The organism is Bacillus pretiosus, assembly GCF_052947655.1.
This window is the reverse complement of the sequence record NZ_CM129593.1, coordinates 5,053,748-5,111,418: the sequence shown is the minus strand read 5'-3', so window position 1 is coordinate 5,111,418 and position 57,671 is coordinate 5,053,748. Positions and strand designations below refer to the sequence as shown.

The window sequence follows — 57,671 nt, the reverse complement described above, 5'->3', positions numbered from 1 at the left end:
TGTTGTTAAGTTTGTTAGCTGTAATGCTTGGAATTTTTATATTTGTAAATATGAATCAAATATCAACTACAAGTTTAGTGAATATTGTTCCGATGTTTATTTTAATGCTTATTACGCCATTTGGTATGCGCAACTTTAATCAAAAAAAGATGTTAAGAAATCAATTAAACGAAGCGAATGAGCAAATTAAAGACTTAGTAAAACGTGAAGAGCGGCAGCGGATCGCAAGAGATCTTCATGATACGTTAGGACATACGTTATCACTCATTACTTTAAAAAGTCAGCTCGTGGAGAAGTTAATTGTTAAAAATCCGGAGCGTGCAAGTGCGGAAGCGAAGGAAATTACACAAACATCTCGTACCGCTTTAAAGCAGCTAAGGGAATTAATCTCTGATATGCGTATGATTACAGTGGAAGAAGAGCTTGAGCAAATAAAAGCAATCTTACAAGCTGCTACTATTGAATTAGAAATAAAACAAGAAACGAGTGCAAGTTCGTTATCACCAATTGAACAAAATATTTTAGGAATGTGTTTACGTGAGGCTGTGACGAATGTTGTAAAGCATAGTAAAGCGACGCGTTGCACAGTTTCTGTACTAGAATCACAAGGTGAATTAATTTTGACAGTAGAAGATAATGGAGTTGGTTTAGCAGATCAAAACCATGATGGAAATGGCATTCGTGGTATGAAAGAGCGCATCGCTCTTATTGACGGGTTTGTTGAACTGGGCACAATCAATCCAGGGACACTATTAATAGTAAAAGTACCAGTTGTCATTAGAACAGGAAAAGATGAGGTGAGGGCATGATTCGAATTATTATTGCAGAAGATCAGCGGATGCTTCGTGGTGCATTAGGGGCCCTACTTGATCTAGAAGATGATATTGAAGTAATTGGGCAAGCTGCCAATGGGGAAGAGGCGTTAAAACTAATTGAATCGCTACAACCTGATGTAAGCATTATGGATATTGAAATGCCAATTCAAAGCGGATTAGATGTTGCGGAAACGTTACAGAAAGAAAAATCAGCATGCAAAGTAATGATTTTAACAACATTTGCGCGCCCTGGATATTTTGAACGAGCAATGAAAGCTGGCGTGCACGGATATTTATTAAAAGATAGCCCAAGTGAAGATTTAGCTGCAGCGATTCGTAATGTAATGAAAGGAAAGCGAGAGATTTCTCAAGATTTGATGTTCGGCTTATGGCAGGAGCAAAATCCGTTATCAGATCGTGAAAAAGAAGTATTGCTACTTGCGAAAGAAGGAAAGACGGCAAATGAAATTGCGAAGGCGCTCTATCTTTCGCCTGGTACAGTACGTAATTATATTTCTGAAGTATTAACGAAGCTTGATGCGAAAAATAGAATTGAGGCAATTACAATTGCGGAAGAAAAGGGATGGATATGAAAAGAAGTTTACCTATGAGTGGTAAGCTTCTTTTTTCTTATAAACAAGTATTTCAATAGAGAGTTTTGTCACAGTCGCATCGCTCAGAATTTGAAGTATATCGTGTAATTTAGATTTTACTTCATTTTTCGACAAAAAATTTGTTATAGTAAGATTAGGTTGTTGATTTAAGTTTTGGATAACTTTACCACTAACAGTTGTGATTACTCCATTTTTATCTACTTTTACAATAAGATCTTGGCCATATACTTTATAGTGTTTATATGTTTGTGCAAGGCGAGCTTCGGTTTGATTTTCTTTTGTTGCTTTATTTGTAGGTTGGGAATCTACATTCATTTCAGTTGTCATTCACTTTTGTTGAGCTTTCGCCTCATTTATCTCACCTTTTAAATACTTTTTCAGCATATTTTTTCGTATCATTTTGAGGTTGTGTAATTTTTTAAGCGTTAAATTAGGCTAAGTAATTTCAAATTTTACTTTATTTCTGTCTAATTCTTGGGTGTGAATAACTTCTGCTACTGCTAATAAAGGAAAAAAAACCGAATGTAACGAAGGCACGGGCGAATTTTCTATAATTTATCTATAAAACCACTAATCTATTATTGTATGTGAGACGAATTGTATGAAGAATTTGCCGAATTTTATATATATTATGCATTATTTCATGTCAAAAATTGTCGAATTCACATTATTGTAGTGGTATGACAACTTAACAAATTATATTGTTATAATGGATGGTGAGTAAGTATGCACGCAGAAAAATTAGGAAGTGAAATTAAGAAAATTAGGGTAATGAGGGGATTAACACAAAAACAGTTATCCGAGAACATATGTCATCAATCGGAAGTGAGCCGAATTGAATCAGGCGCGGTATACCCAAGTATGGATATATTGCAAGGTATTGCAGCAAAATTACAAGTTCCCATTATTCATTTTTATGAGGTACTCATTTATTCTGATATTGAGAGGAATAAGCAGTTAAAAGATCAAATTATTATGCTTTGTAAGCAAAAGAAATATAAAGAAATTTATAATAGGGTATGCAATGAGTTGAAAAAGGAAGAATATCATCCCGAGCTTCAGCAATTTCTTCAATGGCAATATTATGTAGCTGCTTACATATTAAAAAAAATCGATTATGAATATTGTATTTTAGAATTAAAGAAATTGCTCAATCAACAATTGGTAGGAATAGATGTATATCAGAATCTTTATATTGAAAACGCAATTGCAAATATTTATGCTGAAAATGGTTATTTGAAGAAGGGTATTGATTTATTTGAAAATATATTAAAACAATTAGAGACATTGCATGATAATAAAGAATTTGATGTGAAGGTGAGACATAATCATGCAAAAGCATTATTCTCAGATAATCAATACGAAGAAGCGCTTTGCCACGCAAATAAAGCTATTGAACTATCGTGCCAAATTAATAGTATGACATTAATTGGACAGTTATACTTTCGAAAAGGTGAATGCCTAGCAAAGCTAGGGTGTGATAGAGCGGAAATTGAAGATGCTTATGAAAAAGCGTGTTTCTTTTTTGATATATTAGGAAACCATACATTAAAAGAATCACTTATGAAAAAAATGAAGAAATAAAAAAGATCTAAAAAATAAATATGCATAATTGCATAATGTATGGATAAATTTTCATGATATATTTAAATAAAAAAATGCGGGTGATGGAATATGAAGAAACTACTTATTGGTAGTCTATTAACGTTAGCGATGGCATGGGGTATTTCATTAGGAGATACAGCATTAGAGAAAAGTCAAATAATTTCTCACAATAATCAAGAGGTACAATTAGCTGGAGAAGTACCTTATGAATATTAAAAAACAACCGTCTTACTTAGACGGTTGTTTTTTTGTGTAGTAACATCCAAACGTCTTTACTAGAAACAGGCTTGCTAATAAGGAATCCTTGAATGTGGTCACAGTTTTGTTCATATAAAAACTTCCATTGTTCTTCCGTCTCTACACCTTCTGCAATAACTTCTAAATTTAGTTCTTTAGATAGTGTAATGATGGAGGAGATAATCGCTTCCTCTAAAGGACTATTTGTAATTCCGCAAATAAACTCTCGAGCAATTTTTAATGTGTTGATTGGGTATTTTGTTAAATAAGCTAAAGAACTATAACCAGTTCCAAAGTCATCGATTGAAATTTGAATACCGAGATTTTGAAGCTGTTCTAGTTTGGAAATGACAGATTGATTTTGATTAATTGCGATACTTTCTGTGATTTCGATATCTAGTGCTTCTGATTTTAGTTCGGTTTCTTCTAACACTTTTGAAATAGTAGGGATTAAATCTGCATGGTTAAATTGAACAACAGATAAATTCACACCAACTTTTAAGTGAGAAAACCCTTGATTATGCCATCTTTTTGCCTCTAAGCAAGCCGTACGTAAAATCCAATTTCCAAGTTCAATAATAAATCCGGTTTCCTCCGCTAGAGGAATGAATTGGGCAGGAGACACGATGCCGAGTTTTGGGTGCTTCCAACGAATTAATGCTTCAAAACCGATAATTTGTTTTGTTTTCGTACTTACTTGTGGCTGATATTCAAGGAAAAATTCATTTTGTTGTAATGCTTTTGCAAGTTCGCCTTCTAAGAATTGAATTTCATTTTGGGCGATACTCATTTCTTTTGAGAAGAAAACAAATCTGTTTTTCCCATTTGCTTTCGCGCGATACATAGCCATATCGGCATTTTTCATTAATTCAGTAACATCGGTTCCGTAATCAGGATACATGGCAATACCGATACTCGGTGTAATAGATAGTTCTTCGTCTTTAATGAAGAATGGTTTGTTTAAAATGGTTAAAATTTGTTCAGCTATAAAAGCAGCACTTTTTTCTGAGTACATATCTGGTAATAGAATTGTAAACTCATCTCCGCCTTGGCGAGCAACGATATCCTTCGAACGCAAGCAACTGCGTAACCTTTTTGCTACTTCAATTAATAATAGATCTCCGACGTCGTGACCAAGTCTATCGTTAATTTTTTTGAATCGATCTAAATCAAGGAACATGACGGCAACATCATTTGCGCTAGTTTGAGCTATATTTAAAATGTTCTTTAAATCTTTTTCAAACTTTCGGCGATTTGGTAATCCAGTCAGTGCATCATGAAAGGCTAAATGTTCTACTTGTTTTTGTTTTTCATATAAAGTTGTAATATCACGTGCTATGCCGAACATCCCAACAACTTCTTTGTTTATGAAAGTAGGGATGAGTGTAACGTGAAGGTAATAGTAATAGCCTTCTTTTTCTTTTGTGCGAACTTCTAAAGTTTGTGGTCTACCTTCTTTTGTTATTTGTAAAGCTTTCTTTAGTAGATCATGGTCTTTTGAGTCAATAAAGTGTAGAAGAGAATAGCTTTCTACTTCACAATAGTAGGCAGTAAATAAGCTTTCACAAGCTGTATTAGATTGTTGGAAAATACCATCCATATTTAAAGAGAAAACGGCATCAGGATGATCTTCGAATAATGATTTATAGCGTTGTTCACTCTTTGATAACGCAGATGCACCCTCTTCTACTTTGCCTTCTAGTTGTGTAGTCAACTGTTCATATGTATCGATTAGTGCTTGATTATCTTTCCACATGTAAAGTTGTCGTAGGAATAATAAGATGAGTGATAATACTAGACCGATTAGCATGAACTTATCATCCCAAGGTTGAATAAGAATAAAGGAAAAAGTAATGATTATACTGAAATAGGGTAATATAAAGCGCACATAATCAAATCGATAATACTTTGTTTTCGTTTCATGCTGCATTGGTTTGTCCAAAATGTATAGTATGGAAGATAAACCAATTAATAAAATTGAAGCAGTATGTACTAAATAAGAGACTTCAGAAGAAGTTTTCATCCCCATGTTTAGTTGGAACAGATGTATATACCCGTACACAAGTATGATAGTAAAACCGATAATTAATGAAATTCTGCTAGCAGAATATTGTTCTCGTCTATATAGGCTAATAACGGCGTAAATTACTAATGCTTGTGCAATAAAGTATCCAATTAAAACCCAGTGATCTGTTGTTAACATACGAAAGCTTGAGAGGTCCAAAATAAAAGTTAAGGTAAAATAAATATTCATAATAACAATAAAGATGCTATCGAATGAAAATTGAGCAAGGCCTCTAATAGAGTAATGTTTTATGAATTTGATAGCAAACCCAGAAAAGAGCAAAATATATTGTATGATGAAAAAGGGCAATGCCTTATATGAGAATATGACTTGATCATATATAGAAAGTGAATGAAGGAATAAAGTTATTTCCATAGTTAGTCCGCATATGCAAGTGCAGAGTAATAAAACCCAAAATAATTTATCACTACGCTTCATTTTCTTAATAGCTTTATATAAGCAATAGCAAGAAAAGAGTGCAGCAAAACAAAATAAGAAGAGAATTCCAATTTCTTTTATATTCAAGTCCTTAGGGATAAGAAATATCCAAAGGGAAAATATAATTATATACATCGTGACAAAGTGTACATATTTTTTTTGATTAATCATATTATGGCTCCGTTTCAATAAAGTTGAATCGCAGGTGGAAAATGCTAATTCCAATCATAGCATATACAATAGGTTGTTTTTTACTATAAAAATTACTTTTTTTGAAAAAAATAGCTCAACATTACAATTTACCATTGTAATGTTGAGCTATTTACTCTTTTTATCCCTCTTATAGAGGATAATTCATGTATTAATTGCAGCATTGCTAAATCTTTCTGTTTACTTTCAATCATAATATCGAAATTATGGTTGATTTTTTTTGCAATGTGTAAGAAAGGCTTAATAAACTCTAAATCAATATATTCAGAGTGAGCCCTAAATTCTTTTTTTGATTTAGGGGAGGAAATGTGAACTTTAGGAGGGACATTTGTATGTGACCAAGTTTCAAAAATTGCAGGGAGTAACACTTCTAGCGGTTCCTCGCAAAGGTTTGCCATGTGATGATGATAATCAAATACGAATGGAATCTTTTCTTTTTGGCAAATCGATAAAGTTTCAGCAGTTGTATATGTTTTATCATCATTTTCAAGCGTCATTTGCTCTTTTATATGTGCAGGAAGTTTTTTTATGTTTTCATGGAAACGTCCAACTGCTTGTTCTTTATTTCCATAGGCACCACCTACATGGATGTTAATATAAGAAGAATCTGCAATTCCTATTGCATCTAATACTTTATAATGATAGGCCATATCTGTAATAGCGTTAGTTGTAATATGTGGCTTGTCGCTTGTAAATAGCGTAAATTGATTTGGATGAAAACTTACTCGTAAATTGTGTTCTTTAATTAATGCCCCAATTTTACGCCAAAACGGTGTAAATGCACCGATATAATCAAACTCGACTTCGGGATGCGTTGCAAGTGGGACGATGGAAGAAGATAAGCGATATAATGGAATTTCATGCGCTATATTGTAATGAAGAATACGTATTGTATGCTCGAGATTTTGCCGTGTAACATCGTATAATTTATCTTCTCGTTCTTGTTTATTAAGCTTTTGAAAGCTTGTAAATGTCATCGTTTTAGCCGGAGAACAGTCCCAGAGTGCCATTGCATGTGAGACATATCCGAAACGCATAATCATAATGAATACATCTCCTTTATCCATTATCTTTCCTATAGAAAGAAAGCAAGTATCGTTCCTACCCATTCTTTTCCCCTATCAATAAGAGAATGCAGGCTAACATCTTTAAAGGAAAGTAATGACGCATTTTCTAGATCTTCATGGAATTTGTTTTTTACTGTTTGTATAAAATGTTTATCATATAAAAGGCAGTTGATTTCATGGTTAATATATAAACTTCTCATATCAAAGTTTGCAGTTCCAATATCACAAATATAATCATCGACTATAATAACTTTAGCGTGAAAAAAACCTTGTTGAAATGCGTAAATATTACACCCAGCTTGTATTAACTTTCGGCAATATGGGAATTTTGCTTCGCGAACAAGGGCGTGATCTGCTTTTTCTGGAACGAGAACCGTGATTTGGACCCCACGTTTTCGCGCTTTTAATAATGCATTCATAATTTTCTTCCCAGGAATGAAATATGGTGTACCGATAAAGAGTTCTTTTTCCGCACTTTCGATTAAATGTAAAAATGTATTTTGCAAATAGGCACCATCAGTAGGGATAAAACGATGTAGAATGATTCCTGGTTGTTGCTTAGGAAAATAAAGAGGTGAATCTAATAAATTTTGGTTCGTATCGTCGAGCCAATCATGTAAAAATTGCTTTTGTAAATCTTGTATTCCTTCTCCTGTAAGGCGTAAATGATAATCGCGCCATAATCCTAATTTTTGATTATGCCCTAAATATTCTTCTCCAATATTAAACCCACCAATATAACCAATTTTCCCGTCAATAACTGTAATTTTTCTATGGTTTCTTTGATTTGCAGAAAAGAACGGAAAAGGAAATTTCACTTTATGACAAAATGAAAAAGAGACGCCGTGTTTTTGTAGGGAACGAATTGCCTCGTTTGATAAATAATGGCTTCCCAATCGATCGAGTAAAAGTCTTACTTCAATTCCTTCCTGTGCCTTATCGATAAGTAACTTTAAAAATTCACGACTGATTTTATCGTTTTTTACAATGAAGAATAAAACGTGCACATGGTGCCTTGCTTGTTGTATATCAGTAAATAAAGCATCATATAAATCTTGACCGTATGTATAAAGGTGAAAATTACTTTGACGTAAAGGGAAAGTACGAGAGCGCACACGCTTTAAATGAAGAATCCTCCCATATAAAAGGTCAATTGTGATCCAAAGAGTAACGCATATTAACAAGAGAGATAAGAAGAACATAAGTGAATTCCCTCCTTTGCATTCTTTTCGCCTTCATTTTACTGGCTGCCCGGAAAATCCCGATTGGCTTCACCTTATCCCATATTAAGGGGTGGTAAGCCTCCTACTTAAAAATTAGGCTTACTTAAAGGAATCAGGCGAGAGGAAACAACCCCCTACGGATTAAAGTTTCACTTTATAGTTTCACCGAAATAAACAGCTTTATTAAAAAATATGTTGTTGTATAACAAAAAACTGTTGACTGAATGCTCACTCATTATATAATGAAGACAGGGGATAAAATTCAGAAAATTATATGTTTTTGAAGATTCTAAAAAAGAAAGAGAGCTTACAAAGAGAGGGGTAGCATAAAAATGAATAGCTTACTGATCATTAATTGGCTGGCTGCCATTGCTGTTATTGCTTATGCGGGATATTTGTTTGTGTATCTTATACGGACGAGGATGGCCTACATACAGTTAGGAAAAAAGATTGAATTTGACCGTCGTTTTAAAGAGCGTTGGGATCTCCTTAAGGTCAATGTTTTCGGTCAGAAAAAGCTGCTGAAAGATAAGAAGAGCGGCATTATTCACGTTATGTTCTTTTACGGATTTATTCTTGTCCAATTTGGAGCAATTGACTTCGTTTGGAAAGGACTCGCACCAGGATCACATCTTCCACTTGGACCACTATACCCTGCATTTACATTCTTCCAGGAAATTGTCACACTTGTTATTTTAATTGCAGTCTTTTGGGCTTTTCATAGACGTTATGTTGAGAAGCTAGTTCGTTTAAAACGTAATTTCAAATCAGGCCTTGTTCTTATCTTTATTGGTGGCTTAATGATTTCTGTGCTACTTGGTAATGGGATGGGAATTATATGGCACGGCGAGGAGCTTTCATGGAGTGAACCGATCGCTTCTGCAATCGCTTACGTTTTCTCGGGAATAAATGAAACCGCAGCTATTTCTGTGTTCTATTTCTCTTGGTGGGTGCATCTACTAATTTTGTTAACGTTTTTAGTGTATGTTCCACAATCAAAACACGCGCATTTAATTGCGGGACCAGTTAACGTTTTCTTCGGACGTCTTTCAAATCCAGGGAAACTTGAAAAGATTGACTTTGAAGATGAAACGCAAGAAACATTTGGTGTTGGTAAAATCGAAGACTTTAGACAAAATCAGCTTATTGATTTATACGCTTGCGTAGAGTGTGGTCGCTGTACAAATATGTGCCCGGCAACAGGGACAGGGAAAATGTTATCGCCGATGGATTTAATTTTAAAACTTCGCGATCATTTAACTGATAAAGGAGCAGCAGTGACATCAAAAGCACCGTGGGTTCCAGTAGTTGCTTTTAATAATACACAAGGAAATCAGTTAGCGATGATGGCAGCTGGGAAAGGGCAACAAGAATCAGCAGCTACAACGCTTGCTTACGATCCGAGTTTAATCGGAGATGTTATTACAGAGGAAGAGATTTGGGCTTGTACAACGTGCCGTAACTGTGAAGATCAGTGTCCGGTTATGAATGAGCATGTTGACAAAATCATTGATTTACGCCGCTATCTCGTTCTAACAGAAGGAAAGATGGACGCGGAAGCGCAGCGTGCGATGACAAATATCGAGCGTCAAGGGAATCCGTGGGGACTGAACCGTAAAGAGCGTGAAACTTGGCGCCAAGGTGATGATGAAGTAACGGTTCCAACTGTAAAAGAAAAATCGAAAGCTGGCGAGGAGTTCGAATATTTATTCTGGGTTGGTTCAATGGGATCATATGATAATCGTAGTCAGAAGATTGCGATATCGTTTGCGAAGTTAATGAACGAAGCAGGTATTTCATTCGCGATACTTGGTAATAAAGAAAAGAATTCTGGAGATACACCGCGACGTCTTGGAAATGAATTTGTCTTCCAAGAGATGGCGACAAAGAATATCGAGGAATTTGAAAAAGCAGGAGTGAAGAAAATCGTTACGATTGATCCTCACGCTTATAACACATTTAAAAATGAGTATCCAGACTTTGGCTTGCAAGCAGAAGTCTATCATCATACAGAATTGTTAGCTCAGTGGGTGAAAGAAGGACGCTTAAAACCTGTTCACGCTATTGAGGAAACAGTTACGTACCATGATTCCTGTTACTTAGGAAGATACAACGAAGTATACGAAGCGCCACGCGATATTTTGAAAGCAATTCCTGGTGTGAATCTTGTAGAAATCGCACGTAACCGTGAAACCGGAATGTGCTGTGGCGCAGGTGGTGGCTTAATGTGGATGGAAGAGACAGCAGGTTCACGTATTAACGTTGCTCGTACAGAACAAGCACTAGCTGTGCAACCATCCATTATCGGTACAGGTTGTCCATATTGCTTAACGATGATTAGCGATGGGACGAAAGCGAAAGAAGTAGAAGAGAAGGTTCAAACTCTTGATGTAACAGAGATTTTAGAACGCTCTGTTATCGGACAGAAGAAAGAAGCGATGTAATCTGCAAGCATGAATACAACTTTAGAGAGAGGTGCAATTGTTGCACCTCTTCTCAACGTAAGAACACCGAGCGAGCGCTCGGTGCTAAAAAAAGAGATGGGGGAAATAGATATGAGTAAAACAGTTATTTTAAGTGCTGCAAGAACACCGGTTGGGAAATTTGGAGGATCTTTAAAAGACGTGAAGGCGACAGAACTTGGGGGAATTGCAATTAAAGCAGCGCTTGAGAGAGCAAATGTTTCTGCTAGTGATGTTGAGGAAGTTATATTTGGAACGGTTATTCAAGGGGGACAGGGGCAAATTCCATCGCGCCAAGCTGCGAGGGCTGCTGGAATCCCTTGGGAAGTACAGACGGAAACAGTGAATAAAGTTTGTGCATCAGGGCTTCGTGCGGTTACGTTAGCGGATCAAATTATTCGTACTGGCGATCAATCACTAATTGTAGCTGGCGGTATGGAGTCGATGAGTAACAGTCCTTACATTTTACGAGGTGCAAGATGGGGATACAGAATGGGGAACAACGAAATCATCGATTTAAACGTTGCTGACGGCTTGACATGCGCATTTTCAGGTATACACATGGGTGTTTATGGCGGAGAAGTTGCGAAGGAAGATGGAATCTCTCGCGAAGCGCAAGATGAATGGGCTTATCGTAGCCATCAGCGTGCGGTTTCAGCGCATAAAGAAGGACGTTTTGAAGAGGAAATCGTGCCAGTAACGATTCCGCAAAGAAAAGGCGATCCTATTGTCGTTGCAAAAGATGAGGCGCCACGCGCGGATACAACGATTGAAAAATTAGCGAAATTAAAACCTGTATTTGATAAGACGTCGGCAGTGACAGCGGGTAATGCTCCTGGACTAAATGATGGCGGTGCTGCGCTCGTATTAATGAGCGAAGACAGAGCAAAGCAAGAAGGAAGAAAGCCATTAGCGACAATTTTGGCACATACAGCAATTGCAGTGGAGTCTAAAGATTTCCCAAGAACGCCAGGTTATGCAATTAACGAATTGTTGAAAAAAACAGGCAAGACAATTGAAGATATCGATTTATTCGAGATTAATGAAGCATTTGCAGCGGTAGCAATTGCAAGTACAGAGATTGCAGGAATTGACCCAGATAAATTGAATGTAAATGGCGGCGCAGTGGCAATGGGACATCCAATTGGAGCAAGTGGAGCGCGTATTATCGTTACACTTATCCACGCACTGAAGCAGCGCGGCGGCGGAATTGGAATTGCTTCTATTTGTAGCGGTGGCGGTCAAGGTGACGCAATTATGATTGAAGTTTGTTAATTTACGTGTAGGTGATTTTTGATTTATTAACAATTTATATTAAGGGGGAAGAAAGAATGGGTGTACAAAAAATAGTTGTAATTGGTGCAGGACAAATGGGTTCGGGAATCGCACAAGTATGTGCAATGGCAGGATATGATGTGAAGGTACAAGATTTAAAACAAGAGCAATTAGACAGAGGATTGGCTATTATTACGAAAAACTTAGCGCGTCAAGTAGAAAAAGGGCGCATGAAGGAAGAAGAAAAGGAAGCGACGTTAAATCGCCTTACAGTAACGCTTGATTTAGATTGTGTGAAGGAAGCGGATCTTGTTATTGAAGCGGCTGTTGAGAAAATGGACATTAAAAAGAAAATTTTCGCGAATCTAGATGAAATCGCTCCAGAACACGCAATTTTAGCGACGAATACGTCCTCTCTACCAATTACTGAAATTGCAGCAGTAACGAAACGCCCAGAAAAAGTAATTGGCATGCATTTTATGAATCCAGTTCCAGTTATGAAACTTGTTGAAATTATTCGTGGTTTAGCTACAGATGATGAGGTGTATGAAACAATTGAAGATATTACGAAAAAAATCGGGAAAGTGCCAGTCGAAGTAAATGATTTCCCAGGATTTGTATCGAACCGTATTTTATTACCGATGATTAACGAAGCGATCTATACGTTATATGAAGGTGTAGCGACGAAAGAAGCGATTGATGAAGTAATGAAACTAGGTATGAATCATCCGATGGGACCACTTACATTAGCTGATTTTATCGGTTTAGATACATGTTTATACATTATGGAAGTGTTGCATGAAGGATTAGGAGATAGTAAATATCGCCCATGTCCATTATTACGCAAGTATGTGAACGCAGGATGGTTAGGACGTAAAACAGGCCGTGGTTTCTACGTTTACGAATAAAGTCCTCCTTTTATTAAAATAGTGGTCTTACCAAATTATTAAAAAGATATATAGCAAACGGAGGCGGAGTACATGAACTTTCATTTTACTGAAGAGCAACAAATGATGAGGAAAATGGTTCGAGATTTTGCGCAGAAGGAAATAGCTCCCTTTGTTCCTAGTATGGAACAAGGGGTGTTCCCGAAAGAGATTTTGCAGAAGATGGGTGAGCTTGGACTAATGGGTATTCCAGCGCCTGCAAAATATGGCGGGGCAGAAATGGATTTTATTTCTTACATTTTAGCAATTGAGGAAATTTCAAAGGTAAGTGCAACGGTTGGTGTAATTTTAGCTGTACATACGTCAGTTGGAATGAACCCGATTTTATATTTTGGAACAGAAGAACAGAAGCAGAAATATGTTTCTAAACTTGCGACTGGTGAATATTTAGGTGCATTTGCATTAACAGAACCAAATGCAGGATCAGATGCAGGGAGTTTGAAATCAAGAGCTGTAAAGAAAGGCGATCACTACATTATTAATGGATCGAAAGTATTTATTACAAATGGCGGTGAAGCAAGTACATACATTGTATTCGCTTCTACAAATCCAGAGGCAGGAAAAAGTGGGATTTCTGCATTTATAGTAGAGAAAGATACACCAGGCTTAGTTATCGGCAAAGATGAGCATAAAATGGGACTTCTTGGTTCTCGCACGGTACAACTTACGTTTGAAGATATGAAAGTGCCGGCCGAGAATTTACTTGGTGAAGAAGGACAAGGATTTAAGGTGGCAATGGCGAATTTAGATGTTGGACGAATTGGAATCGGAGCGCAGGCATTAGGAATCGCGGAAGCGGCGCTTGCATGTGCGATTGATTATGCGAAAGAGCGTGAGCAATTCGGCAAGCCAATTGCGGCGCAGCAAGGAATCGGATTCAAACTTGCAGATATGGCGACTAGTGTAGAAGCAGCGCGATTACTTGTATACAGAGCGGCATCGCTAAGAGCGCAAGGATTACCATGCGGTAAAGAAGCTTCTATTGCGAAATTATTCGCTTCTAAGACGGCTGTTGAAGTTGCGATTGAAGCGGTGCAAGTATTTGGTGGTTACGGTTATACGAAAGACTATCCAGTAGAACGATTTTTCCGTGATGCGAAAATCACGCAAATATATGAAGGAACGAGTGAGATACAGAAACTTGTTATTAGTCGAGCTTTATAAAAGGACAAGGGGGAGACGGGAATGCATTTTAAACTATCAGAAGAACATGAAATGATAAGAAAAATGGTTCGGGATTTTGCTAAGAACGAAGTAGCACCGACGGCAGCTGAGCGTGATGAAGAAGAGAGATTTGATCGTGCACTATTTGATCAAATGGCAGAGCTTGGTTTAACCGGCATTCCGTGGCCTGAAGAATACGGCGGAATTGGAAGCGATTACTTAGCGTATGTAATTGCTATCGAAGAATTATCTCGTGTTTGTGCTTCAACAGGTGTAACGCTGTCTGCACACACTTCACTTGCTGGTTGGCCAATTTTTAAATTTGGAACGGAAGAACAAAAGCAAAAATTTTTACGACCGATGGCAGAAGGAGCGAAAATTGGCGCATACGGTTTAACGGAACCAAGTTCTGGTTCAGATGCTGGCGGAATGAGGACAACTGCGAAACGAGATGGAGACCATTACATTTTAAATGGATCGAAAATCTTTATTACAAATGGCGGTATTGCTGATATTTATGTTGTTTTTGCGTTAACTGATCCCGAATCGAAGCAGCGTGGTACGAGCGCGTTTATTGTGGAAAGTGATACACCAGGATTTTCAGTTGGGAAGAAGGAAAGCAAGTTAGGGATTCGCTCTTCACCAACAACTGAAATTATGTTCGAAGATTGCCGTATTCCTGTAGAGAACCTACTAGGGGAAGAGGGGCAAGGATTTAAAGTTGCGATGCAAACATTAGATGGCGGCCGTAATGGTATTGCCGCGCAAGCAGTCGGTATTGCGCAAGGGGCTTTAGATGCTTCTGTAGAGTATGCAAGAGAGCGTCATCAGTTTGGGAAACCAATTGCGGCGCAGCAAGGAATTGGCTTTAAACTTGCAGATATGGCAACGGATGTGGAGGCGGCGCGTCTTCTAACATATCAAGCGGCTTGGCTTGAATCGGAAGGGCTTCCGTATGGGAAAGAGTCAGCGATGTCAAAAGTATTTGCAGGCGATACAGCGATGAAGGTGACGACTGAAGCGGTACAAGTATTTGGTGGTTACGGTTATACGAAAGATTATCCAGTAGAGCGTTATATGCGCGATGCAAAGATTACACAAATATATGAGGGAACACAAGAGATTCAAAGGCTTGTAATTTCTCGTATGTTAACGAAGTAGGAGCAAAGGCGTAGGTATTTTCCTACGCTTTTTCCTTCCAAAAAATAATAGAGAGAGGTGAAGGGGATGGTTAAACATAATGTACATGCGTCCGTGAAAGATGAAAAATTAGTTGCGTTAAGACGTGAACAAATGATTAAAGGTGCGGTGCAATTGTTTAAGCAAAAAGGGTTCCCACGTACAACAACGAGAGAGATTGCGAAGGCGGCTGGGTTTAGTATTGGAACACTTTATGAGTACATTCGTACAAAAGATGATGTTTTATATTTAGTTTGTGATAGTATTTATGAACATGTAAAAGAAAGATTAGAGGAAGTAGTGTGTACAGAGAAGGGAAGTATAGAAAGCTTAAAGATAGCGATAAAGAATTATTTTAAAGTGATGGATGAATTGCAAGAAGAAGTATTAATTATGTATCAAGAGGTACGTTTTTTACCGAAAGAATCACTCCCATATGTATTAGAAAAAGAGTTTCAAATGGTCGGAATGTTTGAGAATATTTTAGAGCAGTGTACAGAAAATGGGACATTTACATTAAATAAAAAAGAGATACAGCTTCTTGCACATAACATTTTCATACAAGGACAAATGTGGGGATTTAGACGTTGGGCCCTGCAAAAACTGTATACGCTTGAAGAATATACAGAAATGCAAATTAGGTATGTACTGCAAGGAGCGCATATGTTTCCGAAATAAGGAATAGACAAATTATAATTTTATTATCATATTAAAGTTTCCCGTTTTTTTTGTAGCATATTTGTGCGACTTTTGTTTATAATGAATAGTATGGATTTTTTTAAGCAGACCGTTATATATAAGGTTATATTTGAAGAAAGGAAGTGCCGCATAAGTGAATTTTAAGCAATATTCACCAGAAGAGCTAAAAGAATGTTCAATGATTGAAGTTGTACATAGCGTTTTAGGGGATAAAAGACAAGCAACGACATTCAACGAGTTGGTTCGAGAAATCGCTCAAGTGCTGGGACTATCTCAAGAGCAAGTTAATGCGAAACTCGCACAATTTTATACAGATTTAAACATCGATGGACGTTTCATTAATTTAGGAGAAAATCGTTGGGGACTACGTAGCTGGTACCCATATGAGCAAATTGATGAAGAAATCTTACCTCAGCCAAAACCGAAGAAGAAACGTAAAGTTGAAGAGGACGGTTTTGACGACTACATCGAAGAAGATGAAGACTTCGACGATGCAGACGCAAATGAAGAAGAGGTAGAAGATTTGGACAAGGTTCTTGAAGAAGAAGACGGAGACGACGATGATCTTGATGATTTAGATGAAGATGATGACGATGACTTCGCCGAAGAAGAACTTGAGTACGATGAAGCTGAAGCTGAAGAAGAAGAAGAGGAAGAACTGTAGTTCTTGACTTTTCATTATCGTCCATGTAGAATCATTTTTGGGCTCTTTAAAAAAGGACGATAATACTTTTAAAGTGTAAATATAAAAGAAAATTGCTCCCTACTTATTACTTTATGTGATGAGGGGAGCAATTTTCTTTTTTGTTTTTTGTTTAGAAAATAAAAAGAGTCTAACAATAAGATGGATACAGTGTTATCTACATACGTTGCGCTTTGCAACGGTGATTATATAACAGCAAAATAGGAGGGAGCTTTTTCATGACTAAGTATATTTTTGTAACAGGCGGTGTAGTATCGTCTTTAGGAAAAGGTATTACAGCAGCATCTCTTGGAAGACTTTTAAAAAATCGTGGTTTAAACGTAACGATTCAAAAGTTTGATCCATACATTAACGTAGACCCAGGGACTATGAGCCCATACCAACACGGTGAGGTATTCGTAACAGATGATGGTGCAGAAACTGATTTAGACCTTGGTCACTATGAGCGTTTCATTGACATCAACTTAAACAAATACAGCAACGTAACAACAGGTAAAATTTACTCTTCAGTTCTTCAAAAAGAGCGTCGTGGTGAATACCTAGGAGGAACAGTTCAGGTTATTCCTCACATTACTAACGAAATTAAAGAGCGTGTATACCGTTCTGGTCGCGAAACAAACGCGGATGTTGTTATTACAGAAATTGGTGGAACTGTTGGTGACATCGAGTCTCTACCATTCTTAGAAGCAATCCGTCAAATTAAGAGCGACATCGGTCGTGACAATGTAATGTACATTCACTGTACGTTAATCCCGTACTTAAAAGCAGCGGGTGAAATGAAAACAAAACCAACGCAACATAGCGTTAAAGAGCTTCGCAGCTTAGGTATTCAACCAAATATTATCGTTGTTCGTACAGAATTGCCTGTTTCTCAAGATATGAAAGACAAGCTTGCATTATTCTGTGACATTGATACAAAAGCAGTTATCGAAGCACGCGATGCAGATACTTTATATGCGGTTCCATTATCTCTTCAAGAACAAAATATGGACCAAATCGTTTGCGATCACTTAAAATTAGACAATCCAGCTGCAGATATGACAGAGTGGACTGCGCTAGTTAATAAAGTACGTAACCTTTCTAAGAAAACAAAAATTGCTCTTGTTGGTAAATACGTAGAGCTTCAAGATGCATATATTTCTGTTGTAGAAGCACTTCGTCATGCGGGTTATTCATTCGACACAGATGTAGAAGTGAAATGGGTAAACGCTGAGCACGTAACACCAGAGAACGTACAAGAATTAGTTGGTGACACAGATGGTATCCTTGTACCTGGTGGATTCGGCGATCGTGGTGTAGAAGGTAAAATCGTTGCAATTCAATATGCTCGTGAAAACAAAGTTCCATTCTTAGGAATTTGCCTAGGTATGCAACTTGCATCAATCGAATTCGCACGTAACGTATTAGGATTAGAAGGAGCTAACTCTTCTGAAATTAATCCTGACACACCTTATGCAATCATTGACTTATTACCAGAACAAAAAGATGTAGAAGACTTAGGTGGCACACTTCGTCTTGGTCTATACCCATGTAAGCTTGCTGAAGAAACAAATGCTTACAATGCTTACAACGAGCCGGTTGTATATGAGCGTCATCGTCATCGTTATGAGTTCAACAATCAATTCCGTCCGGATATGGAAAAAGCAGGATTTGTATTCTCTGGTACAAGCCCAGACGGTCGTCTAGTTGAAATCATTGAATTAAAAGACCACCCTTGGTTCGTGGCGGCACAGTTCCATCCAGAACTTGTATCTCGTCCAAACCGTCCACAACCATTGTTCCATGACTTCGTAAGTGCTTCTATTACGAATAAAGAGAGCAAGTAATAAAAAAAGCGCCTGAAATAGGGCGCTTTTTTTAATATTCATTTAACATTTCATCGATTGTAAATTTGATCCCATGATATGCAAATAAAGCTATCATTAAACTTGGGAATCCGTAGCGATTGCCTTCATCGTCTGGAATAAGGCCTTTTAACAGCTTAGTATCAATATGTACATCTGTATATTGTTCTAGTGATTCAGTACCTTCTTGAATAGCAGAGATGCCGACAATAGAGTGTCCATCAGCTTGAAGTTTTTTTGCCATTGCTACAACTTCTTCATCTGTTGAAAAACGGCTAATAAGAAGTACACGGTCTGCAGAAGTTACTTCTACTTCTTTACCATTTTCAAATAATCGTTTTGCTTGCTTCATTGGCTCAGTACCGAATAATGCTTCAGCGACAACGCCCTCCATTTCATTTGTACCATGTAAATAAATGAAACCGTCGCCAACTAATGCTTGAGCAAGTAGACGGGCGCTATCTTCTATATTCATTTCTTCTTTTTGAGAAACTCTGGAGAAATAACCACTTAATTGAGTTGAAAAAATTTTTAACATAATGTTACTCCCTTTCGTACGTGTTTACCGGCTTTCATTATAGTTTATTTTTTTAGAAAGGTGAAATCGAAGGGTAGCATAACAAAATAGGAAACGGTAAAATAAGAAAGAATAGGAAGGAATTTGCCAAAGAATAGCGAAAATTAATCGTTAAGATATAAGAAGCTTTAAATCTTGTATTTACACAGAAAGGTTGGGAGTTATGGAAGGTAAAATTTTAATCGTTGATGATCAATATGGCATTCGTGTGCTATTACATGAAGTGTTCCAAAAAGAAGGTTATCAGACATTCCAAGCAGCGAATGGATTTCAAGCTTTAGATATCGTGAAAAAAGATAATCCAGATTTAGTAGTGTTAGATATGAAAATTCCAGGTATGGATGGTATAGAGATTTTAAAACATGTAAAGGAAATTGATGAGAGTATTAAAGTAATTTTAATGACTGCTTACGGAGAGCTTGATATGATCCAAGAAGCGAAAGATTTAGGAGCTTTAATGCACTTTGCTAAACCGTTTGATATTGATGAGATTCGTCAAGCGGTGAGAGAACAGCTTGCTGTAGAGGCGTAAAAAATGAATTTTTTATAAAAAATATGGAAAAAAGCGTTTACATGGACTATTGAGCAGGTGAATACGGTTGAGTTTTTGAGTACAAGTTGTTATCCTATTGAGTGTAGAAAAAAGTCCGGTATGTAAATATACATATTTTACCTTATTCTGGTCATACTACCAGCGATAAGAACTTATCGGATACAAAAAACGTTTTTTAGGAGGATTCACCATGCCTTTAGTTTCTATGAAAGAAATGCTAAACACAGCACTAGAAGGAAAATACGCAGTTGGTCAATTCAACATGAACAACTTAGAGTGGACTCAAGCTATCTTAGCTGCTGCGGAAGAAGAAAAGTCTCCTGTAATCCTAGGTGTATCTGAGGGTGCAGCTCGTCATATGACTGGTTTCAAAACAGTTGTAGCTATGGTTAAAGCTTTAATCGAAGAAATGAACATCACTGTTCCTGTAGCGATTCACCTTGACCATGGTTCAAGCTTCGAAAAATGTAAAGAAGCAATCGATGCAGGTTTCACATCTGTAATGATCGACGCTTCTCACCACCCATTCGAAGAAAACGTTGAAACTACTAAAAAAGTAGTAGAATACGCACACGCTCGTAACGTATCTGTTGAAGCTGAGCTTGGAACAGTTGGCGGACAAGAAGACGACATCATCGCTGAAGGCGTAATTTACGCTGATCCAGCAGAGTGTAAGCACCTTGTTGAAGCAACAGGTATCGATTGCCTAGCTCCAGCTTTAGGTTCTGTACACGGTCCTTACAAAGGTGAGCCTAACTTAGGATTCGCTGAAATGGAACAAGTTCGTGACTTCACTGGCGTACCTTTAGTATTACACGGTGGTACTGGTATCCCAACTGCTGATATCGTAAAAGCTATTTCTTTAGGTACTTCAAAAATTAACGTAAACACTGAGAACCAAATTGAGTTTACAAAAGCTGTTCGTGAAGCATTAAGCAAAGACCAAGAAGTTTACGATCCTCGTAAATATATTGGACCTGGCCGCGACGCTATTAAAGCAACTGTTGCTGGTAAAATGCGTGAATTCGGTTCTAACGGTAAAGCGTAAGAATAAAATTCCGTTTTGGAAACCGTCTAGTCTTTTAGACGGTTTCCTTTCGTTGTATAATGAAAGCGTGAACAAGTCTAAAGATTTTTATCATTTTGTTTTTGGAATAGAAAATAATGTGCATAGTCCTATTAATAAATGTGATAATGTATCTAAATTGATAAAGTAAATTCAATGAATAGTTAATCTTTATCTATTCGTACTACGGGAGAAATGAAGATAATGGTTTCCTATTTATTGAGTGTTAGGGTGGAAAGAGTGATTGAGATTCTTAAGGGGAGCTTTCTATAAGGATATAGAAAGTAAATACATTCACAAGAAGGGAGCTCAATATGGAAAAATTGCTAATTGAAGGCGGAAGAGCTTTAAATGGAACAATTCGAGTGAGTGGTGCAAAGAACAGCGCCGTTGCACTAATTCCAGCGACAATTTTAGCAGATACTCCAGTAACTATTGGTGGTGTCCCTAATATTTCGGACGTGAAAATGTTAGGAGACTTGCTAGAGGAGATTGGAGGAAGAGTAGCTTATGGACAGGAGGAAGAGATGATAGTTGATCCTTCTAACATGGTTGCAATGCCTTTACCGAATGGAAAAGTGAAAAAATTGCGTGCTTCTTATTATTTAATGGGTGCGATGCTTGGCCGTTTTAAAAAAGCTGTTATTGGGCTTCCAGGTGGATGTCATTTAGGACCGAGGCCTATTGATCAGCATATTAAAGGATTTGAAGCGTTAGGTGCACATGTTACGAATGAACAGGGTGCGATTTATTTAAGAGCAGATGAATTGCGCGGGGCACGCATTTATTTAGATGTTGTTAGTGTAGGAGCTACAATTAATATTATGCTAGCAGCTGTGCGAGCGAAAGGTAGAACTGTTATTGAAAACGCAGCGAAAGAACCAGAGATTATTGATGTAGCTACATTGTTAACAAGCATGGGTGCACGCATTAAAGGTGCGGGCACAGATGTAATCCGAATTGATGGTGTGGATTCACTGCACGGTTGTCACCATACGATCATTCCGGATCGTATTGAAGCGGGTACGTATATGATTTTAGGAGCTGCATCAGGAGGAGAAATAACGGTTGATAATGTGATTCCTCAGCATTTAGAGTCAGTTACAGCGAAGTTAAGAGAAGCTGGTGTCCAAGTTGAAACGAACGATGACCAAATTACAGTGAACGGTAATAGAAGGTTAAAAGTAGTTGATATAAAAACGCTTGTATATCCAGGATTCCCAACAGATTTACAACAACCATTTACAACGCTTTTAACAAAGGCGCACGGAACGGGTGTTGTAACGGATACGATTTACGGCGCACGCTTTAAACACATTGATGAATTACGTCGTATGAATGCACAAATTAAAGTGGAAGGTCGTTCGGCAATTGTAACTGGTCCTGTTTTATTGCAAGGTGCAAAAGTGAAAGCAAGTGATTTGCGAGCTGGAGCGGCTCTTGTTATTGCGGGGTTAATGGCGGATGGAATTACAGAAGTAACCGGACTTGAGCATATTGATCGAGGTTATGAAAATATAGTAGACAAGCTTAAAGGTCTTGGCGCAAATATTTGGCGAGAACAAATGACAAACCAAGAAATTGAAGAGATGAAGAACGCATAAGTGATACTTCCGCAAGGGGGAAGCGAAGCATCACTACTTGCGGAAGTATACTTTGTAGAGAAACACGGTTCACAAAATACGGCAGAAATATAAAGACTTAAAGGAGAGGGATTATCGTGGAAAGAAGTTTATCTATGGAGTTAGTACGTGTAACAGAGGCTGCAGCATTATCATCAGCGCGTTGGATGGGGCGCGGGAAAAAGGATGAGGCAGACGGTGCAGCAACATCAGCTATGCGTGATGTATTTGATACAATCCCGATGAAAGGTACAGTTGTAATTGGTGAAGGCGAGATGGACGAAGCACCAATGCTGTATATCGGAGAGAAATTAGGTACAGGATATGGACCACGTGTAGACGTTGCGGTTGATCCTTTAGAAGGGACAAACATCGTAGCAGCTGGTGGATGGAATGCTCTTGCTGTTATTGCAATTGCAGATCATGGTAATTTGTTACATGCTCCTGACATGTACATGGATAAAATCGCGGTTGGCCCAGAAGCGGTTGGGGCGGTCGATATTGATGCGCCTATTATCGATAACTTACGTGCGGTTGCGAAAGCGAAAAATAAAGATATTGAAGATGTTGTAGCGACAGTTTTAAACCGTCCACGTCATCAAGCGATTATCGAAGAAATTCGTAAAGCTGGTGCTCGTATTAAATTAATTAACGATGGCGATGTGGCTGGAGCAATTAACACTGCATTTGATCGCACAGGTGTAGATATTTTATTCGGCTCTGGTGGAGCACCTGAGGGTGTATTAGCAGCAGTTGCATTAAAATGTTTAGGTGGAGAAATCCACGGAAAGCTTCTGCCTCAAAATGAAGCTGAATTAGCTCGTTGTAAAAAAATGGGTATTGAAGATATAAATCGTATCCTTCGCATGGAAGACTTAGTAAAAGGTGACGATGCAATCTTTGCGGCAACAGGCGTAACAGACGGAGAACTATTACGCGGCGTTCAATTTAAAGGTAGCGTAGGAACAACACAATCCCTTGTTATGCGTGCAAAATCAGGCACAGTACGCTTCGTAGACGGACGTCATAGCTTGAATAAAAAACCGAACTTGGTTATTAAATAAAAAGTGCAAGCGGCTCGTTCAGAATCGCAGGGCATTGGAACTCTCGACCTTGAAGCGCTTTTTGCTTCGAGCGAGAGAGTGAAATGACTGGAGATTCTAGCCGCTGGAACTGGATTAAGTAAAAGGCGTAAGCGGCTCGTTCAGAATCGCAGGGCATTGTAGCTCCTGACCATACTAGCTACTGGAACTAGGTTAAATAAAAGCGAAGACAAATTTTCTTGTCTTCGCTTCTTGTATTTGTGTTTCAACGTATTGATTAAAACTAGATAAAAGGGTTACAATAGTGAATATTACCCTACTTGAACTTATTGCCTTTCATTATTAATTATTTGCCTTCCGTATTTTTTCCCTTTACCCATGTGAAAAGAGAATAACGTTAAAGTGTGGTGTCTGAATGAATTTGTCAATTGCAGCATTAGAAAACATGAAATTAAAAGAGTTATACGAGCTTGCGAAAGAATTTAAGATTTCGTATTATAGCAAATTAACGAAAAAAGAGTTAATCTTCGCTATCCTAAAAGCTCGAGCAGAAAAAGAAGGTTTCTTCTTCATGGAAGGCGTATTAGAAATTATTCAATCAGAAGGATTTGGATTCCTACGTCCTATCAACTATTCTCCAAGCTCAGAAGATATTTATATCTCAGCTTCGCAAATTCGTCGTTTCGATTTACGTAATGGAGACAAGGTTTCTGGTAAAGTACGACCTCCGAAAGAAAATGAACGCTATTTTGGATTATTACAAGTTGAAGCTGTAAACGGAGATGATCCAGAGTCAGCAAAAGAGCGTGTGCATTTCCCTGCATTAACACCATTATACCCAGATCGCCAAATGAAATTGGAAACGGAACCGAAAAAGTTACCGACACGCATCATGGATTTAATCGCACCAGTTGGATTTGGACAACGTGGTTTAATTGTCGCGCCTCCAAAGGCTGGTAAAACGAGTCTATTAAAAGAAATTGCACACAGTGTTACAACAAATCATCCGGAAGCTGAATTAATTGTACTTTTAATTGATGAGCGTCCAGAGGAAGTAACAGACATTGAACGTTCTGTTAAAGGAGATGTTGTAAGCTCTACTTTTGATGAAGTACCAGAAAATCATATTAAAGTAGCGGAACTTGTGTTAGAACGTGCAATGCGTCTTGTAGAGCACAAGAAAGATGTTATCATTTTAATGGATAGTATTACCCGTTTAGCGCGAGCTTACAACCTTGTTATTCCACCAAGTGGTAGAACATTATCGGGTGGTATCGACCCAGCTGCCTTCCATAGACCGAAGCGTTTCTTTGGAGCTGCACGTAATATTGAAGAAGGCGGTAGCTTAACGATTTTAGCAACAGCGCTTGTTGATACAGGATCTCGTATGGACGATGTAATTTACGAAGAATTTAAAGGAACTGGAAATATGGAACTTCACTTAGATCGTTCATTAGCTGAGCGTCGTATCTTCCCGGCAATTGATATTCGCCGTTCTGGTACACGTAAAGAAGATCTATTAATTCCGAAAGAACATTTAGACAAGCTATGGGGTATTCGTAAAACAATGCGTGATACACCAGACTTTGTCGAAGGTTTCTTACGTAAACTTCGTCAAACAAAGACAAATGAAGAATTTTTACAAAACATTGTTGCAGACTCAAAAAGATATGTAACAACTAAGTAAAGGGAAAAGATTGGGACTCGCTTATTTCGTAGTAAGCGAGTTTTTTATGTTTTTTAAGGGAATATTAGAGAGAGTAATATATGGGAAAAATTTTATTTTTTGAGATAAAAATTATATTTGGGTCGAGAGTTTGAAGTGTCCCGGATTCTGAACGAGCCGGTTGCGCTTTTAAATTTTAAAAAGACAAAAACAGGTAGTTGCAAAATGGAGTTAGCCTTGTTATAATTTCATCATATGTGTTTCATCAATATAGTTGTGCAAGCAGCTGAAGATGAAAAACTCTGTTTCGAAAATGATTCAGGGCGGAAGGAGATGAAAAGAATGAAAGCAGGAATCCATCCAAATTACAATAAAGTTGTATTTATGGACACGAACACAGGCTTCAAATTCTTAAGCGGGTCTACTAAAGGCTCTAGCGAAACTGTTGAGTGGGAAGATGGTAACACTTATCCATTACTAAAAATTGAGATCAGTTCTGATTCTCACCCATTCTACACTGGACGTCAGAAGTTTGCTACTGCAGACGGACGTGTTGACCGCTTCAATAAGAAATACGGTATCAAGTAATAAAGAACATAAAACAGGCAAGTGTATGTATTCGCTTGTCTGTTTTTTTTGCAAAAATATTAAACCTTTACCCTACTTTGGATTAGGAAAGTAGATGAAAGGAGAGCTCAATGTACTTAATGAATCAAAATGGTTGGATTGAAGTGATTTGCGGGAGTATGTTTTCTGGAAAATCAGAAGAGCTCATCCGCCGTATACGACGTACGCAGTTTGCGAAACAACATGCGATTGTATTTAAACCATGTATTGATAATCGTTATAGTGAAGAAGATGTTGTATCACATAATGGATTAAAGGTTAAAGCAGTTCCTGTTTCAGCTTCAAAAGATATATTTAACCATGTAGCAGAAGAAATGGATGTTATTGCAATCGATGAGGTACAATTTTTTGATGGGGACATTGTGGAAGTGGTGCAAGTATTGGCAAATCGTGGCTATCGTGTCATTGTAGCTGGATTAGACCAAGATTTCCGTGGTCTACCATTTGGACAAGTTCCTCAGCTGATGGCGATTGCTGAACATGTAACTAAGTTGCAGGCAGTGTGTTCTGCATGCGGATCTCCTGCAAGTCGTACGCAACGTTTAATCGATGGAGAACCAGCGACATTTGATGATCCAATTATTTTAGTTGGGGCTTCAGAATCGTATGAACCACGTTGTCGTCATTGTCATGCAGTACCTACAAAACAAAGATAAATGAAACTCGCTATGTAGAGCGGGTTTTTTTCGAAAATAGATGAAGATTGGTGGCCGGCTCTTCGTACAGCTAAGAACTTTAGGCAGTCAGAGCTGAGCGAGCCGCTTGCGCTTTTAAATATTATCTAGCTCCAGCGGCTAGAATCTCCGGCCATTTCACTCTCTCGCTCGAAGCAAAGAGCGCTTCAAGGTCGAGAGTTCCAATGTCCTGCGATTCTGAGCAAGCCGCTTACGCTTTTAAATATAATTTGCGTTTTTTTGATTAAGTACCATATACTATTTGTATTAGATACTAGGATGTAGAGGTGAATGGTGTGTTAGATCGTTTGCAGGCTGTAGAAGATCGTTATGAGAAGTTAAATGAATTGTTAAGTGATCCAGAGGTTATTAGCGATACGAATAAGCTTCGTGAGTATTCAAAGGAACAATCTGATATGCAGGAAACGGTAGAGGTGTACCGTGAGTATAAAGATGTTCGTGAGCAATTAAGAGATGCAAAAGCAATGTTAGAAGATAAGTTAGACGCTGATATGCGTGACATGGTAAAAGAAGAGGTTTCTGAATTAGAAGGGCAAGATAAAGAATTGTCAGAGCGTCTGAAAATTTTACTTGTTCCAAAAGACCCTAATGATGATAAAAACGTTATCGTTGAGGTTCGTGGTGCTGCTGGTGGTGACGAGGCCGCTTTATTTGCTGGTGATTTATATCGTATGTATAGCCGTTATGCTGAGGTACAAGGTTGGAAAACTGAAATTATCGAAGCGAGCTATACAGAGTTAGGTGGATATAAAGAGATTATCTTTATGATTAACGGTAAAGGTGCGTTCGCGAAGCTGAAATTCGAGAATGGTGCTCACCGTGTACAACGTGTTCCTGAAACGGAATCTGGTGGACGTATTCATACATCTACAGCAACTGTAGCTGTATTACCAGAGGCAGAAGAAGTAGAAATTAGTATTCATGAAAAAGATGTTCGTGTTGATACGTTTGCTTCTAGTGGTCCTGGTGGACAAAGTGTTAATACAACGATGTCAGCGGTACGTTTAACGCATTTACCGACTGGTGTAGTTGTATCGTGTCAGGATGAGAAATCACAAATCAAGAATAAAGAAAAAGCGATGAAAGTATTACGCGCACGTGTTTATGATAAGTTTAGACAAGAAGCGCAAGCTGAGTATGATCAAAACCGTAAACAAGCTGTTGGTACGGGTGATCGTTCAGAGCGTATTCGTACGTATAATTTCCCGCAAAACCGCGTTACAGACCATCGAATCGGTTTAACGATTCAAAAGCTAGATCAAATCTTACAAGGTAAGTTAGATGATTTCATCAATGCCTTAGTGATGGAAGATCAGGCTCAAAAGATGGAGGCAGCTGAGTAATGCGTGTCTATGAAGCCCTGAAATGGGCTTCTTCTTTTTTACAGGAAAATGGACGAGATGAAAATGCGGGAGAACTTGTCCTTTGTCATGTATTAAAGACGAACAGAACCGGAATGCTCATGAATATGCGTGAAGAAATAACTGTGGAACAAGAAACGAGTTTTACGGAGTTTATTCACAAGCATGTAGAAGGTATTCCTATTCAATATATGATTGGTTATGAAATGTTTTATGGACGGTCGTTCTTTGTGAATGAAGAAGTATTAATACCCAGACCGGAAACAGAAGAGCTTATAGTGGGAGTGTTAGAAAGAATCGAGCGTCATTTTGGCGATGAGAAACTACATGTGGCGGACATTGGTACAGGTAGTGGAGCGATTTCTATTACGCTTGCTTTAGAAAATAAAAATCTTCATGTGTATACGGTAGATATTGCACAAGAGTCGATTGAAGTTGCAAAAGAAAATGCAAAAACTTTGGGCGCAGAAGTAACGTTCTATCATGGTGATTTATTGTCACCATTTTATAAAACAGGTCAAAAGTTAGATGTTGTTGTTTCAAACCCTCCATATATACCGGAAGAGGATTGGCGTGGCCTTTCTCCTGTGGTGAAAGAGCATGAGCCAAAGAGAGCACTTGTTGGCGGTGAAGACGGATTAGATTTCTATCGCCGTTTTATGGAAGAGTTGCCGAATGTGTTGAAGAAGAAAGCAATTGTGGCATTTGAAATTGGAGTAGGGCAAGGTGAGGATGTAAAAGGGTTGTTACAACAAGCTTTTCCACATGCTCATGTTGAGGTTGTTTTTGATATTAATGGAAAAGATCGTATGGTATTTGCAGAGATGGAGTAAGGTTCACACCTTACTCTATTTTTTTGTGGAAAAATTTATATAGATTTTGAATTTAATAGTTTAGAAAGATGAAAGTCTGTCCACACTGTTTGTAGAAGGGACGGTGGAGGAAATGAAAAAACAAGTTATTGCTTATCTTCTTCTATTATTAATTGGTGCACAGTTGCTTGTGCAGTTTGGATATATGAAAGCTGATGCGAAAGGGCCTTCAGTTATTCCGAAAGAGGCCGTTCGATTACGGATTTTAGCAAATAGTGATTCAGATAAAGATCAGGCTTTAAAGCGCAAAGTGCGTGATGAAGTAAAAGCACAAATTGATGGATGGGTAGCAGATTTAACTTCATTTGAAGAGGCACGTAAAGTCATTCAAAGTCATATTCCAGAAATCGAAAAAACAGTGGCAAATACGTTGAAAAAAGAAGGAAGTAAAGATTCATTTCAAGTGAAATTTAGTAAGAATGTAAAGTTCCCTACAAAGGTATATGGTAATTTTATTTATCCAGCAGGGGAATATGAGGCGGTATTGATTACAATTGGGGAAGGGGAAGGGGCAAACTGGTGGTGTGTATTATTTCCACCGATGTGTTTCTTAGATTTTTCAAGTGGTACAGCTGTAAGGAAAGAAGAACATGTTGTGAAGGCTGAATCTCCTGAAGAGGAGCAAGTAAAAAAAATAGATGATGAAGAAGTAGTAAATACAGAAGAGAAAAAAGAGGATGAGGTGAAAGAAAAGAAAGCTGTAAAGCAGGGAGTCGCAAAAAAAGTAACAGCTTCTGAAAAGAAAGTAGTAAAAAATGAAACAAAAGTAGAAGAACAACCTGTAAGTAAAGAAGAAACAAAAGCTGTGGAAAAAGTGGAGAAACCTGTGGAACAAAAGCAAGAAAAACAAAATGAGTATGTAAAAGTAGAGGAGGAAGAAGAAAAGCCAGAAGTTAAGTTATTTATTGTAGAAGCTTTTACATCTTTATTCTCTAAATAGTACTATTAGTAGGTCCCTTCTCATATATAACAAAGAGGAGGGATTTACTATGAAGAAAGTATATTTTGCTACGAAAACAGATGTGGAAAGATTGCATTCTTTTTTCGGACAAGCTAATAAAAAAGATGATAAAATAAATGAGTTGTACGCGCAATTTATGATTTTGGAAGAGGCGGAAGAAATACGGGCTGTCATCGGATATGAACAAAGTGAAGAACACGCACTGATTCGTTCTTGTTTATTCACACCTAATGTGGATAAACAGACTTTCTTATATTTTTTTGAAATGTTTTTGCAGTATATGAACGAAAAAAATATTCGACAATTGTACTTACTAACAAATCATCCACAATCTATAACAATCTTTCAGTTTTTTGACTTTGTTACTATAGAGAAAGAAAACGTACCAGAGGGAATTCGACAGTTAGAACACTTTTGTAAAAATATAAAAGAGCCAAATGCAATAATACTAAATTGTCAGCTATTCACAAAGTTATCCACGGATTAATTAGGTTTATCCACATTTTGTGGATAAACCTTGTTTGTCTTTTGGATAAATCTCATAGTAAACTAAAAATAGACAAGTATTTCAGGGTAGAAAAGGACGTGGGAAAAAATGCATACAAATATGTGGGTTGTGGATAATGTTGTGGAAAGAAAAAAATATTATCCACAGTTACAAGAAGCAGCAAAATTATTAAGGGAAAATGAGGCGATTGCCTTCCCTACAGAAACGGTATATGGACTAGGTGCAAACGCGATGAATGATGAAGCAATCGCGAAAATTTTTGAAGCGAAAGGAAGACCGAGTGATAATCCACTTATTGTCCACATCGGTACAAAATCACAGTTAGATGGGATTGTGAAAGAAATCCCGCCAGTTGCAGAGAAGTTAATGGAGCATTTTTGGCCAGGCCCGTTAACAATTATTTTACCTAGAAAAGAAGGGATTTCAGAGAAGGTGACGGCAGGACTTAATACGGTTGGAGTAAGAATGCCTGATCATCCAGTAGCGCTTGCTCTTATTGAAGAGGCAAATGTGCCTGTTGCAGCACCGAGTGCGAATCGCTCTGGGCGCCCAAGTCCGACACTAGCTTCTCACGTATATGAAGATTTAAATGAGAAAATTGCAGGTATTGTAGATGGTGGTGCGACGGGAGTAGGTGTTGAATCGACTGTAATTGATTGTACGAGCGAGGTTCCAACGATATTACGCCCAGGTGGGATTACGAAAGAACAATTAGAAGCGGTAATCGGTACTGTTTCTTTAGATCCGGCTTTAAAGGATGAGAAGGAAAAACCGAAATCACCTGGAATGAAATATACACATTATGCACCGAAAGCGCCGCTTAGTATTGTTGAGGGCTCACGTGAATTTATTCAGCTTATTGTGGATAAGAAAAAGGAAGAAGGATTTAAAGTAGGTGTATTAACGACGGAAGAATATCAGCATGTATATAGCGCGGATGTTGTATTATCTTGTGGTGTTCGAAGCGATTTAGCTAGCGTTGCGACTAAATTATATGATGTACTTAGAACGTTTGATGCAAGTGAAGTGGATGTTATTTTTAGTGAATCATTCCCGAATGAAGGAATAGGGAATGCCATTATGAATCGCTTAACGAAAGCGGCAGGCCATCAGGTTATTACTGAATCGTAAGGTACGATTAGCAAACCGAATATTTCTCCTCGGATAAGCATATTTTGAAGTAGCACGTCCGAGGAGGGACATGAATGACGTTTGAACAGCTAATACCTTTAATAATTATGGCATTCGCTTTAGGGATGGATGCGTTCTCGGTGAGTCTTGGTATGGGGATGATGACCTTAAAGTTAAGACAAATCCTGTATATCGGTATGACTATAGGGATATTTCATATTATCATGCCATTTATAGGGATGGTATTAGGTCGTTTTTTATCAGAACAGTATGGAGACATTGCACATTTTGCAGGTGCTATTTTATTAATTGGACTAGGATTCTATATTGTGTATTCATCTATTTTGGAGAATGAAGAGACTAGAACGGCCCCTATTGGAATTAGTTTATTCGTATTTGCATTTGGCGTTAGTATAGATAGTTTTTCAGTAGGCCTTAGTCTTGGTATTTACGGGGCGCAGACAATTATTACGATATTACTTTTTGGATTTGTTAGTATGTTATTAGCGTGGATTGGTTTATTAATTGGTAGACATGCAAAAGATATGCTCGGCACATATGGCGAGATAGTAGGTGGTATCATTCTCGTTGGATTTGGATTATATCTCCTTTTTCCTATATAATTTTAAATAGGAGGGAGTTATGAATAAATTATTGGAATGGTATATTCGATTTTTAACTTTTTTCCCTAGGTGGTTAATACGGCTTGTTATTTGGGGTATTATTTTGCAAATTTCAATTTTAGGTTGGATGAAGTTAATTCGCGAATGGTAAGATAGCTCCTTTCTGTGCATAGTTTTATTTATACTATACTGATTGCGCTAAAAAATTATAGATATAGAAAGGATGAGATGAATGACGAGATTGAAGCAAGTTTTTGGTATTATTATTAGTTTTTTTGTTTTTTGGTTTAGTATGCTCGGTGTACAAATGTTTGCTGAGTTTTTAGATATTGAGTCATTGAAGTTTGTTGCGGGAAAAACGGAGGCAGCGCGTGCCTTTTATTCTCCGTATCCGTTTATAATCGTTTTTCTTATTACATTGCTTTCCCTATATTTCTTAGTAATTAAGCTTGGGAAACCGAAAAAAGAGAAAGTATCTACTTTAGAGGAAAAAAAGGAAGAATTACAATGATAAAATCCCTTGCTAAATAGCAGGGGATTTTATGTTTGAGTGATGGAAGTAATTGAGTTACATTCGCTCTCTCGCTCGAAGCAAAAAGCACTTCAAGGTCGAGAGCTCCAATGCCCTGCGATTCTGAACGAGCCGCCTCCGCTTTTAGATATATCCGGTTCCAGCGACTAGCTCTTCGCATCTAACAACCTCCCGCACGAAAGGTAAAAAGCACCTTTTGTGCGAGAGAACCTTAGCCGGTCAGAGCTAAGCGGGCCACTTCCACTTTTAGATAGGCCTTACCAATTCAAATTGTTCTCCTAGTTTTGCGTAGTTGTGTCCTGCTAGACGGCTTACTGGTTTTAGTCCTTCTGCATGAATGCGGCCGTTTTCGTATAGGTGTTCTGCGACGTGGAAACGAACGACGCGTCCGATTAGTAGATCGCAAGCTGGTGAGTCTTCTGTTCCGCCAAGAGGGATTGCGCGTTCTAGTACGCACTCCATTCGAATATTTGCTTCTTTTACACCTGGAACGGAGATAACATCACTTTCAATTGGTGTTAGTTTTGCTAGTTCAATTTCGCTTTCATTTGGCGGGAGGTTAGCCGCTGTTTCGTTAATTGCTTCTACGTAAGATTCATCAGAAATATGTACGACAAACTCACCCTTTTCGATTGCGTTTCGAGAAGTATCTTTCGGTGTTCCTGCTTTTCGTTGTACAGAAACTGAGATAAGTGGTGGATTAGCAGCGACAATATTGAAATAGCTATACGGTGCTCCGTTTAATACGCCGTCTTTTGTTACAGAAGTAACGAATGCGACAGGGCGTGGAATGATACTTCCCGTTAATAATTTGTAATTCTCTTTTTCCGTTTGTTCATTTGGATTAATGGATAACATGCGTAAAATCCCCTTTCTAAATATGACGACTTATTGTTTGTTTACAAGATGTTAGTGGAAAACTCCTGCTGAAAATAATATTTTTATTACATAAAAAGAACTTACTTCATTGTGATCGAAGTAAGTTCCGTCTAAATAATCTCGAATTCAAGATAAAAATTATAATAAAACGTATGCCCCAGGTCCGATTAAAGCTACTCCGACAGCAACAGCGATTAACATTAAATTGTATTCATATCCGTTTTGTGTTACCCAGTAACCATTTTTTCCGTGAACAGTGAAGATTGCCATTAACATTGTTCCAACGATAAATAATGAACCAATTGCAGTGAAAATACCTGATGCGAATAAGAAGCCACCTAATAATTCAGTTGCGCCAGCCATAAATGCCATGAATACACCAGGACGTAAACCGATTGACTCCATCCAGCCGCCTGTTCCTTTTAAACCGTAACCGCCGAACCAACCAAATAGTTTTTGAGCACCATGACCCATGAATGTAATACCTATAATAAGACGAATAATAAGAAGACCGATATCCATCATTTCAAAAACCCTCCTAAAAGTTATTAACTTATCTTATGTAAGTAATAATAAAATAGTTACTTACTTTAGTCAAGTAGGTTTCGAAAAAAGTTTGAAAATAATTTTACAAATTAGCGACAAAAAGCAAAATGTAGTAAAGACCTCTAGACAAGTCGGGTAAAAAAAGAGAAAATATAAGTAGAAGTTAACTTCTTATTGTTATTCAGACAATCAGAATTGACTGGAATTTTGCAAAGAGCTACAATAAGAGTCTATTAGTAATGACGTAATTTATTTCGAAAGCGTTTTTACAGTATAATATTCGAAGTATGAAGTCTTACATGTATCCCGAGTTTTACTAGGGATTGCCCTATAAACTTTTAGGTAAATTATGAGGAGGACTATCCTATGTTTAAAAAATTATTCGGTTTTGGTTCAAAAACAAATGAAGAAACAATCGTAGCTCCATTAACTGGAGCAGTGAAAAATATTGAAGAAGTACCAGATCCAGTATTCGCTGGTCGTATGATGGGTGAAGGTGTTGCAATCGATCCTACTGAAGGTCTAGTTGTATCTCCAGTTGATGGTGAAATCGTACAATTATTCCACACAAAACATGCTGTAGGAATTAAAGCGAAAAACGGTACAGAAATTTTAATCCACGTTGGATTAGAAACTGTAAAAATGGAAGGCGAAGGTTTCGAAGCTCACGTTTCTGAAGGCCAAGCTGTAAAAGCTGGAGATAAATTAATCTCATTCGACTTAGAATTAATCCGTGAAAAAGCGAAAAGTACAATTACTCCAATCGTTATTACAAACACAGATGCAGCTGAGTCTATTAAAACAACTGTAGGCGTAACAGCTACAAAAGGTTCAACAGAAGTAATGAAAGTTACAATGAAATAATTATTGTATAAGAGGAATCCGTTTCATATGAAATGGATTCCTTCTTTTGTTTTGTAGTACGCTTGCTATGTATGTTAAAATACTCTAGGCACTTGGAAATAGGGTTTCACATATATGTGGATAAGGCGCATTTTTCTTAGAAAAAATATAAGAGAAATGCGCCTTTCGTATATTCACATTTCTTTTGTTCTATTCTTATGTACGTTATGATGAAAGATAGGAAAAAGAAGAAAAGGGGTGGGTTTGGATGGAACGAGTGTTATTTGTTTGCACTGGAAATACATGCCGTAGCCCGATGGCTGAGGCGTTACTTCGTCATCATGGAGAAGGGAAGTTTGAAGTGCAATCTGCTGGTGTTTTCGCCTATCCTGGAAGTGATGCGTCGATATATGCAAAGGAAGCTTTAGCTGAAAAGGGAATTACAATCGATCATGCTTCGCAACAGATAAATGAAGCTTTGATTGATTGGGCAGATATTGTAGTAACAATGACGGAAAACCATAAGCAAATTGTACTTGGGCATTATCCGAGTGTTGAAAAGAAAGTGGATACATTATATGGAGTAACTGAGGGGATAAGTAAGGATATTTCAGATCCATTTGGCGGTTCACTTTCTATTTATAAAGAAACGTTAGAAGAGATGGAAAAACTTGTACAAACTTTACTGAAAAAACATTCAGAAGGTTGATGTTTCGTGTATAATACGATATTGGAGATTACTTCGTTCCGTTAAGGTAACGAGTGAGAAATGAAGATAATTGATTGAAACTTTGGAGGGGTAAAAATGAAAGTAGTAGTAGCATCTGATCACGGCGGTATGAACATCCGTAAAGAACTTGTAAGTTTATTAGAAGAGTTAAATATTGAATATATTGATTTAGGTTGTGAATGTGAAGCTGGTTCTGTTGATTACCCTGATTTTGCGTTTCCAGCAGCGGAAATGGTAGCGAATGGCGAGGTAGATCGTGGTATTTTAGTTTGTGGGACAGGCATCGGTATGTCAATTGCAGCAAACAAAGTAAATGGTATTCGTTGTGCATTAGTTCATGATACTTTCAGTGCGAAAGCAACGAGAGAGCATAATGATACGAACATGTTAGCAATGGGCGAGCGTGTAATTGGTGCAGGTCTAGCACGTGACATCGCAAAAATTTGGTTAACAACTGACTATGAAGGTGGTCGTCACGAAAACCGCGTAGGGAAAATTAAAACATACGAAACAAAGTAATAGATTCTAACTAGAAGTAGTATGAAATATAATTTGGTGAACCAACCTGTGAAAGGAAGAGGCGTAATGACAGAAATCGTAAAGGTAAGAGAACAGTTACAAATTTCGCTTGCTGATTTCCAAGAACAAGCTTCATTACAAAGTGGACAAATTTTTGTAGTGGGGTGTAGCACGAGCGAAGTGCTAGGAGAAAGAATTGGGACATCAGGAACGATGGAAGTAGCAGAGGCGATTTTTTCTGAGTTAAAACAATTTCAAGAACAAACAGGTATTGAGTTGGCGTTTCAATGTTGCGAGCATTTAAACCGTGCTTTAGTAGTTGAGAGAGAGTTGGCGATGAAATATCAATTTGAAATTGTAACAGTTACGCCTGTTAGATCAGCAGGTGGTGCATTAGCAACATATGCGTATCACAATTTGAAAGATCCGGTAGTAATTGAGTTTATTAAAGCAGATGCAGGAATGGATATTGGTGATACATTTATTGGTATGCATTTAAAGCATGTAGCTGTTCCGGTTCGTACAGGTGTGAAGGAAATTGGAAGTGCGCATGTAACGATGGCAACGACACGTGGAAAACTAATTGGTGGAGCACGTGCTGTTTATGCGGCGAAGGAAGAGACTATAACTTGCCGTTAGACATGAAAAATTATAAAGTCGCATAATAGCTTTATATCGAAAGATAAAAGGTATGTAGTCTGACTTTATAATAGAAGAAAGAAAAGACCGATTTTCGGTCTTTTTTTTCTTTTATGATATAGAAAGTCATGTTAGAATGTAGTTGAAAACATGAAGGTTCGAAAGAATTACAACCTGAATTTTCGTTTTTTCTGAATAAATGAGAAAAAACTATTGGGAATCGATGTAATTCGTTCAGAAAAGGGGGATTTTGGTGGATCATTTAAAACGTCAAGATGAAAAGGTATTTGCTGCAATTGAGGCAGAACTAGGAAGACAGCGTTCAAAGATTGAGTTAATTGCTTCGGAAAACTTCGTAAGTGAAGCAGTAATGGAGGCGCAAGGTTCTGTTTTAACGAATAAGTATGCTGAGGGATATCCTGGAAAACGTTACTATGGTGGCTGTGAGCACGTAGACGTAGTGGAAGATATCGCACGTGATCGCGCGAAAGAAATTTTTGGTGCAGAGCATGTAAATGTTCAACCACATTCTGGTGCACAAGCGAACATGGCAGTATACTTTACGATTTTAGAGCAAGGCGATACAGTACTTGGTATGAATTTATCTCATGGTGGTCACTTAACACACGGAAGCCCTGTTAACTTCAGTGGAGTACAATATAATTTCGTAGAATATGGCGTGGATGCTGAATCTCACCGTATTAATTACGATGATGTATTAGCAAAAGCGAAAGAACATAAACCAAAATTAATCGTTGCAGGTGCAAGTGCATATCCTCGTGTTATCGATTTCAAACGATTCCGTGAGATTGCAGATGAAGTGGGTGCATACTTTATGGTTGATATGGCACATATCGCTGGTTTAGTAGCTGCTGGTTTACATCCAAACCCAGTACCACACGCGCATTTCGTTACAACGACAACACATAAAACATTACGTGGTCCACGTGGTGGTATGATTTTATGTGAAGAGCAATTTGCAAAACAAATTGATAAATCAATCTTCCCTGGTATTCAAGGTGGTCCACTTATGCACGTAATCGCTGCAAAAGCTGTTGCATTTGGTGAGACACTACAAGATGATTTTAAAACATATGCACAAAATATCATTAATAATGCGAATCGCTTAGCTGAAGGTCTTCAAAAAGAAGGACTTACACTTGTTTCTGGTGGAACAGACAATCATTTAATCCTGATTGATGTTCGTAACTTAGAAATCACAGGTAAAGTAGCAGAGCACGTGTTAGATGAAGTTGGTATTACAGTGAACAAAAATACAATTCCATTTGAAACAGCAAGCCCATTTGTAACAAGCGGTGTACGTATCGGTACGGCAGCTGTAACATCTCGTGGTTTCGGTTTAGAAGAAATGGATGAAATTGCGTCACTTATTGCTTACACATTAAAAAATCATGAAAATGAAGCTGCATTAGAAGAAGCAAGTAAGCGTGTAGAAGCGTTAACGAGCAAATTCCCAATGTACACAGACCTATAATAGATTAAAGAAGACTGCTGAGACGTAATTGTTTTGGCAGTTTTTTTTTTGGACATATATTGTTCTTTAAGTATGTATACAAATGATGAATAAATTTTGGCGATATAATGAAGGATACAGCTCCCATAATTGGTAAAGATACTAGATAGATTCATCGTAAAATCATGATTTTGCCAAATTTGCCCTTGAATATTAGTAGCGTTTTCTTTACAATCGTAAATAGTGTAAAAAAGCGTGCAAACGCATGAATATCATCTAAAGGAGAGATTCACATGGGAAAACTGTATGTATTTGATCACCCGTTAATTCAACATAAGATTACATATATTCGCGATAAGAATACAGGTACGAAAGATTTTCGTGAATTAGTGGACGAAGTAGCAAGTTTAATGGCTTTCGAAATTACTCGCGATCTTCCACTTAAAGACATTGAAATTGAAACACCTGTAAGCAAAGCGACAACAAAAGTGATCGCTGGTAAAAAGCTTGGTTTAATTCCGATTTTACGTGCAGGTTTAGGAATGGTTGATGGAATTCTGAAATTAATTCCAGCAGCAAAAGTAGGACACGTTGGTTTATACCGTGACCCTAAAACATTACAACCGGTAGAATACTATGTGAAACTTCCAACGGATGTAGAAGAACGTGACTTTATCGTACTAGATCCGATGCTAGCAACAGGTGGTTCTGCAGCTGAAGCAATTAACTCTCTGAAAAAGCGCGGTGCAAAACAAATTAAATTAATGTGTATCGTTGCAGCTCCAGAAGGAGTAAAAGTAGTACAAGAAGAACATCCTGATGTTGATATTTATGTAGCAGCATTAGATGAGAAATTAAATGATCACGGATATGTAGTACCAGGTCTTGGTGATGCTGGTGACCGTTTATTCGGAACGAAGTAAGACAACTGACGAGAGGGGATTCCCCTCTCGTTTTTTTGTACTCTGATGAGGTAGGGGAGGGGGGATAAATATACATAGTATATACAACATAAGTTGAATACACACCACATATAATATAGAAGTCTTACGTCTAAAGAGCACTATATTATGGAAGGAAAGCGTTATATCGTAAAAATATAATAGTGACAAACTTGTGAACATTTCCTTCTATTATAATGAGAAAACTGCTAGAAATTGCATATCTCTAACCAGTATTTAGAAGGGGAACGTTTTCATTTTTGGGAGGAAATGACTAATACTCAAATTTTTTGATTTTTTACGATTTCTCGTTGACACTGTTAATACCCTATTGTATGCTAACAACGGGGATAGATGGTAGGGCTTTCAGTGACAAAAATACATCTATTCCGTGACGAAAATGTAAACTTTTTAATTTGTATAGGATTTATGCAAAAAAATGAGTTATTATTAACACATCGTGAATGAGGGTTACATATTGGAGGGATGAATCCTTGCAAAAAAACGATCGCAGCCATATAAAAGCTTATGCTTTAATGTCAGGTATTCTTGCTCAGTTAGTCGGTTCTATTCTTATTGGAATCTTTGGTGGGCAGTGGATTGATAGTAAGGTTGGAACGTTTCCGTTGTTTCTTATTATAGGGTTATTACTCGGATTAGGAACAGGGATATACGCAATGATTCGACTCATTCGACATTACTATTCGGGAGAGCAATGATGATAGACGTACATGGACTTGTCCAAAGACAAAAGAAATATATGTACTACTTGCTTGCGCTTCTAGTGCTAGGATGGGGATTCACCTCTTACAAGGATGTATTTCTTGGGCTGATTATCGGAACGATTTTCAGTTTTCTTAGTTTGCGCATCATTGCACGTAGAACAGACAAGCTGTTGGATCGCGTAACAAATGGAGAAAACGTGAAGTTTAAGGCGACAGCGGTAAGTACATATTCGAGATTCGCCACGATTGGATTATTAATTTTATTTGCAGCCAAATATCAAGAGTTAATCGCGATGTGGGGCCTAGGTGTAGGATTGCTGACAGGATACCTTGTCATGATCATAGATTTTCTTTATTTAGAGTATAAGAGCAGGGAAGAGAGGTGAATTACTAGTGGAACACGGTAAATTAGTTAAATTTCTAGGTTTAACGTTCGATTTGTCATCAGTTATGATGGTTACTGTAGCAGCAGTTATAGTTTTCTTAATCGCTGTTATCGGAACTCGCAGTTTAGCCCTTCGCCCAACCGGGATGCAAAACTTCATGGAATGGGTGTTTGACTTCGTGAAAGGGATTATCAATAGTACGATGGACTGGAAAACAGGTGGACGTTTCTTAACGCTTGGCGTTACGCTTATCATGTTTATCATCGTATCGAACTTCCTTGGTTTACCATTCATGTATTCAACAGTTGAGGCTGGCGAACATATTGCATGGTGGAGATCACCAACGTCTGATCCAGCAGTTACATTAACATTAGCCGTGATGGTAGTTACCCTCACCCATTATTATGGAATTAAGATGAAGGGTACGAAAGAATACGTAAAAGGTTATTTCCAACCTATGAAATTCTTATTCCCATTAAAGGTTATTGAGGAGTTTGCTAACACATTAACGTTAGGTCTTCGTTTATTCGGTAACATTTATGCAGGTGAGATCTTATTAGGATTACTTGCTAAGTTAGGCGGGGCATCATTCCTTGGAGCATTAGGTGCGCTTGTACCAATGTTAGCATGGATGGGATTCAGTGTATTCGTTGGATCAATCCAGTCATTTATTTTCGTTATGTTAACGATGGTTTATATGGCTCATAAAGTAAGCCATGACCATTAATATAATTTAAGTAAGAAAAAATTTATTTTTTTATAATACAAAGGAGGACAAATTAAATGAGTTTAGGTGTAATCGCAGCTGCAATTGCAATTGGTTTATCAGCATTAGGTGCAGGTATTGGTAACGGTCTTATCGTATCACGTACAATCGAAGGTGTTGCTCGTCAACCAGAATTAAAAGGCGCGCTTCAAACAATTATGTTCATCGGGGTTGCTTTAGTTGAGGCACTTCCAATCATCGGTGTAGTTATTGCATTCATCGTAATGAACAAATAAGGGAGACTCCCCTTACATAGATGGCGAAGAGTGTTTTTCCGAACTTTCTTCGCCATTGCTTTATGAACGAAACGTATGTCTTTTTTTTTCATATGATCAATTTAGATATTTTGAAGGGAGTGAATCCTTGTGCCAACTTTATTATTAGGGGCTTCCATTCCATTTGGAACGATTGCTTATACATTGTTCATTTTCTTACTTCTATTAGTAATGCTACGCAAATTCGCGTGGGGCCCTTTAATGGGAATTATGAAAGAACGTGAAGAGCATGTTACTAATGAAATCGACGCTGCAGAAAGAAGTAACGCTGAAGCGAAGAAATTAGTAGAAGAACAACGTGAAATGTTAAAACAATCGCGTGTTGAAGCACAAGAGTTAATCGAAAGAGCGAAAAAACAAGCTGTAGATCAAAAAGATGTTATTGTTGCTGCTGCGAAAGAAGAAGCAGAATCAATTAAAGCATCTGCTGTACAAGAAATTCAACGCGAAAAAGAGCAAGCGATTGCTGCTTTACAAGAACAAGTCGCTTCTTTATCTGTTCAAATTGCTTCTAAAGTAATTGAAAAAGAGTTAAAAGAAGAAGATCAAGTTAAGTTAATTCGCGATTATATTAAAGAAGTAGGAGAAGCGCGATGAGCAATGGGATTGTAGCAAAACGTTATGCTGTCGCTCTTTTTAAAATTGCAAAAGAAAAACACGTATTAGAAATGTTTGAAGAGGAATTACGCCTTGTACAAAACGTTTATGTAAAGAACGGAGAACTACATAGCTTTTTAACGCAACCGAACATTTCAAAAGAGCAGAAGAAAACGTTTCTTGCGAACGTATTCGGATCTGTTTCTGAATCTATTTTAAATACGTTATATATTTTAATTGATAACAAACGCATTGATATCTTACCTGAAATTGCAGATGAATATGTTGTTCTTGCTAATGAAGAACGTAACGTAGCCGACGCAACTGTATATTCTACTCGTCTTCTATCAGAAGAAGAGAAGCTTAACATTGCAGAAGCATTTGCAAAGAGAACGGGAAAAGATGCAATTCGCGTAAAAAATGTTGTAGATGAAGATTTACTAGGCGGCATTAAAGTACGTATTGGAAATCGCATTTACGACGGAAGCTTACAAGGAAAATTAGCACGTATTCAGCGTGAATTAATGAAGAATAGATAGGGGTGAAGCACATGAGCATCAGAGCTGAAGAAATTAGCGCACTGATAAAGCAACAAATCGAGAACTATCAGTCTGAAATCGAAGTTAGTGATGTTGGTACAGTTATCCAAGTTGGTGACGGTATTGCGCGTGCTCATGGTCTTGATAACGTTATGGCTGGTGAACTTGTAGAGTTCTCTAACGGCGTTATGGGACTAGCACAAAACTTAGAGGAAAACAACGTAGGTATCATTATTTTAGGACCTTACACAGAAATTCGTGAAGGTGACGAAGTTCGTCGTACTGGTCGCATCATGCAAGTACCAGTAGGAAAAGAACTAATCGGTCGTGTTGTAAACCCATTAGGTCAACCAGTTGATGGTTTAGGCCCAATCAATACAACAAACACTCGTCCAATCGAAAGTCCAGCACCAGGTGTAATGGATCGTAAATCTGTTCATGAGCCACTTCAAACAGGTATTAAAGCGATCGATGCTCTTGTACCAATTGGCCGTGGTCAACGTGAGTTAATCATTGGTGACCGTCAAACAGGTAAAACAGCAGTTGCACTTGATACAATCATTAACCAAAAAGATGAAGATATGATTTGTATCTATGTAGCTATCGGACAAAAAGAATCAACTGTACGTAACGTAGTAGAAACACTACGTAAGCACGGTGCATTAGATTACACAATCGTTGTAACTGCATCAGCTTCTCAACCAGCTCCATTATTATACTTAGCTGCTTATGCTGGTGTAACAATGGGTGAAGAGTTCATGTACAATGGTAAACACGTATTAGTAGTATATGATGACTTATCAAAACAAGCAGCGGCTTACCGTGAGCTTTCATTACTATTACGTCGTCCTCCAGGTCGTGAAGCATATCCAGGGGATGTATTCTACTTACATTCTCGCTTATTAGAGCGTGCAGCAAAATTAAGTGATGCAAGAGGCGGCGGTTCTTTAACTGCACTACCTTTCATCGAAACACAAGCAGGGGACGTATCAGCTTACATCCCAACAAACGTAATTTCTATTACGGATGGACAAATCTTCTTACAATCTGACCTATTCTTCTCTGGCGTACGTCCAGCAATCGATGCGGGTACTTCTGTATCTCGTGTAGGTGGATCTGCTCAGATTAAAGCAATGAGTAAAGTATCAGGTACACTTCGTCTTGACCTTGCATCTTACCGTGAGTTAGAAGCGTTCGCTCAGTTCGGTTCTGACCTTGATAAAGCAACTCAAGCGAAACTAAACCGTGGTGCTCGTACTGTTGAGGTATTAAAACAAGGATTACACAAACCATTACGTGTAGAGAAACAAGTTATCATTCTTTACGCTTTAACACGTGGATTCCTAGATGATATCCCAGTAGTAGATATCACTCGTTTCGAAGAAGAATTCCATGCTTGGTTAGATTCTAATGCGACTGACTTATTAGAAGAAATCCGCACAACTAAGAAACTTGCGGATGACGACAAATTTGCAGCAGCTATTAATGGATTTAAAAAAGTATTCGTAGCTTCTGAGTAATGAATAAAAGCTCCAGAGGCTCGTTCAAGCCACTGGAGCTAGATAATATATAAAAGGCATCTCAAGTTTTGAGATTGCTGACGGTTATGTAAAGGAAAAGAGTAGGTGCACCTATTCTTTTCCTTCAATCATGAGCAAGAATATCTTGCAACGTAGATTAGGAAGAGAATTCTTACTAATCGTGCCAACTTCCGGAAAAAAGGTGGTGAAAACCTGTGGCATCTTTACGCGATATAAAAGCGAAGATTAACTCGACAAAGAAAACGAGTCAAATTACGAAAGCAATGGAGATGGTATCTGCATCTAAGTTAAACCGTGCAGAGCAAAATGCTAAATCTTTCGTTCCGTATATGGAAAAGATTCAAGAAGTAGTAGCGAGCATTGCGCAAGGAAGTAAAGGAATTAATCATCCGATGCTAAATGCGCGTCCTGTAAAGCGTACAGGGTACATCGTTATTACATCTGATCGCGGACTAGCAGGTGGTTATAACAGTAACGTATTACGTACAGTAAGTAACGTAATTCGTGAACGTCATAATATGGATTCAAACCAATATTCAATTATTGTGCTTGGCCGACTAGGACGTGATTATTTAAAACGTCGCGGCTTTAATATCATTGATGAAGTAGTTGGACTATCTGACCACCCATCATTTACTGATATTAAAGATCTTGCTTCTCGAGCAATTGCGATGTTTGCAGATGGTGCTTATGATGAGCTGTATATTTACTACAACCATTACGTAAGTAAAATTTCACAAGAAGTAACGGAAAATAAAATTTTACCGCTTACTGATGTGGCGTCTGACAAACCGACGACAGCTTATGAATTCGAACCTTCTGAAGAAGAAATTTTAAAAGTACTATTGCCACAATACGCAGAAAGCTTAGTGTACGGTGCATTACTAGACGGTAAAGCAAGTGAACACGCAGCGCGTATGACAGCAATGAAGAGTGCTACAGACAACGCGATGGAAGTTATCGATTCACTTACACTTTCATTCAACCGTGCGCGTCAGGCAGCGATTACGCAAGAAATTACGGAAATCGTTGGTGGAGCAGCAGCGTTAGAGTAGTAATAAAAAGCGTAGGCGACTCTTTCAAAAGAGTCGCGTAAGCTATAAACCAATAAAAAATTAAAAGCTAACTGCTCGTAGCAAGTTGGCTAATTAAAAGAAAGCTAGGAGGGAACCCGATGAATAAAGGGCGCGTTACGCAAATCATGGGTCCGGTTGTAGACGTTAAGTTTGATGGCGGAAAGCTACCAGAAATCTACAACGCCCTTACGGTAAAACAAAGCAACGAAAACGGAACAAGCATTAACTTAACATTTGAAGTTGCACTTCATTTAGGTGATGATACAGTTCGTACAGTTGCAATGTCTTCCACAGACGGACTTGTTCGTGGTACAGAAGTAGAAGATACTGGTAAAGCAATCTCTGTACCAGTTGGTGATGCAACACTTGGTCGCGTATTTAACGTATTAGGTGATGCAATTGACTTAGATGGTGAGGTTCCTGCCGATGTACGCCGTGATCCAATTCACCGTCAAGCACCTGCATTCGAAGAATTATCTACTAAAGTAGAAATTCTTGAAACTGGTATTAAAGTAGTAGACTTACTTGCTCCTTACATTAAGGGTGGTAAGATCGGTCTATTCGGTGGTGCCGGTGTAGGTAAAACTGTATTAATTCAGGAATTAATTAACAACATCGCCCAAGAACACGGTGGTATCTCTGTATTCGCTGGTGTAGGTGAGCGTACTCGTGAGGGTAACGATTTATACCACGAAATGAGCGATTCTGGCGTAATTAAGAAAACTGCGATGGTATTCGGACAAATGAATGAGCCACCTGGAGCACGTCAACGTGTTGCATTAACAGGTTTAACAATGGCTGAACATTTCCGTGATGAGCAAGGACAAGACGTACTATTGTTCATCGATAACATCTTCCGTTTCACGCAAGCAGGTTCTGAAGTATCTGCCCTTCTTGGTCGTATGCCATCTGCGGTAGGTTACCAACCGACACTTGCAACAGAAATGGGTCAATTACAAGAGCGTATTACTTCTACAAATAAAGGGTCTATCACGTCTATCCAAGCGGTATATGTACCAGCCGATGACTATACGGATCCAGCACCAGCTACAACGTTCGCTCACTTAGATGCAACAACAAACTTAGAGCGTCGTTTAACACAAATGGGTATTTACCCAGCCGTAGATCCATTAGCATCTACATCTCGTGCACTTTCTCCAGAAATCGTAGGAGAAGAGCATTATGAAGTAGCTCGTCAAGTACAGCAAACTTTACAGCGTTATAAAGAGCTTCAAGATATCATTGCTATCTTAGGTATGGATGAGTTATCTGAAGAAGATAAGTTAGTTGTACATCGTGCTCGTCGTATTCAATTCTTCTTATCTCAAAACTTCCACGTAGCTGAGCAGTTTACAGGTCAAAAAGGTTCTTACGTACCTGTAAAAAATACAGTTAGCGGATTTAAAGAAATTCTAGAAGGAAAATATGATGACCTTCCAGAAGATGCATTCCGTCTTGTAGGTGGTATTGAAGAAGTTATTGAAAACGCGAAGAAAATGATGGCGTAAGGCCTTAGGAGGGACGAATTATGAAGACATTTCCAGTCAGTATTGTAACTCCTGATGGACCGGTTTACGAAAAAGAAGTAGAAATGGTAAGCGTAAAAGCAGAGAGTGGGGAAATGGGGATCTTACCAGGTCACATTCCAACTGTTGCACCATTAAAAATTAGTGCAGTTCGTCTGAAACATGGTGGACACACTGATTATGTAGCAGTAAGCGGTGGCTTTATCGAAGTTCGTCCAGATAAAGTAACTGTATTATCATCATCTGCTGAAGAAGCAAACCATATCGATATCCATCGTGCAAATGAAGCGAAGCGTCGCGCTGAGCAACGTATGCAAGATAAACAAGCACATGTTGACTTTAGACGTGCAGAAATGGCATTACAACGTGCTGTGAACCGTTTAAACGTTTCCGATATGAAATAAAAAATCCGTAAAGGCTTTGCCTTTACGGATTTTTTTGTGTAGTTCATGGATAATTTTACAAAAATGGTATAATTATATTGATGCTTGTATAAGTAGAGAATGTACAACAATTTATAAAGGGGATGAATAAATGATCGGTGAAATGAAACGAGAAGCGTTGCACTCTTTAAAGGGAAAATGGGGACTAGGTGTTGGATCAACGATTTTATATTTTATTTTAAGTTATGTTGTTTCAATGGCTGCAATGCTTATACTTTTAATTCCAGGAGTTATTATATTTTTACTATTTGCTGGTTTAACAGGTTCACTTGAAGAGGAAACAATATCAATTGGAGCAGGTATTACATTTGGTATTTTTTATTGCATCATAATAATTTTGAGTAACGCATCGTATGGAATTACATCATACGGTTATACAAATGTATTTTTACAGATGAGTAAACGAGAAGGTGCTAAAGTAGATCACTTATTCGAAGGGTTTCGTGGCTTTAAAAGAATGATGAAAACGATGTGGGCAATGCTTGCGATTTTGTTATATACAGGTACATGGATTCCAATGTTGCTAGTAGCCTTATTCGCATTTTTCGGTGAAGAAGGAAATACGTCGTTTACTATCGCTTTCTTTGTACTATTAGCTATTTCAATCGTTGTTATGATTGTGATGTATTTTTCTTATGCGATGACGTACTATGTAATGATTGAAAATCCAGAGTATAGTGTGTCACGAGCAATGAAAGAAAGTAAGCATCTTATGAAGGGACATAAGTTAGATTTATTTCTTTTATGGCTCAGTTTTATAGGATGGGGTATTTTAGCGATTTTAACACTTGGAATAGGTTTTCTTTGGCTTAGCCCGTATATGAGTACAACGACAGCGCATTTTTATCGCTATCTTTCAAAAGATGAATTGTAGTAGGAACATGCTATACTAATAGAGTTATTACGTATAGGAGGAACAATATGATTAGTGATTTAAAAGGAGAAGCGCTAGATTCATTAGAAGGGAAATGGGGATTAGCTGTCGGGGCAACATTACTGATTTCGATTCTTATTTCAGCTTTTAGTTTTAGTATTGATTTCATTTTCTTTCAATTTTGGGATTGGAAAGAAGTAAATAACTCACTTTCAGTAGACGTTATTACAATATTGATGGTAGGTCCATTAACGCTAGGTGGTTATCATTTAGCACTACATATCATTCGTGAAAAAGAAGCGAGTATTGGGCATATATTCAGATGGTTTACAGAAGGAAGTAAGTTTATAAAGTCATTTTTATTATATATAGTAGTGAACATTTATATTTTCTTATGGTTTTTATTATTTATTATTCCAGGCATTATTAAATCATTTTCTTATGCGATGACGTACTTTATAATAAATGATCATCCTGATTATTCCATAAATCAAGCTATTACAGAAAGTCGTCGTATGATGAATGGACATAAGATGGAGTATTTCATTTTATGTTTAAGCTTTATTGGTTGGTTTATATTAAGTTGTATTACGTTAGGGATTGGATTCCTATGGCTAATTCCATATTTTTATACGACGTCAGCAGCTTTTTATGAAGAAATTGCAGAGGAGTATTACGAGAAAACAATTCCGACACTATAAAAACACCCAGTATGAGCTATTGGTTCATACTGGGTGTTTTTTGTAGAAATTTTATAAATTGATGACTAGTAAGTGGTTTACTGAAATAGTAACCTTGCATATATTTACAGTTGTTCTTTTGTAGAAACTTAAGTTGTTTTTCTGTTTCAATTCCTTCAGCAACGACAGAGAGGTTTAAAGTATTTGCAAGGGAAAGGATAGTGGAAACGATAGCTCTTTCCTCAGGTCGATGATCGGCTAGTTGTGTAAATTCTCTCGGTACTTTTAACGTATCAATAGGGAAAATTGATAAATAAGCGAGAGAAGAATAGCCGGTACCGAAGTCATCAATGGACGTTTGAATACCATATTCCTTTAATTGTTTTAGTCTTGATAATGTTTCTTTTTCATCAATCATTGCAATTCGTTCTGTTAGCTCAAGTGTTACATGCTTTGGATCGACTTTAATGTCTGTTAGTATTTGTGAAATGTTGTTGATTAAATTCTCTTGCTGAAACTCTTTTGCGGATAAGTTCACACTTATTTTTAAATCTGTGTAGCCGAAAGTATGCCATATTTTTAACTGGCGACAAGATTCTTTTAATACCCAATGACCGAGCGGAACGACTTGTGGCGTCTCTTCTACAATTGGAATGAACTCACATGGCGGAATGTCACCTAGGAGTGGGTGTTTCCAGCGTAGTAATGCTTCAGCACCAATAATCTTTTTCGTCGTAATATCAATTTGTGGTTGATAAACGAGATAAAACTCTTCGTTTACTAAAGCGAGTGGTAAATCTTTTTCAATTCGAGCTTTTCGTTCCATTTTTTTATATAATTCTTTCGTGTATAGGGAGCTACCATTTTTTCCTTTATTTTTTGCTTCGTACATGGCCATATCAGCATGCTGTAAAATGGATAATGGATCTTCACCTGCTTCAGGATATATTGCAATCCCGATGCTCGGTGAGATTTGTAAATGTTGACTTTCAATTTCGAATGGTTCGTTCATGGCTGCTACAATCGTATCAGCTATTTTTTTCACATCGGGTCTTTTTTTATAATTTTCGATAAGGATTGTGAACTCATCCCCGGCTAGCCGGGCGAGCTTCATATTTGGTGTCGATAGTCTTTCTAGTCTTTTTGCTACGGCAATTAATAGAAGGTCTCCTACCCTATGACCGAGGGTATCATTAATAACCTTAAAGCGGTCTAGGTCGAGAAACATAACAGCAAAAGGCCTTTTTGATATTTCGGATCGAGCAATTGCTTGTTCTACATATTGATGAAATGCACGGCGATTTGCAAGCTCTGTTAAAGTATCATGATATGCTAGAAAATTAATTTGTTCTTGTTGTTGTTTGCTTTCCGTAATATCTTTAATCATTAAATAAACACCAGAAATATGATCCTTTAAAAAGATAGGAACTGCTGTAACATGCAAGTAGTAAATATCCCTATTCTTATGATATGCCCGTACTTCTAAAGAAATAGATTTCCCTTTTTTTACTCGATGAAAGGCATTAATGATTTCTTCCAAATCTTCTTCATACGTAAGTGAATAGTATGGTTGCTTTAATAATTCATTCGTTTGATAACCGAGTAAAGTAGTACCAGCGTTGTTCACGTTGAGAAAATTACCGTACAAGTCTAATGTGAAAATTGGATCTGGATGGTGCTCGTATAAAGATTTAAACATCTGTTGGTTATGATATAGTTCATTTTTTTGTTCTACTAAATCTTCTGTACGTAGTTCAATTTGTTTTTCGAGTTCTGAGTTGAATTGCATTTGAGCTAGTAATAATATTTTATTTTGTTTTCGAACTAAACTATGGCGTATGAGAACGAAGGAGAAAGTTATTATAAGCCCGATTACTACAATAGGTGCAAAAACATATTCAACTAGTATAAAAACAATAAGCATTACTACAGAAATATAAGGTAATGACAATCTGATCGATTCCCCAAGTTTAGGTGTTAATAGTACTTGCTCTTGTCTTTCGGGTTCTTTTGTATGCAGAATACAGGCGATTGCTACTAGTACTAAAGTTACTTGATAGAGAGGAGTAACTGTAAACATAGAATACTCGGGTATGAAGTATTTGATATAAGCATAAATCGCATCTGTAGTAGCATATAAAATTAAAGCACTGCCAAGAAGCGCACCAACTTTTTTGGATAATAAGGATAATGGCTTGAATAACAGATTGATTCCTATGAGAAGAAAGAGCAAATCGGCCATTGGATAGGTAAGTTGAACAAATATGTCGATATAGGATGTTGAAGAAACGTGAATGGTGCGTTCAATAAGTAAGTAGTAACTTAAAGTGAATTGTGCTGTAACAATAATACAAATATCACATATCATAAAAAGCTTTTCTAATAAATCGCGGTTATAGATGATTTCATATAGAAACGCAAATGCAAAGGTAATTAAAAAAAGTAAGTAAAAAAAATCGGACGGATCAACGAATGTATAATAGTCCTTTAAAATTAAACGTTGATAGGCAACGACCATATCACCAATGAAATAAGAGAGAGTTCCAACAGATAAAATGGTCCAAAATAAACGAGGTAACCCTTCTTTCCTATTTGAAAAATAAAGTATATAACTACAAGCGATAATATCAATGAATAAGGTACTCATTCCAATTAATATTTGAAAAGGAAATGAGTATTCATATAGAAAAGGCATTGCCACGTAATGAATCGCTATAGATAACAATATAATGCTTATAAGAATACTTACATGTGTTTGTTTTTTCATTTATCTCACCCACGGTATATACATATAAATTCCTCTTTTTATTTTTTATTGTTTCTTGAAACATATATATAATTTCTATACTTATTTTACACAGGTATAGCGAGTTATAAAAATAGATTTTAATAATTCTCGTTTCGGTCCCCAATATATCGACATAGGAATTTGAAGTTTGCTATAATGATTAAAATAGTTGCATTATTTAGAAAAATTTAAAAATAATAATTACTGCAGCTAGGACATATTGTTTACTAAGTGAACTTGTTCTTAATTCAGGGGGGAGGGTTTCACAATGGCAAGTGTATATGAAAATAGTTATATGATCGTTTTGATTTTCTTGCTATTAGGTATATTGCTGCCGGTAGTGGCTCTTACATTAGGAAAGATGCTGCGTCCAAACAAACCAAGTGCAGCGAAAGCGACGACGTATGAGAGTGGGATTGAGCCTTTTCATGATGCAAATATTCGGTTTCATGCTCGTTATTATATTTTTGCTTTATTGTTTGTCATCTTTGATGTAGAAACTTTATTTTTATATCCATGGGCTGTTGCATATGACAAGCTCGGTTTATTTGCACTGATTGAAATGCTTATCTTTGTTGTAATGTTGCTAGTTGGATTAGCGTATGCTTGGAAAAAGAAGGTGTTACAATGGTTATAAATTTTGAGGAATTACATCCAAATGAACGGGCGGAATTAGAACGAAATATCTTTTTTTCTACATTGGAGCAGTTAAAAGGATGGGCACGAAGCAATTCTTTATGGCCGATGACATTCGGACTGGCATGCTGTGCAATTGAAATGATGGGAGTAGGTTCATCACATTACGATTTAGATCGATTTGGGTCATTTTTTCGGACATCGCCAAGGCAATCGGACGTTATGATTGTGTCGGGAACAGTAACGAAGAAGATGGCTCCTATTGTTCGGCGTTTATACGATCAAATGCCCGAACCAAAATGGGTTATTGCAATGGGATCTTGTGCGACAGCAGGTGGCCCATATGTAAATTCGTACGCTGTTGTGAAAGGTGTGGATCAAATTGTACCAGTGGATGTGTATATTCCTGGTTGTCCACCCAATCCTGCTGCTTTAATTTATGGAATTAATAAATTGAAAGAAAAAATTCGTTACGAGGCAAAGACGGGAAAGCAGGTGACGAATAAATGAGTGATCCAAATAAAGACCTAGAGGATTTGAAAAGAGAAGCGGCTAGGCATGCGAAAGAAGAGGCGAGAAAGCGTCTCGTTGCGAAACATGATGCGGAAATAAGTAAACTTGAGGAAGAAAATCGAGAAAAAGAGAAAGCGCTACCAAAAAATGATGGTATGACTGTGGAAGAAGTAAAACGACGTGCAGCTGCAGCCGCGAAAGCAAAAGCGGCAGCATTAGCAAAGCAAAAAAGAGAAGGAACAGAAGAAGTAACGGAAGAAGAAAAGGCCAAAGCGAAGGCGAAGGCAGCCGCCGCGGCAAAAGCAAAAGCGGCAGCATTAGCAAAGCAAAAAAGAGAAGGAACAGAAGAAGTAACGGAAGAGGAAAAGGCCAAAGCGAAAGCGAAGGCAGCCGCCGCGGCAAAAGCAAAAGCGGCAGCGTTAGCGAAGCAAAAAAGAGAAGGAACAGAAGAAGTAACGGAAGAGGACAAGGCTAAGGCGAAAGCCAAGGCCGTGGCGGCCGCAAAGGCAAAAGCAGCGGCGTTAGCGAAGCAGAAGGCCTCTCAAGGTGATGGGGATTCGGGAGATGAAAAGGCGAAGGCAAAAGCAGCAGCGAAAGCAAAAGCGGCTGCGGCTGCAAGAGCAAAGACAAAGGGCGCTGAAGGTAAGAAGGAAGAGGAGCTGAAGCCGGAAGAGCCATCCGTGAATCAGCCGTATTTAAATCAGTATGTTGAATTTATTAAGGGGGAAAAAGGAGAGGATGCATTAGTAGATTCCTACATTAATAAACTTTCAAAAGACGTGCCGACTCTTGTTGTGGATCCCGCAAAATATTATGAAGTGATGGAATTACTGCGATTCCATGAAGGACTTGCTTTTGATTATATGTCAGAGCTACATGCGACGGATTTTGTGACACATATGGAAGTATATGTTCATTTATTTTCATATGGAAAGAAACAGTCAGTAGCGGTGAAGGTGAAGTTGGATAGGGAAGCACCAGAAGTAGAGTCGGTTGCAGCGCTTTGGAAAGGAGCGGACTGGCCAGAGCGAGAAGCGTATGATTTGCTCGGCATTGTATTTAAGGGACATCCGAATTTATCACGTATTTTAATGCCTGATGATTGGATAGGGTATCCGCTTAGGAAAGATTATGAACCGTATGATGTGGAGGTGTAGCTTATGATCCGTACGGAAGAAATGCTTTTGAATGTAGGGCCTCAGCATCCGAGTACGCATGGTGTGTTCAGGCTTGTTATTAAGATTGACGGGGAAATTATTAAAGAAGCTACACCAGTTATTGGATATTTGCATCGCGGGACCGAAAAGATTGCCGAGAGCTTACAGTATACGCAAATTATCCCTTATACAGATCGAATGGACTATTTATCGGCCATGACGAATAACTACGTCATTTGCCATGCTGTCGAGACGATGATGGGGCTTGAAATCCCGGAGCGGGCCGAATACTTACGAGTACTTGCAATGGAGCTTGGAAGGATTGCGAGCCACCTCGTTTGGTGGGGGACAAATCTTCTTGATATAGGAGCGGTCAGCCCGTTTTTATACGCGTTTCGTGAACGAGAGATGATTATAAATTTATTAAACGAATTATGCGGTGCCCGTCTTACTTTTAACTATATGAGAGTCGGGGGTGTAAAGTGGGATGCGCCGGACGGTTGGATTGAAAAAGTGGAAGAGTTTGTTCCGTATATGCGAGAGCAATTGGCAGGTTATCATGATCTCGTTAGCGGTAATGAGATTTTCTTAAATCGCGTAAAAGGCGTTGGTATATATAGCGCGGAAGAAGCGATTTCGTATTCTTTAAGCGGAGCGAATTTGCGGTGTACCGGAGTAAACTGGGATCTTCGCAAGGATGAACCGTACTCCATTTATGATCGTTTTGATTTCGATATTCCTGTTGGGAGTGTGGGAGATGCTTGGGATCGTTACGTTTGCCGCATGCAAGAGATTGAGGAGTCATTAAAAATTGTTGAGCAAGCTGTCCAACAGTTCCCGAAAGACGGAGCTGTGCTAGCGAAAGTGCCGAAAATCATTAAGGCGCCTAAAGGGGAAGCGTTCGTCCGTATAGAATCGCCGCGAGGAGAGATTGGTTGCTATATTGCTAGTGATGGAAAGAAAGAGCCGTACCGCTTGAAGTTTCGCAGGCCGTCTTTTTACAATTTGCAAATTTTACCGAAGTTATTGAAAGGTGAAAACATCGCCAATTTAATTACGATTTTAGGTGGAGTTGATATTGTACTTGGGGAGGTTGATGGCTAATGATTGAAACGCTCTTACAATCACCTTCAAGCTGGACGAATTTCTTCATTTTTTTCGGATTAGCGGTGCTTCTATTATTTGCAGTCCTTGGCTTCGTTACATATGGTATTTTGGCAGAACGGAAAGTGATGGGTTTTATGCAAGGGCGAATTGGACCAAACCAAGTTGGGGGCCGATTCGGCTTGCTGCAAACGGTAGCTGATGTTTTAAAACTATTATTGAAAGAAGATAGTATTCCGAAAGCGGCAGATAAACCGTTGTTTATATTAGCGCCTGTCATTGCATTCGCACCGGCATTTATGGTGCTTGCAGTCATCCCGTTTACTGATAAATTTCAGTTCGCGGATATTGGCGTAGGCTTACTGTATTACATTGCTGTTTCTGGCATTACGACGATTGGTGTCGTAACCGGAGGGTGGGCATCAAATAATAAATATTCCCTTTTAGGAGGGATGCGTGCGGCAGCGCAAATGATTTCTTATGAAATTCCGCTTGTAATGAGTGTAATTGGCGTCGTTTTGTTAGCTGGTAGCCTGAATTTAAATGAAATTGTAGCAGCGCAGGAGAATGTTTGGTACATTTTCGTGCAGCCAATCGGTTTCGTCGTTTTCTTAATCGCAGCGGTAGCAGAGTTAAATAGGACGCCGTTTGATTTACCAGAAGCAGAGTCGGAACTTGTTTCTGGATATCATACGGAATACTCAGGGTTTCGCTGGGCGTTTTTCATGCTTTCAGAGTACGTATATTTCTTCGGAATGGCATCTTTAATTACAGTGCTCTTTTTAGGCGGATGGAATCCAGTTATGTTCCTTGGGTTTATCCCAGGAGCTGTATGGTTTGCTTTGAAATTTAGCAGTGTAGTCTTTCTATTAATTTGGTTCCGCGTTACGTTTCCGCGTATAAGAGGTGACCAGTTAATGGAGTTTGGCTGGAAAGTATTATTGCCAATTGCACTTGCGAATATTTTCTTAACGGCATTGATTAAGGAGTTATTCTTCTAATCTATGAGGGGGGTGCCAGTAAGAGATGAAAGGACTATTTAAAGGATTAAAATATACATTAAGCAATTTGAGTAAGAAGAAGGTGACTTACGATTATCCGAATCAACCGTTGCCGTTGCCAGACCGCTTTCGAGGCATTCAAAAGTTTTATCCAGAAAAGTGTATTGTTTGTAACCAATGCTCCAACATTTGTCCGACAGACTGTATTCAGTTAACAGGAAAAAAACATCCGGATCCTACGAAAAAAGGAAAAATTATCGACACGTATGATATTAATTTTGAAATTTGTATTCTGTGTGATTTATGTACAGAAGTTTGTCCGACAGAGGCGATTGTTATGACAAATAACTTTGAGCTCGCGGAATATTCACGTGATGATTTATTTAAAAATTTGCAGTGGCTTGACGAAAACGACGAAAACGTCAGGAAGGAGAATAAAGCATGAATGGCGAGTTTGTAGCATTCTTCATACTATCCTTGTCTGCAATTATCGGCGGTGTTCTTATGTTGAACTTAACGAAAGTCATGCATATGATGCTAGCTCTCGTTCTGACATTTCTTAGTATCGCAGGTTTGTACTTTCTTTTATCGGCCGAATTTATCGGAGTTGCACAAATTTTACTTTACTCCGGTGCGATTACAATTATTATGATTTTTGGCATTATGTTAACGCAACATAACGCAGAAAATGAATCGCGTCTTACTCTTCGAAAATGGATTATCTTCTTTGCGGTTGTAGCATTTGGGGCAGTTATGTATTTCGCTGTTAACAATATTGATTTTGCAAATGAAAGCACACAAGGAAGTTTACCTCTCCATGAAAAAAACACACTTCAAATCGGTACACTTCTCTATTCGAAATATATTATTCCATTTGAGTTAACCTCAGTCATTTTACTTGTAGCACTTGTTGGCGCGATTATACTTGCGAAGAAGGATGAGAAAGAGGAGGATTCCAATGAGTAGCGTTCCCGCTTCTGCATATTTAACGCTTGCGATTATTTTGTTTTGCATCGGTTTGTTTGGAGCTTTAACGAAGCGAAATACAGTGATTGTATTAGTTTGTATTGAATTAATGCTTAACGCGGCCAATTTAAATTTAGTCGCGTTTAGTAAATTAGGTTTGTTCCCAAATTTAACAGGGCAAATTTTCTCTCTGTTTACGATGGCTGTAGCAGCAGCGGAGGCGGCGGTAGGACTCGCCATTTTAATTGCTTTGTATCGTAATCGTAAGACGGTTCATGTAGATGAAATGGATACGCTCAAAGGATAACATTGTGACCGAAAAGGGGGAAGGAAACAATGATCGATTATGCATGGCTCATACCGCTTTTCCCGCTTGTTTCGTTTTTTTTATTACTTATATTCGGGAAGAAAATTAGAGAAGGAAGCAGTGTACTTAGTATTTTCCTCGTCTTTCTCTCCTTTATATTTGCGGTACTTGTATTAGTAGAACGGTTTTCGAAAGTAGGATTGAAGCATAAGTGGGTATGGCTTAGAACGGGAGATATTGATATATCATTTGGCTTTGAAGTGACTGCATTAGGGGCTTTAATGCTGTTTATCGTTACACTTGTGAGTTTACTTGTACATGTGTATTCGAAAGGTTATATGAAAGGTGATGAAAGATTACCAACCTTCTATGCCTATTTAGGGCTCTTCACATTTGCGATGCTCGGGCTCGTTATATCACCGAATTTATTACAGCTTTATATATTTTGGGAGTTAGTCGGCCTTGGTTCATTTTTACTCATCGGTTTTTATTTCTTTAAAGAAGAAGCGAAGGTTGCTGCGAAAAAGGCTTTTATTATGACTCGTATTGGAGATGTCGGTTTATTTATTGGGATGATCTTAATTTTCTGGCATGCAGGTAGTTTTGAATATGACGCAATATTTAGGGCGATTCATACGGGGGATCTTACCCCTACGATGATTACAATAACAGCGATATTAATTTTTATCGGGGCGATGGGGAAGTCAGGTCAGTTCCCGCTTCATACGTGGTTACCAGATGCAATGGAGGGGCCGACGCCTGTTTCGGCACTTATTCATGCAGCGACGATGGTCGCAGCTGGCGTATATTTAGTGG

General features: G+C 38.0%; 63 protein-coding genes (2 of these 63 running past the window's edge). 55 read left to right on the top strand and 8 right to left on the bottom strand.

What is annotated here, in order from left to right; genetic code table 11:
• A protein-coding gene (locus tag ACU8YW_RS26515; RefSeq protein WP_097907574.1) for a sensor histidine kinase crosses the window boundary here: on the top strand, positions 1-809 show its 3' portion. Its footprint begins 322 nt before the window's first position; only the last 809 of its 1,131 coding nucleotides appear in the window; its start codon lies off the left edge, out of view; its stop codon occupies positions 807-809.
• Positions 806-1,408: a response regulator transcription factor gene (locus ACU8YW_RS26510; protein WP_000619265.1), complete on the top strand. Its 603-nt coding sequence runs from the start codon at positions 806-808 to the stop codon at positions 1,406-1,408. The genes ACU8YW_RS26515 and ACU8YW_RS26510 overlap by 4 nt, the downstream gene beginning before the upstream one ends.
• A 12-nt stretch (positions 1,409-1,420) precedes the next feature.
• Here ACU8YW_RS26510 and ACU8YW_RS26505 read toward each other — a convergent pair whose 3' ends face one another.
• A complete protein-coding gene (locus ACU8YW_RS26505; RefSeq protein WP_141542778.1) occupies positions 1,421-1,744 on the bottom strand; it encodes a bacillolysin in 324 nt (107 codons plus the stop codon).
• Positions 1,745-2,155: 411 nt separating this feature from the next.
• Here ACU8YW_RS26505 and ACU8YW_RS26500 point away from each other — a divergent pair, with 411 nt between their 5' ends.
• Positions 2,156-3,013, top strand: a complete 858-nt coding sequence (locus tag ACU8YW_RS26500; protein WP_097889519.1) for a helix-turn-helix domain-containing protein — start codon at positions 2,156-2,158, stop codon at positions 3,011-3,013.
• Positions 3,014-3,103: 90 nt separating this feature from the next.
• A complete protein-coding gene (locus ACU8YW_RS26495) occupies positions 3,104-3,250 on the top strand; it encodes a quorum-sensing peptide PapR (protein ID WP_097889520.1) in 147 nt (48 codons plus the stop codon).
• A 16-nt stretch (positions 3,251-3,266) separates the two neighbouring features.
• On the opposite strand, the gene ACU8YW_RS26490 is transcribed toward ACU8YW_RS26495, so the two are convergent.
• From ACU8YW_RS26490 to cls, 3 genes are all read right to left on the bottom strand, one after another.
• The gene (locus ACU8YW_RS26490; RefSeq protein WP_088608227.1) at positions 3,267-5,945 is read right to left on the bottom strand and encodes a DUF4084 domain-containing protein; all 2,679 of its coding nucleotides are present in this window, start codon (positions 5,943-5,945) and stop codon (positions 3,267-3,269) included.
• 128 nt (positions 5,946-6,073) lie between these two features.
• Entirely contained in the window at positions 6,074-7,027 is a 954-nt protein-coding gene (uvsE, locus tag ACU8YW_RS26485; protein WP_141542779.1) for a UV DNA damage repair endonuclease UvsE, read from the bottom strand.
• A 32-nt stretch (positions 7,028-7,059) separates the two neighbouring features.
• Complete coding sequence (gene cls, locus ACU8YW_RS26480) at positions 7,060-8,253, bottom strand: cardiolipin synthase (RefSeq protein ID WP_446894022.1); 1,194 nt, start codon at positions 8,251-8,253, stop codon at positions 7,060-7,062.
• Positions 8,254-8,606: 353 nt separating this feature from the next.
• Here cls and ACU8YW_RS26475 point away from each other — a divergent pair, with 353 nt between their 5' ends.
• The 8 genes from ACU8YW_RS26475 to pyrG all read left to right on the top strand — a co-directional run bounded on the left by ACU8YW_RS26475 (position 8,607) and on the right by pyrG (position 18,529).
• On the top strand, positions 8,607-10,718 hold the full coding sequence (locus ACU8YW_RS26475; RefSeq protein ID WP_199695441.1) for a (Fe-S)-binding protein: 2,112 nt from the start codon (positions 8,607-8,609) through the stop codon (positions 10,716-10,718).
• 111 nt (positions 10,719-10,829) lie between these two features.
• Entirely contained in the window at positions 10,830-12,011 is a 1,182-nt protein-coding gene (gene mmgA / locus ACU8YW_RS26470; protein WP_087985985.1) for an acetyl-CoA C-acetyltransferase, read from the top strand.
• 56 nt (positions 12,012-12,067) lie between these two features.
• Positions 12,068-12,919, top strand: coding sequence for a 3-hydroxybutyryl-CoA dehydrogenase (locus tag ACU8YW_RS26465; RefSeq protein ID WP_000538863.1), 852 nt, complete (start codon positions 12,068-12,070; stop codon positions 12,917-12,919).
• 72 nt (positions 12,920-12,991) lie between these two features.
• The gene (locus ACU8YW_RS26460; RefSeq protein WP_087985984.1) at positions 12,992-14,122 is read left to right on the top strand and encodes an acyl-CoA dehydrogenase; all 1,131 of its coding nucleotides are present in this window, start codon (positions 12,992-12,994) and stop codon (positions 14,120-14,122) included.
• Positions 14,123-14,143: 21 nt separating this feature from the next.
• Entirely contained in the window at positions 14,144-15,283 is a 1,140-nt protein-coding gene (gene acdA, locus ACU8YW_RS26455) for an acyl-CoA dehydrogenase AcdA (protein WP_088064870.1), read from the top strand.
• Positions 15,284-15,349: 66 nt separating this feature from the next.
• Positions 15,350-15,979: a TetR/AcrR family transcriptional regulator gene (locus ACU8YW_RS26450; protein WP_048542708.1), complete on the top strand. Its 630-nt coding sequence runs from the start codon at positions 15,350-15,352 to the stop codon at positions 15,977-15,979.
• A gap of 154 nt (positions 15,980-16,133) precedes the next feature.
• Positions 16,134-16,664, top strand: coding sequence for a DNA-directed RNA polymerase subunit delta (rpoE, locus tag ACU8YW_RS26445; protein WP_048542705.1), 531 nt, complete (start codon positions 16,134-16,136; stop codon positions 16,662-16,664).
• A 257-nt stretch (positions 16,665-16,921) separates the two neighbouring features.
• Complete coding sequence (gene pyrG / locus ACU8YW_RS26440) at positions 16,922-18,529, top strand: CTP synthase (protein WP_000170450.1); 1,608 nt, start codon at positions 16,922-16,924, stop codon at positions 18,527-18,529.
• 31 nt (positions 18,530-18,560) lie between these two features.
• On the opposite strand, the gene ACU8YW_RS26435 is transcribed toward pyrG, so the two are convergent.
• Positions 18,561-19,085 carry a DUF2529 domain-containing protein gene (locus tag ACU8YW_RS26435; protein WP_088064869.1) on the bottom strand — a complete coding sequence of 175 codons (525 nt, stop codon included), beginning with the start codon at positions 19,083-19,085 and terminating at the stop codon, positions 18,561-18,563.
• A 202-nt stretch (positions 19,086-19,287) separates the two neighbouring features.
• Between ACU8YW_RS26435 and spo0F the strand changes: the two genes are divergently transcribed.
• The 15 genes from spo0F to ACU8YW_RS26360 all read left to right on the top strand — a co-directional run bounded on the left by spo0F (position 19,288) and on the right by ACU8YW_RS26360 (position 32,363).
• Complete coding sequence (gene spo0F, locus ACU8YW_RS26430; protein WP_000398593.1) at positions 19,288-19,656, top strand: sporulation initiation phosphotransferase Spo0F; 369 nt, start codon at positions 19,288-19,290, stop codon at positions 19,654-19,656.
• A gap of 211 nt (positions 19,657-19,867) precedes the next feature.
• Positions 19,868-20,725 carry a class II fructose-bisphosphate aldolase gene (locus tag ACU8YW_RS26425; protein WP_001131858.1) on the top strand — a complete coding sequence of 286 codons (858 nt, stop codon included), beginning with the start codon at positions 19,868-19,870 and terminating at the stop codon, positions 20,723-20,725.
• Positions 20,726-21,057: 332 nt separating this feature from the next.
• Positions 21,058-22,347 carry a UDP-N-acetylglucosamine 1-carboxyvinyltransferase gene (gene murA, locus ACU8YW_RS26420; protein WP_097889524.1) on the top strand — a complete coding sequence of 430 codons (1,290 nt, stop codon included), beginning with the start codon at positions 21,058-21,060 and terminating at the stop codon, positions 22,345-22,347.
• A 116-nt stretch (positions 22,348-22,463) separates the two neighbouring features.
• Positions 22,464-23,429, top strand: a complete 966-nt coding sequence (gene glpX, locus ACU8YW_RS26415) for a class II fructose-bisphosphatase (protein ID WP_000442336.1) — start codon at positions 22,464-22,466, stop codon at positions 23,427-23,429.
• Positions 23,430-23,823: 394 nt separating this feature from the next.
• Positions 23,824-25,095, top strand: coding sequence for a transcription termination factor Rho (rho, locus tag ACU8YW_RS26410; RefSeq protein WP_001053898.1), 1,272 nt, complete (start codon positions 23,824-23,826; stop codon positions 25,093-25,095).
• A 321-nt stretch (positions 25,096-25,416) separates the two neighbouring features.
• Complete coding sequence (locus tag ACU8YW_RS26405; RefSeq protein WP_000643447.1) at positions 25,417-25,662, top strand: type B 50S ribosomal protein L31; 246 nt, start codon at positions 25,417-25,419, stop codon at positions 25,660-25,662.
• A gap of 110 nt (positions 25,663-25,772) precedes the next feature.
• On the top strand, positions 25,773-26,357 hold the full coding sequence (locus tag ACU8YW_RS26400) for a thymidine kinase (protein ID WP_097889525.1): 585 nt from the start codon (positions 25,773-25,775) through the stop codon (positions 26,355-26,357).
• 314 nt (positions 26,358-26,671) lie between these two features.
• Positions 26,672-27,739 (top strand): peptide chain release factor 1, encoded by a 1,068-nt coding sequence (gene prfA, locus ACU8YW_RS26395; RefSeq protein ID WP_002096180.1) that lies wholly within the window; start codon positions 26,672-26,674, stop codon positions 27,737-27,739.
• On the top strand, positions 27,739-28,590 hold the full coding sequence (gene prmC / locus ACU8YW_RS26390; RefSeq protein WP_087985982.1) for a peptide chain release factor N(5)-glutamine methyltransferase: 852 nt from the start codon (positions 27,739-27,741) through the stop codon (positions 28,588-28,590). Before prfA ends, prmC begins: the two co-directional genes overlap by 1 nt.
• A gap of 112 nt (positions 28,591-28,702) precedes the next feature.
• The gene (gene spoIIR / locus ACU8YW_RS26385) at positions 28,703-29,569 is read left to right on the top strand and encodes a stage II sporulation protein R (protein ID WP_426934143.1); all 867 of its coding nucleotides are present in this window, start codon (positions 28,703-28,705) and stop codon (positions 29,567-29,569) included.
• Between the two features lie 49 nt (positions 29,570-29,618).
• Positions 29,619-30,077, top strand: coding sequence for a GNAT family N-acetyltransferase (locus tag ACU8YW_RS26380; RefSeq protein WP_088608232.1), 459 nt, complete (start codon positions 29,619-29,621; stop codon positions 30,075-30,077).
• A 108-nt stretch (positions 30,078-30,185) separates the two neighbouring features.
• Complete coding sequence (locus tag ACU8YW_RS26375) at positions 30,186-31,229, top strand: L-threonylcarbamoyladenylate synthase (protein ID WP_048560279.1); 1,044 nt, start codon at positions 30,186-30,188, stop codon at positions 31,227-31,229.
• Between the two features lie 74 nt (positions 31,230-31,303).
• Complete coding sequence (locus tag ACU8YW_RS26370) at positions 31,304-31,852, top strand: manganese efflux pump MntP (protein ID WP_048542694.1); 549 nt, start codon at positions 31,304-31,306, stop codon at positions 31,850-31,852.
• 19 nt (positions 31,853-31,871) lie between these two features.
• A complete protein-coding gene (locus tag ACU8YW_RS26365) occupies positions 31,872-32,003 on the top strand; it encodes a hypothetical protein (protein WP_255288440.1) in 132 nt (43 codons plus the stop codon).
• 81 nt (positions 32,004-32,084) lie between these two features.
• Positions 32,085-32,363: a DUF3935 domain-containing protein gene (locus ACU8YW_RS26360; RefSeq protein WP_048542692.1), complete on the top strand. Its 279-nt coding sequence runs from the start codon at positions 32,085-32,087 to the stop codon at positions 32,361-32,363.
• A 267-nt stretch (positions 32,364-32,630) separates the two neighbouring features.
• Here the strand turns inward: ACU8YW_RS26360 and ACU8YW_RS26355 are convergent, their stop codons facing one another.
• A complete protein-coding gene (locus ACU8YW_RS26355; protein WP_073517195.1) occupies positions 32,631-33,242 on the bottom strand; it encodes a flavin reductase family protein in 612 nt (203 codons plus the stop codon).
• A 159-nt stretch (positions 33,243-33,401) separates the two neighbouring features.
• Positions 33,402-33,788: a DoxX family protein gene (locus tag ACU8YW_RS26350; RefSeq protein WP_087985979.1), complete on the bottom strand. Its 387-nt coding sequence runs from the start codon at positions 33,786-33,788 to the stop codon at positions 33,402-33,404.
• Positions 33,789-34,175: 387 nt separating this feature from the next.
• Here ACU8YW_RS26350 and ACU8YW_RS26345 point away from each other — a divergent pair, with 387 nt between their 5' ends.
• From ACU8YW_RS26345 to ACU8YW_RS26255, 19 genes are all read left to right on the top strand, one after another.
• Positions 34,176-34,673 carry a PTS sugar transporter subunit IIA gene (locus tag ACU8YW_RS26345; RefSeq protein ID WP_087985978.1) on the top strand — a complete coding sequence of 166 codons (498 nt, stop codon included), beginning with the start codon at positions 34,176-34,178 and terminating at the stop codon, positions 34,671-34,673.
• A gap of 247 nt (positions 34,674-34,920) precedes the next feature.
• Positions 34,921-35,361: a low molecular weight protein arginine phosphatase gene (locus tag ACU8YW_RS26340; RefSeq protein WP_088064866.1), complete on the top strand. Its 441-nt coding sequence runs from the start codon at positions 34,921-34,923 to the stop codon at positions 35,359-35,361.
• A 96-nt stretch (positions 35,362-35,457) separates the two neighbouring features.
• Positions 35,458-35,901, top strand: a complete 444-nt coding sequence (rpiB, locus tag ACU8YW_RS26335; protein WP_000869917.1) for a ribose 5-phosphate isomerase B — start codon at positions 35,458-35,460, stop codon at positions 35,899-35,901.
• 21 nt (positions 35,902-35,922) lie between these two features.
• Positions 35,923-36,540 carry a TIGR01440 family protein gene (locus ACU8YW_RS26330; protein WP_095205689.1) on the top strand — a complete coding sequence of 206 codons (618 nt, stop codon included), beginning with the start codon at positions 35,923-35,925 and terminating at the stop codon, positions 36,538-36,540.
• 253 nt (positions 36,541-36,793) lie between these two features.
• Entirely contained in the window at positions 36,794-38,035 is a 1,242-nt protein-coding gene (gene glyA / locus ACU8YW_RS26325) for a serine hydroxymethyltransferase (RefSeq protein WP_000349796.1), read from the top strand.
• Positions 38,036-38,307: 272 nt separating this feature from the next.
• Positions 38,308-38,937: a uracil phosphoribosyltransferase gene (upp, locus tag ACU8YW_RS26320; RefSeq protein WP_000517539.1), complete on the top strand. Its 630-nt coding sequence runs from the start codon at positions 38,308-38,310 to the stop codon at positions 38,935-38,937.
• 372 nt (positions 38,938-39,309) lie between these two features.
• On the top strand, positions 39,310-39,423 hold the full coding sequence (locus tag ACU8YW_RS26315; protein WP_048542683.1) for a DUF4024 domain-containing protein: 114 nt from the start codon (positions 39,310-39,312) through the stop codon (positions 39,421-39,423).
• 26 nt (positions 39,424-39,449) lie between these two features.
• Positions 39,450-39,674 carry an AtpZ/AtpI family protein gene (locus ACU8YW_RS26310; RefSeq protein ID WP_001171220.1) on the top strand — a complete coding sequence of 75 codons (225 nt, stop codon included), beginning with the start codon at positions 39,450-39,452 and terminating at the stop codon, positions 39,672-39,674.
• Complete coding sequence (locus ACU8YW_RS26305; protein WP_000567600.1) at positions 39,674-40,066, top strand: ATP synthase subunit I; 393 nt, start codon at positions 39,674-39,676, stop codon at positions 40,064-40,066. The genes ACU8YW_RS26310 and ACU8YW_RS26305 overlap by 1 nt, the downstream gene beginning before the upstream one ends.
• A gap of 7 nt (positions 40,067-40,073) precedes the next feature.
• Positions 40,074-40,793, top strand: coding sequence for a F0F1 ATP synthase subunit A (gene atpB / locus ACU8YW_RS26300; RefSeq protein WP_048542682.1), 720 nt, complete (start codon positions 40,074-40,076; stop codon positions 40,791-40,793).
• Positions 40,794-40,849: 56 nt separating this feature from the next.
• The gene (atpE, locus tag ACU8YW_RS26295; protein ID WP_000052064.1) at positions 40,850-41,068 is read left to right on the top strand and encodes a F0F1 ATP synthase subunit C; all 219 of its coding nucleotides are present in this window, start codon (positions 40,850-40,852) and stop codon (positions 41,066-41,068) included.
• Between the two features lie 129 nt (positions 41,069-41,197).
• Positions 41,198-41,704, top strand: a complete 507-nt coding sequence (gene atpF, locus ACU8YW_RS26290; protein ID WP_001142625.1) for a F0F1 ATP synthase subunit B — start codon at positions 41,198-41,200, stop codon at positions 41,702-41,704.
• Positions 41,701-42,243 (top strand): F0F1 ATP synthase subunit delta, encoded by a 543-nt coding sequence (gene atpH, locus ACU8YW_RS26285; RefSeq protein ID WP_000064683.1) that lies wholly within the window; start codon positions 41,701-41,703, stop codon positions 42,241-42,243. The genes atpF and atpH overlap by 4 nt, the downstream gene beginning before the upstream one ends.
• Positions 42,244-42,254: 11 nt before the next feature.
• Entirely contained in the window at positions 42,255-43,763 is a 1,509-nt protein-coding gene (gene atpA, locus ACU8YW_RS26280; RefSeq protein WP_000027511.1) for a F0F1 ATP synthase subunit alpha, read from the top strand.
• Between the two features lie 215 nt (positions 43,764-43,978).
• Positions 43,979-44,839, top strand: a complete 861-nt coding sequence (atpG, locus tag ACU8YW_RS26275) for a F0F1 ATP synthase subunit gamma (protein WP_000157696.1) — start codon at positions 43,979-43,981, stop codon at positions 44,837-44,839.
• A gap of 119 nt (positions 44,840-44,958) precedes the next feature.
• Positions 44,959-46,368: a F0F1 ATP synthase subunit beta gene (atpD, locus tag ACU8YW_RS26270; protein ID WP_001032603.1), complete on the top strand. Its 1,410-nt coding sequence runs from the start codon at positions 44,959-44,961 to the stop codon at positions 46,366-46,368.
• A 20-nt stretch (positions 46,369-46,388) separates the two neighbouring features.
• Positions 46,389-46,790, top strand: a complete 402-nt coding sequence (gene atpC / locus ACU8YW_RS26265; RefSeq protein ID WP_000847206.1) for a F0F1 ATP synthase subunit epsilon — start codon at positions 46,389-46,391, stop codon at positions 46,788-46,790.
• A 130-nt stretch (positions 46,791-46,920) separates the two neighbouring features.
• Positions 46,921-47,703: a DUF975 family protein gene (locus tag ACU8YW_RS26260; protein ID WP_046955511.1), complete on the top strand. Its 783-nt coding sequence runs from the start codon at positions 46,921-46,923 to the stop codon at positions 47,701-47,703.
• Positions 47,704-47,750: 47 nt separating this feature from the next.
• Positions 47,751-48,404, top strand: a complete 654-nt coding sequence (locus ACU8YW_RS26255) for a DUF975 family protein (RefSeq protein WP_088608236.1) — start codon at positions 47,751-47,753, stop codon at positions 48,402-48,404.
• Between the two features lie 16 nt (positions 48,405-48,420).
• Here ACU8YW_RS26255 and ACU8YW_RS26250 read toward each other — a convergent pair whose 3' ends face one another.
• The gene (locus tag ACU8YW_RS26250; RefSeq protein WP_097907154.1) at positions 48,421-51,150 is read right to left on the bottom strand and encodes a putative bifunctional diguanylate cyclase/phosphodiesterase; all 2,730 of its coding nucleotides are present in this window, start codon (positions 51,148-51,150) and stop codon (positions 48,421-48,423) included.
• 289 nt (positions 51,151-51,439) lie between these two features.
• Between ACU8YW_RS26250 and nuoA the strand changes: the two genes are divergently transcribed.
• The 9 genes in view from nuoA to nuoL are tightly spaced (at most 29 nt apart) and all read left to right on the top strand, a layout consistent with a single transcriptional unit that may run on beyond the window.
• Complete coding sequence (gene nuoA / locus ACU8YW_RS26245; protein WP_000179270.1) at positions 51,440-51,808, top strand: NADH-quinone oxidoreductase subunit NuoA; 369 nt, start codon at positions 51,440-51,442, stop codon at positions 51,806-51,808.
• Positions 51,799-52,317 (top strand): NADH-quinone oxidoreductase subunit NuoB, encoded by a 519-nt coding sequence (gene nuoB / locus ACU8YW_RS26240; protein WP_000236331.1) that lies wholly within the window; start codon positions 51,799-51,801, stop codon positions 52,315-52,317. The genes nuoA and nuoB overlap by 10 nt, the downstream gene beginning before the upstream one ends.
• Positions 52,314-53,477: an NADH-quinone oxidoreductase subunit C gene (locus ACU8YW_RS26235; protein ID WP_426934145.1), complete on the top strand. Its 1,164-nt coding sequence runs from the start codon at positions 52,314-52,316 to the stop codon at positions 53,475-53,477. The genes nuoB and ACU8YW_RS26235 overlap by 4 nt, the downstream gene beginning before the upstream one ends.
• Positions 53,478-53,480: 3 nt before the next feature.
• Positions 53,481-54,581 carry an NADH-quinone oxidoreductase subunit NuoD gene (gene nuoD, locus ACU8YW_RS26230; RefSeq protein ID WP_000621434.1) on the top strand — a complete coding sequence of 367 codons (1,101 nt, stop codon included), beginning with the start codon at positions 53,481-53,483 and terminating at the stop codon, positions 54,579-54,581.
• A complete protein-coding gene (gene nuoH / locus ACU8YW_RS26225; RefSeq protein WP_000573437.1) occupies positions 54,581-55,582 on the top strand; it encodes an NADH-quinone oxidoreductase subunit NuoH in 1,002 nt (333 codons plus the stop codon). Before nuoD ends, nuoH begins: the two co-directional genes overlap by 1 nt.
• Before the next feature lie 25 nt (positions 55,583-55,607).
• A complete protein-coding gene (nuoI, locus tag ACU8YW_RS26220) occupies positions 55,608-56,027 on the top strand; it encodes an NADH-quinone oxidoreductase subunit NuoI (RefSeq protein ID WP_000677191.1) in 420 nt (139 codons plus the stop codon).
• Positions 56,024-56,548, top strand: coding sequence for an NADH-quinone oxidoreductase subunit J (locus ACU8YW_RS26215; protein WP_001012824.1), 525 nt, complete (start codon positions 56,024-56,026; stop codon positions 56,546-56,548). Before nuoI ends, ACU8YW_RS26215 begins: the two co-directional genes overlap by 4 nt.
• Positions 56,541-56,855 (top strand): NADH-quinone oxidoreductase subunit NuoK, encoded by a 315-nt coding sequence (gene nuoK / locus ACU8YW_RS26210; RefSeq protein ID WP_353837029.1) that lies wholly within the window; start codon positions 56,541-56,543, stop codon positions 56,853-56,855. Before ACU8YW_RS26215 ends, nuoK begins: the two co-directional genes overlap by 8 nt.
• Positions 56,856-56,884: 29 nt before the next feature.
• Positions 56,885-57,671 carry the start of an NADH-quinone oxidoreductase subunit L gene (nuoL, locus tag ACU8YW_RS26205; RefSeq protein ID WP_088064862.1) on the top strand. Its footprint extends 1,076 nt past the window's final position, so only the first 787 of its 1,863 coding nucleotides appear in the window; its start codon is at positions 56,885-56,887; its stop codon lies beyond the right edge, outside the window.

Coding starts and splice junctions, on each gene's coding strand:
- ACU8YW_RS26370 (WP_048542694.1), top strand. CDS start 31,304: ATGACGTTTGAACAGCTAATACCTTTAATAATTATGGCATTCGCTTTA.
- ACU8YW_RS26360 (WP_048542692.1), top strand. CDS start 32,085: ATGACGAGATTGAAGCAAGTTTTTGGTATTATTATTAGTTTTTTTGTT.
- spo0F (WP_000398593.1), top strand. CDS start 19,288: ATGGAAGGTAAAATTTTAATCGTTGATGATCAATATGGCATTCGTGTG.
- ACU8YW_RS26475 (WP_199695441.1), top strand. CDS start 8,607: ATGAATAGCTTACTGATCATTAATTGGCTGGCTGCCATTGCTGTTATT.
- ACU8YW_RS26505 (WP_141542778.1), bottom strand. CDS start 1,744: ATGAATGTAGATTCCCAACCTACAAATAAAGCAACAAAAGAAAATCAA.
- ACU8YW_RS26235 (WP_426934145.1), top strand. CDS start 52,314: ATGAGTGATCCAAATAAAGACCTAGAGGATTTGAAAAGAGAAGCGGCT.
- spoIIR (WP_426934143.1), top strand. CDS start 28,703: ATGAAAAAACAAGTTATTGCTTATCTTCTTCTATTATTAATTGGTGCA.
- ACU8YW_RS26490 (WP_088608227.1), bottom strand. CDS start 5,945: ATGATTAATCAAAAAAAATATGTACACTTTGTCACGATGTATATAATT.
- rho (WP_001053898.1), top strand. CDS start 23,824: ATGAATTTGTCAATTGCAGCATTAGAAAACATGAAATTAAAAGAGTTA.
- ACU8YW_RS26435 (WP_088064869.1), bottom strand. CDS start 19,085: ATGTTAAAAATTTTTTCAACTCAATTAAGTGGTTATTTCTCCAGAGTT.
- ACU8YW_RS26365 (WP_255288440.1), top strand. CDS start 31,872: ATGAATAAATTATTGGAATGGTATATTCGATTTTTAACTTTTTTCCCT.
- ACU8YW_RS26215 (WP_001012824.1), top strand. CDS start 56,024: ATGAATGGCGAGTTTGTAGCATTCTTCATACTATCCTTGTCTGCAATT.
- ACU8YW_RS26375 (WP_048560279.1), top strand. CDS start 30,186: ATGCATACAAATATGTGGGTTGTGGATAATGTTGTGGAAAGAAAAAAA.
- cls (WP_446894022.1), bottom strand. CDS start 8,253: ATGTTCTTCTTATCTCTCTTGTTAATATGCGTTACTCTTTGGATCACA.
- ACU8YW_RS26340 (WP_088064866.1), top strand. CDS start 34,921: ATGGAACGAGTGTTATTTGTTTGCACTGGAAATACATGCCGTAGCCCG.
- ACU8YW_RS26355 (WP_073517195.1), bottom strand. CDS start 33,242: ATGTTATCCATTAATCCAAATGAACAAACGGAAAAAGAGAATTACAAA.
- atpD (WP_001032603.1), top strand. CDS start 44,959: ATGAATAAAGGGCGCGTTACGCAAATCATGGGTCCGGTTGTAGACGTT.
- ACU8YW_RS26330 (WP_095205689.1), top strand. CDS start 35,923: ATGAAATATAATTTGGTGAACCAACCTGTGAAAGGAAGAGGCGTAATG.
- ACU8YW_RS26380 (WP_088608232.1), top strand. CDS start 29,619: ATGAAGAAAGTATATTTTGCTACGAAAACAGATGTGGAAAGATTGCAT.
- ACU8YW_RS26255 (WP_088608236.1), top strand. CDS start 47,751: ATGATTAGTGATTTAAAAGGAGAAGCGCTAGATTCATTAGAAGGGAAA.
- pyrG (WP_000170450.1), top strand. CDS start 16,922: ATGACTAAGTATATTTTTGTAACAGGCGGTGTAGTATCGTCTTTAGGA.
- ACU8YW_RS26510 (WP_000619265.1), top strand. CDS start 806: ATGATTCGAATTATTATTGCAGAAGATCAGCGGATGCTTCGTGGTGCA.
- upp (WP_000517539.1), top strand. CDS start 38,308: ATGGGAAAACTGTATGTATTTGATCACCCGTTAATTCAACATAAGATT.
- ACU8YW_RS26425 (WP_001131858.1), top strand. CDS start 19,868: ATGCCTTTAGTTTCTATGAAAGAAATGCTAAACACAGCACTAGAAGGA.
- murA (WP_097889524.1), top strand. CDS start 21,058: ATGGAAAAATTGCTAATTGAAGGCGGAAGAGCTTTAAATGGAACAATT.
- nuoI (WP_000677191.1), top strand. CDS start 55,608: ATGAAAGGACTATTTAAAGGATTAAAATATACATTAAGCAATTTGAGT.
- atpC (WP_000847206.1), top strand. CDS start 46,389: ATGAAGACATTTCCAGTCAGTATTGTAACTCCTGATGGACCGGTTTAC.
- nuoB (WP_000236331.1), top strand. CDS start 51,799: ATGGTTATAAATTTTGAGGAATTACATCCAAATGAACGGGCGGAATTA.
- ACU8YW_RS26465 (WP_000538863.1), top strand. CDS start 12,068: ATGGGTGTACAAAAAATAGTTGTAATTGGTGCAGGACAAATGGGTTCG.
- ACU8YW_RS26405 (WP_000643447.1), top strand. CDS start 25,417: ATGAAAGCAGGAATCCATCCAAATTACAATAAAGTTGTATTTATGGAC.
- acdA (WP_088064870.1), top strand. CDS start 14,144: ATGCATTTTAAACTATCAGAAGAACATGAAATGATAAGAAAAATGGTT.
- ACU8YW_RS26250 (WP_097907154.1), bottom strand. CDS start 51,150: ATGAAAAAACAAACACATGTAAGTATTCTTATAAGCATTATATTGTTA.
- ACU8YW_RS26260 (WP_046955511.1), top strand. CDS start 46,921: ATGATCGGTGAAATGAAACGAGAAGCGTTGCACTCTTTAAAGGGAAAA.
- nuoK (WP_353837029.1), top strand. CDS start 56,541: ATGAGTAGCGTTCCCGCTTCTGCATATTTAACGCTTGCGATTATTTTG.
- ACU8YW_RS26345 (WP_087985978.1), top strand. CDS start 34,176: ATGTTTAAAAAATTATTCGGTTTTGGTTCAAAAACAAATGAAGAAACA.
- ACU8YW_RS26495 (WP_097889520.1), top strand. CDS start 3,104: ATGAAGAAACTACTTATTGGTAGTCTATTAACGTTAGCGATGGCATGG.
- atpH (WP_000064683.1), top strand. CDS start 41,701: ATGAGCAATGGGATTGTAGCAAAACGTTATGCTGTCGCTCTTTTTAAA.
- rpiB (WP_000869917.1), top strand. CDS start 35,458: ATGAAAGTAGTAGTAGCATCTGATCACGGCGGTATGAACATCCGTAAA.
- nuoD (WP_000621434.1), top strand. CDS start 53,481: ATGATCCGTACGGAAGAAATGCTTTTGAATGTAGGGCCTCAGCATCCG.
- mmgA (WP_087985985.1), top strand. CDS start 10,830: ATGAGTAAAACAGTTATTTTAAGTGCTGCAAGAACACCGGTTGGGAAA.
- ACU8YW_RS26305 (WP_000567600.1), top strand. CDS start 39,674: ATGATAGACGTACATGGACTTGTCCAAAGACAAAAGAAATATATGTAC.
- ACU8YW_RS26500 (WP_097889519.1), top strand. CDS start 2,156: ATGCACGCAGAAAAATTAGGAAGTGAAATTAAGAAAATTAGGGTAATG.
- ACU8YW_RS26350 (WP_087985979.1), bottom strand. CDS start 33,788: ATGATGGATATCGGTCTTCTTATTATTCGTCTTATTATAGGTATTACA.
- uvsE (WP_141542779.1), bottom strand. CDS start 7,027: ATGATTATGCGTTTCGGATATGTCTCACATGCAATGGCACTCTGGGAC.
- ACU8YW_RS26400 (WP_097889525.1), top strand. CDS start 25,773: ATGTACTTAATGAATCAAAATGGTTGGATTGAAGTGATTTGCGGGAGT.
- ACU8YW_RS26315 (WP_048542683.1), top strand. CDS start 39,310: ATGGTAGGGCTTTCAGTGACAAAAATACATCTATTCCGTGACGAAAAT.
- nuoH (WP_000573437.1), top strand. CDS start 54,581: ATGATTGAAACGCTCTTACAATCACCTTCAAGCTGGACGAATTTCTTC.
- ACU8YW_RS26460 (WP_087985984.1), top strand. CDS start 12,992: ATGAACTTTCATTTTACTGAAGAGCAACAAATGATGAGGAAAATGGTT.
- atpA (WP_000027511.1), top strand. CDS start 42,255: ATGAGCATCAGAGCTGAAGAAATTAGCGCACTGATAAAGCAACAAATC.
- prmC (WP_087985982.1), top strand. CDS start 27,739: ATGCGTGTCTATGAAGCCCTGAAATGGGCTTCTTCTTTTTTACAGGAA.
- atpE (WP_000052064.1), top strand. CDS start 40,850: ATGAGTTTAGGTGTAATCGCAGCTGCAATTGCAATTGGTTTATCAGCA.
- nuoA (WP_000179270.1), top strand. CDS start 51,440: ATGGCAAGTGTATATGAAAATAGTTATATGATCGTTTTGATTTTCTTG.
- ACU8YW_RS26450 (WP_048542708.1), top strand. CDS start 15,350: ATGGTTAAACATAATGTACATGCGTCCGTGAAAGATGAAAAATTAGTT.